A 55,707-nucleotide genomic window follows, 5' to 3' on the forward strand; every position below is an offset into this window, starting at 1 on the left:
ACCCAATTGTAACAGTGGGGTTTTAAACACAGTCAACCATGAGGGGATATTACCATATGACAAGGGTTTTCTCTACTCATTTAAGTTGAAGCAACGTCACACTCTCCACATGCGCCGTATGCGGGAACATATCCACCGGCTGCACACTCTTCAACTCATACCGCTGCATCAGCTTCCCAACATCCTTCGCCAATGTAGAAGGATTACAAGACACATACACAATCTTCTTCGGCTGCACATCCAACAAGGAACGAATCAGCGCATCATCCAGCCCAGTCCGCGGCGGGTCGACTACGACGACATCTGGGCGAGTCCCTTGCTTGGCCCATTTTGGCATCAAGACCTCGGCACGCCCCACGTGAAAGCTGGCATTCGATGCTTGGTTACGCTCTGCATTGCGATTGGCATCCTCGACAGCCTCAGGAATCAGTTCGATCCCGCGTACCTCGCGGGCATAAGGAGCGAGCCATAAGCCAATCGTCCCTGTACCACAGTACAAATCGAGTACGAGCTCTTTTCCGGTCAGTCCAGCAGCCGTTTTCACTTGATTGTACAGCTTTTGCGTCTGCTCGGGATTCAATTGGAAGAAGGCACGAGCCGACAAGTCGAAGGACAGTTCACCCAGCTTTTCAGCAATGGAAGCTTTGCCCCACAACGATACGGTCTTGTCACCAAAAACGAGCGATGTTTTTTGCGTATTTACGTTTTGCGCGATTCCTACCAGTTCAGGCAGTCTCGTGCGGAGTTCCAAAAGCAGCTCTTTCACTCGTGGAATTTCTGGGGTAGCCGTAACAAGCGTTAATTGCGTTTCGCCCGTAGCAAAAGCGACGCGAGCTACGATTGTGCGGATGACGCCCGTCCGTTTTTTCTCGTCGTAGATCGGAATCCCGAGCTCCTCGATGATTTGCTTCGCTGTTTGGACAATTTTTGTTGTTGCTTCATGCTGCACCTGACAGCCTTCCAGGTTGACGAGCTTGTGGCTCCCTGTTTGATACAGTCCAGCGATGAGCTTGCCTTTTTCCTTGCCCACCTGAAACTGCGCTTTATTTCGATACGACCACGGGTTATCCATACCAATCGTAGGGGCGACGGGTGGTTGATTCAGTCGAGCGTACTTGCGCAGTGATTCGATGACGATTTCCTGCTTGCTCGCGAGCTGTGCGGCATAATCCATGTGCTGCAAGCTGCATCCGCCACACTCCGCATAGACCGGACAGGGGGGATTCGTGCGAGATGCTGATTTTTCAACAACTCGCAAAAGACGCGCGGTCGCGTATTTTTCTCTTGCCTCGGTCACCTCTGCATGGACGACCTCGCCAGGGAGGGCACCCTCTACGAAGACGATTTTTCTTTTAAAATAGCCGATCCCTTCGCCATTAATGCCCAAACTCTTGATCGTGAGCGTCATTTGCTGGCCGACACGGATGCTGGCGTCTTGTTCTTTTTTATGCGTTGTCATCTGTTCCGTTCTCCTCAAGCAATTCAGTATTTCCCTATTATAGAGCATTACGGAAGACGTTGCATGTATGCGAGAGCTTCACGGGTGCCAGTAAGATAATGGCAACTTCCTGTCCAGCGTTGTTTTTGTTATAATAGTGCGGAGAATAATGAGGGAGTTGTGACGCTAGATGCAAGATCTATTTGAAAAAATGAAAGAATATCTCAACATGGATACTGAGATTTCTTTTGACGAGTTTGATGGCTACTACAAAAAGGTAACTGCGTTTCTAAATGATAGCTGGCAAACGCTGAACGAGGAAGATACCATGCACATGCTGTTCATCCTCGACAACCTCAAGTCAAACGGTGAAGATCGCTCCAAGCGCAAAGTGAAAGAAGCGAAAAAATACGCGAAAATGGCGCAACGCACTGAGATTTGGGCGAATGCACTGATTGGCCGTCTGCGCGAAGCTGGTTTGACTGATGAAGAAATCGGCAAGCGTTACGAAGCAATTTACGAAGCAGTATAGGATGTATTGAAGAGAAAAACGGGTCCCGTTTTGAGTGCAGTAGCTCGAAAGGGAACCCGTTTTTTTGTCATTGCTTTCCTGCTAATTAACAAGAAGATTGACAACTTGTGGGTTTCGGCTTAGAATGTTTAACTAATTCGAATAGTTCGTATCTATGAGCGTTGAAAAGGAAGAGTAGAAACAGTAAGCAGTGTGCAGAGAGCCGTTCCCCGTGCTGAAAGAATGGCCGCCAGCCTGTTTTGAAAATCACCTTGGAGCATTGTCCTGGAAAATCAGCTTGTTTAGCCAGTGAGTATAGGACAACGAATTCGTCCTCGTTATCGGACGGGAGTTTCATAGTGAACTGCCAAAGTCTGTTTTTCGTGAGGAAGACAGAGAAGCTGAGTGGTACCGCGATGCCCTCGCCTCAGCCAGCCGTACGCAAATTGTGCGTAGCTGGTTTGGGGCGGGGGCTTTTTGATTTGGTCTGGTCCTTACTACAATTGAGAAACTTGGGAGGAACATATACATGCATACGGTCAGAGTGGAAGACATCGTAGTAGCCAATCACGCATTGAAAGACGTGGTGGAGAAGACACCTTTGCAAAAAAATAAAGTACTGTCTGAGCGCTACGGCTGCAACGTGTATTTGAAAAGAGAAGACTTGCAGGTCGTTCGTTCCTTCAAAATCCGCGGTGCTTATCATTTTATGCGGAATCTTTCCACAATGGAGCGGGAGCGTGGTGTCGTCTGTGCGAGTGCGGGCAATCATGCGCAGGGTGTAGCCTATTCGTGTAACCATTTGCAAATCAAGGGCACGATCTTTATGCCAGCGACCACCCCGCGTCAAAAAATATCGCAGGTCAAGCTGTTTGGCGGCTCCTATGTAGAAGTTGTATTGATCGGTGACACTTTTGATGATTCTTTCGCAGAGGCGATGAAATATTGCATTCAGGAAGATCGGACCTTTGTCCATCCGTTTGACGATCCATTGGTGATAGCTGGACAAGGAACAGTCGGTCTGGAGTTTATGAATGACATGGAAGAACCAGCTGATTTCGTCTTTATGAGTATTGGTGGAGGTGGATTGGCTGCGGGTGTGGGCACGTACGTAAAAGGCATCAGCCCGCACACACAGATCATTGGTGTGGAGCCGGCAGGAGCAGCTTCGATGCAAGCCGCTCTGGAGCAAAACGATGTTGTCACCTTAGATGAAATTGACAAGTTCGTCGATGGTGCAGCCGTCAAGCAAGTGGGGCAGCTAACGATGAGTATTTGCCAGGAGCTACTGGATGACATCGTGCTCGTCCCAGAAGGCAAGGTGTGCACAACCATTTTGGAGTTGTATAACAGCAATGCCATCGTTGTAGAACCAGCAGGTGCCCTGTCGATTGCCGCTCTCGATTACTACCGGGATCAAATCGCCGGGAAAAACGTAGTGTGTGTCATCAGCGGGGGAAACAACGACATTGACCGGATGCAAGAGATCAAAGAGCGCTCGCTGCTGCATGAGGGCTTGAAGCACTACTTTGTCATCAATTTCCCACAGCGTGCCGGAGCCTTGCGAGAGTTTATGGAAAAAGTATTGGGGCCACACGATGACATCACACGCTTTGAGTATACGAAAAAGAACAACAAAGACAATGGTCCAGCACTGGTTGGCATTGAAATGAAATGCAAGGATGACTATCAGCCATTAGTCAGTCGGATGAAGCAGCATGGTATCCGCTATGTAGAGATTACGAATGATCCGTATTTGTTCAATCTGCTGATTTAGGCCTTTGTGTTACAACAGATGCGGAATTTGCAAAAATGTATGAATACAGCGAAAAGAGGAGCAATAAAGAGAAAATGAGCGAGAGAGAAAGATAAATCGGCGTAATGTATTATAACAAACTTTTATAAAACAGATGCTGTTGTAATACAATACAGATAATAACACACGGGGGGTTTTAATCATGACGCCGATCACTAATTTCTTTCGCAATCTCGAAGCAAAATGCTGTGCTGCCTGCGGTCAAATGATTCACGAACAAGCTGAATCGTATGCAACAGAATGCGCACCTTGCCAAGAGCAAGCATCCTTTGACGCTTACAAACACTATCATCAAAAACGCTAATACAAACATGAATACCGGATAAAACAGGTGTACCACAGGGCATGAGCCATGGCAGGTATACCTTTTTTTTGATTCAAAGAAAAAGCCGCTGTTCCATAACAACGGCTTTTTCGCATGTCAGCGCGGTTTATCGGCGTGCTTTGCAGCTTCCTGCTTGACGTAATCAATCAGCCCCAATTGAAAGCCTTCCTGTGCAAGGAGTCGTTTGGCTTCATACGTACTCGCGTAGTAGGCTTGGACATGCGGGTCGTTGTCCAGAACGTAACGACACGCCTGATCACGAGACAGCTCCTGGTACCAGTCTGTCTGTTTGATTTGGTCGACGAGATCCTCATACGCAGGTTCTGGCTTTTTCCATGGATTCAAACGATGAATAATTTCACCAAGGATTGCAACAACGATTAGAATTCCAATTAAAAACATGGCTGTCACCTCAAAGGTTGGATCACTCTCATGGTACCACTCTCCTGAAGGCGTCGCCATGGGGAAGTCGGTCTGCTTGCAAAACAAGGAGAAAGCAGGCATGCTATATACTGTAAAAGAAAGGGCCGGAATGCCTGGGAAAAGGAGGGCGCGAGATGTTTCATCCGCTTGTTTTTGACAATATCAGGGTTGTGTTGGAAGGTGCGGTATACGACCGGGACTTCGAAGGGGCAATCACGATTACGAACCGTTCGGATGTCATGGATATGGCTACGTTCCATCGACAGTTTCAGATCGAGTTCAAATTGGCTGATCAACATGATCATACAGCAGCTGTCCGTGCTGAGATGCAGCTTCGTACCCAGTTAGCTGATATTGCAGCCGAACAGCTGGAACAACCGTTGACAGAGCATATCGGATGTACGATTTGCATCCATTTTTACTTGCAGCTGGAAAATTACAGAGATGTGCCGGCAGAAGCGAGAGAAGTCACATTGATTCTTAATGACATTTGGGGGCAACGGCCGTATATTACACAGAAAGTATCGGCCAAGTTAGAGGAGCATCGAATCGATTGGCCGCCAAAGCAAATCACCAACCAGGTGACGCTGGATTTTCATCGGAAAATTGATGAAGGCAACATTGATGACCTGAACGAATTAATCGATCATACGGTTCAGTCACTTCAAAAGCTGCAGTTACACATGAATCAACAAGCAAAAAGGTAAGCGGGCAGAACGGGGATTTACAAAAGGGCAGATGCGTATTATTATTTTGTTAACCTTATCATATTTTTAGTTAACAAAACGGAGGCTAGTACGCATGAGAAACGAACGCTTGAGATGGCTATTGCTCTCTGCCATTTTTGCTGCAATGACTGCGGTATTGTCGCAGGTGACGATTCCCTTGCCGTTGATTCCGATTACTGCGCAGACGTTAGCAGTAGGACTGACGGCGACCATTTTGGGAAGAAGATACGGGACACTGGCTCTGGTTATTTACGTTTTGCTCGGTGCAGTCGGATTGCCTGTATTCAGCGAGGCAAAAGGCGGCTTGCAAATATTGGTCGGAAAATCCGGCGGGTACATATTTGGGTTTATTGCCACCGCTTATGTGACCGGGCTCTACTTGGAGAAAACAAGATTCAACCTGAAAAACGCCATCATCGCCAATATCATTGGCATGTTTGTCACACTCGCTTTTGGTACTGTACAGCTCAAATACGTTATGGACATCCCATGGGATAAAGCTGTTGCTTTTGGTGTAACGCCTTTCCTCATTGTAGGGGTTGTCAAAGCAGTTCTGGCTTCTCTAATTGGCATCAAGGTACGCGAGCGACTGATTGCTTCTCGTCTGTTGCGCACAGACCAACCTGTTCCACGATAAACAAAATGATTTCGTCAGCCATCCGAAGCTTGGGTGGCTTTTTTCGCATAATCTCCTTATCGTGCCGGATACTATCGGTAGGATTTGCAAGTAAAAAGGAGGAGACGTATGAACATCACGATCACCGGCCCAAAAGGTCTTCCAATCTCAGGGAATTTGATGGCATTTCGCCGATCGCCGCTTCAGTTCATCCGTGACGCTGCAAAAGAGCATGGGGAAGTCGTCCATTTTCGCTTCGGCCCTTCCCGCCATATTTATCTGTTAACGAATCCGGATCACATCAAAGAGGTTTTGGTCAGCAAACAGGCGCATTTTCGAAAAGGGAAAGGACTACAGGTTGCGCGAGCTGTTGTAGGAGATGGAATTCTTACCAGTGAAGGAAAAAAGCATTTGCGACAACGGCGGCTTATGCAGCCAGCTTTTCATCGAGATCGTATCGCCACCTACGGAGACGTGATGGTCCGGCAAGCCGTTGATCTCATGTCGGATTGGAAAACCGGGGAGCTCCGCGATATTCACTCGGACATGATGAAAGTAACACTTGCGATTATTACGGAGACGATGTTTGGCAAAACCGTCAAGGAAGGGGCCGATCAGATTGGACATGCCATCGATGTCGGTTTGAAATACGTGGCAAACAAAGGCTCCTCTTTTATCGACATTCCGTTGTCCGTACCTACCAAAAGCAATCGGGAGTTCCTGGAGTCGAGTGAGCTGCTGGACAAAACGATCTACTCTTTGATCGAAGCTCGGCGCAATAGCGAAGGAGAAGAGCATAAGGACTTGTTGGGGATGCTTTTGGCAGCGCGTGATGAAGATGATGGGGAAGGAATGACAGACGAGCAGGTTCGCGACGAGGTCATGACCATTTTTGTAGCGGGCCATGAGACGACTGCGAATACGATGTCGTGGATTTTCTATTTGCTGGCTACTCATCCCGAGGTGGAGAAAAAGCTGCATGACGAGTTGTCGACCGTACTGTGTGAAAAGCTGCCGACGGTCGAGGATATTCCGCAGCTGAAGTATACGAATCTCATTGTACAGGAAACGCTGAGGCTCTATCCTGCGGCATGGACGATAAATCGGGAAGTGGTAGATGAGGTTGAGATCGGCGGTCACACGTACAAGCCTGGAGAAACACTGATGATGAGCCAATATGTCATGCACCGTGACCCACGCTATTATGACCAGGCTGAACAATTCATTCCAGAGCGTTTTGACAGCGACCTCTTAAAAAGAATTCCAGCCTATGCTTATTTCCCGTTTGGTGGCGGGCCGCGTGTTTGTATCGGGAATAACTTTGCTTTGATGGAGGCAGCTTTGCTACTGGCGACGATTGCACAGCGATATCGACTAAGACTGGCTGAACCGAATCAGGTAGTGGAGCCCGAGCCGTTGGTCACCTTGCGTCCCAAGAACGGACTGCCGATGCGTTTGGAAAAGAGATAGAAAAAAATGGAAGTTGAGGGACAAAAAAAGAGGCATCTTATCACTACGGTTTCGCCGATTGTGTCAGATACCGAACTGGGGGTTATTTATCACTGAAAGCAACATGCTTACAAAAATTATTTTACTAGTAAAATATAAAGAAATAATTAACTGAGAATAAATCTATATAAAATAAGGGTAGCTTGTGAAAGCTACCCGTGGAAGAAGGGGATGGTGAAGGAGAAACTGCTTCCCATTCCCAATTCACTGTTTACCATCAGATCTCCGCCGTGAAGCCGGACGATGCTCTTGCAAATCGTCAAGCCTAAGCCTGTACCGCCACTGTTTCGATTTCGTGATTTTTCCGCCCGATAAAACTTGGTGAAAATTTTCGGTAAATCTTCAGCGGCGATTCCTTCTCCTTTGTCGATCACAGTAAAAAGGACATGCCCTTCTCGCTGATCACACGTAAGGTAAATGGAGCCATCCGGTTTGTTGTAGTGGATAGCGTTGTTTAACAAATTTTCCATGACACGCCGCAGCTTGGTCTCATCTGCTTCGATGTGTAGTTCATTGGAGATGCGCAGCTTCCATTGAAAGGTGAGACCTGCCTCTTTGATTCTTGGCAAATAGTCCTCAATGATTCCTCTCAAGAAGCTTTTGACATGAATGCGGTTAATACTGAGTCGGACCTCGGAGCTTTGAGTGGTGAAGTCCTGCAGCTCATCCAGCAGCTTTTCCAAGTCCGTCGTTTTTAGCTCGATTTTGCCCATCTGTTTCTGTATTTTGGTCATATCCGTCACACGACCAGAGCCGATATATGACGCATACCCTTTGATCGTGGTGAGAGGTGTGCGGAAGTCGTGGGCGATCGAAGCGATCATTTCTGCCTGTCTTTCTTCCGCTAAGCGAAGCTCATCCACCATTTCCCCGAAATATCGAAAGAGTTGCCCAAATTCATCATGCGATCGATACGTAAATGTGACCAGACGCTTCCCTTCCTGAATTTCTTGGGTGACGCGCGATAATTCGTTAACCGGCCTTAGTATCCAGCGAACGAACAAAGCGAGCAGAACCAATCCCACCAGACTAATGCTTCCGTAAATAAACCAGAGCATCATGGAAACCCCTGTTGTAGCCATCATGTCGTAATCATCTGTGTAGAAATAAACAACGATCTCCCCTGTACGCGGTGGCTCCTGCTGAAAATGGTACTCAGCGACCACTTTGAGGTCACTTTGTTTGGCAGAATCGCCACGACTTGATGCGGAGGGGGAAGGCATTTTCAAATTATAGGCGCGTGATGTTTTGCTGTAGATGGTGTTTCCATTGGCATCCTTTACGAGCATGCGGTACATCACGTCGTCTGGCAACTGCTTTTCAAGCTCCAAACGTTCGATTGGGTCCTTGAAATTACTGACGAGAAGCAATTGATTGAGCATGACCTTCTCTGCGGCTTCTTTCTCAGCCTGGTACTGATTATGCCGATCATTTTTGAGTTGAGCGACAATAATGTCTTGAAAAACAAATTTAAACAACAAGATGTTGAGTGTGATCAAGGCAATGAAGGAGAGCAAAACTTTATTGCGTAAGCTCATTTAAAGCTTCTCCCCGATAAATACGTAGCCTGTCCCCCATTGTGTTTTAATGAACTGACGTTCTGTTTCCAGCTTTTCACGGAGGTTTTTAATATGGACGGTCACTGTATTGAGCGAGCCATATCCATATCCCCAGACACGGTCATAAATTTGCTCTCTTGTAAAGACGATGCCCGCATTTTCTGCGAGGAAGGTGAGTAGTTGGAATTCCTTGGTAGATAGCTCAATCTTTTGATTGCATACATAAACGGAATACGTTTCTTTATGGATTTCCAGGTCCTTGAATTTCAAAACCGTAATCGGAGAGGAGGCCGTTTCCTTCTCAGGCTGCTCTTCGGTATGCTTGCGAATGCGCTCATAGCGACGAAGGTGGGCACGAATGCGAGCGAGCAGCTCTTCTGTATCAAAAGGCTTCGTGATGTAATCATCTGCGCCGATTTCGAAGCCGACTACTTTATCTACCGCTTTTCCTTTTGCACTGAGAAACAGTATAGGCAAATCCCACTCACGGCGAATTTGAGAGCAGAGCTCGTAGCCACTCATGTTGGGCATCATAATATCCAAAAGGATCAGGTTGGGACGCTCTCCTTGGCTGAGCAGCGAGAGTGCATCCTCTCCGCTCTCTGCGGAGGAAACGGTGAAGCCCTCGTTCTCCAAAATGTCTTCTAGCAGTTCAATAATCTCCAGATTGTCATCGACAATTAAAATGTGATCTTTCACCGGAACAACCCCCAGTTACTTCTATTAATAAGGAATACCATTCAAAGAATGGGTCTTGTCTATCATAACATGCTTTGACCTGATCAGGGGAAGAAACCCCGTAAGTTATTAAGTTGTTCTAATATGTGAGGGTACCTCTTTAGACCAGGTACTAAATTTCGTCAGAAAAAGCCAGAGACGTAGTGTCCCTGGCTTTTATTATTTTGCCGAATGACTATTTTTTAGCTGGTTTTTCCGGCAACGATGCAGCTTGCACCGCTTTTTCCTTATTCGGAGTTTCTGCTTTCGCTAGAACAGGAACGCTGAGACGCTTGGCGCCTACATAACGCTTGCTCCAGTAGTATGGATCGCTCAACTTGGTGTTGACGACTCCACGACCAGATTCCGAGTGCACGAATGTGCCGTCTCCGATGTAGATACCCACGTGAGAAATGCTGCGACCGTTCGTGTTGAAGAATACGAGATCGCCTGGCTGCAAATCTTTTCTGGCTACCTCTGTACCTAATTCGTACTGGGAAGCAGAATTGTGAGGCAGGTCTACACCTAACGCATCAAATACGTAGCGCGTGAAACCGGAGCAGTCAAAGCCCTTTTTGGACGAGCCGGAAGATTTGTAAGGGGTACCGTACAAGTCACTGACTACTTCATTGAGAGTATTCTCCTCAGCAGCCTGTGCAGTGCCTGCCCCCATAGCAAGCAATCCAGCCATAAATAAAGATAAAACCATCTTGCGCAAAAGAAACTGCTCCCTTCGTGAGCCTACGAGGTTAGCTGAAGGGTTCGGTCGAAAGGACGCCCTAGGCTGCTAGGAGTAGCAACCATTCACCCCAAAAACGTGGTTCCCCCGTTTCCGCCAAGCGGAATTCGGCTATTTTTCGATGTTTTTTTACACGCACTCTTACGAAGATTCTACGCCAGTCCTTTATTTCCTTCTTTTTATCTGTTCGTTCACATATTCGTCACAAAGATGCCGTCAAATGCTGTAACGTTTTCGTTCGACAGTGCAAGCCGCCTTTCGACGCGTGCATATTCTGTCTTGCGGGACAGCTCGTCCGATTAGGGCAGGAAATTGTCTCCGTCCAAGGACGGAGGGAAAAACCAACCGCACGCCCGTTATGGGAAGCCTATACCGAGGGCTACAATAAGGGCATAACGTTCCACAAGCACCACATGCAAAACGAATGGAGGTAAGCGAGTAATGAGCGAACGGTCTGGCAAAGTTCTACTCGGGCTGGTTCTGCTGCTAGTCGGTGGGTTGGTTCTTCTGGATCTGGTGGGTATCGATATCGGAGACTTGCTCGGGTTTATCATTCCCGGCGTGATCATGATATACGGTGCCAAAAAGATCATGGGACAAACCGGTTCACGTTTTTGGGGAATCCTGGTCTTCCTGTTCGGGTTCCTGATGTTGATTGGCAAGCTTGACCTACTGTTTCACGCGCTTCTGGCCATTGGGGTGATTTATCTGGGATATCGCTTACTGCGTCCCAGCCAAGAGCCAAAACAAGCGCCTCCTTCTTGGGAGCGTGAATGGGCCCAAAAAGTATTAAAGGAAGATACGCTGGACACTTGGGAGAGAAACGTAAGAAGACGCCCGCAGTAACGCCTATGTCGCAAGAGTCTTTTGGATGAACAATATGATGTGATATGATGAGGAGGAAAAAATAATGAGTATCTTTAAACGTTTGCGTGACCTGACAGTAGCTTCGGTAAATGATGCATTGGATTCCATGGAAGATCCGGTAGTAATGCTGAATCAATATATGCGTGACATGGAAGTAGAAATCGGACAAGTTGAAGTCGCGGTTGCCCGTCAGGTTGCACTGGAAAAGAAATTCCGTCAGCAATTGGATGAAGCCAATGCCCTGATCGAAAAACGCGATCGTCAAGTCAAGCTCGCCTTAACTGAGGGAGAAGACGAGTTGGCACGTCGAGCACTCGCTGACAAGAAGCAGTACGAAGGCCGGGCAGCGGAATATGAAACTCTCTACCTGTCAGCATCCGAGGCAGCTACACAAATGCGCGAGAAGCTGGCTGAGCTGAAGGAAGAGTTCTATAAAATGCGTGCGAAAAAGTTCACACTGATGGCACGTGCACAAGTAGCTCGTACACAAAAGCAAGTCAATCAAGCAGTTGTTGGTATCGGCAATCAGTCCGCAGGCCGTGGCTTCGCCCGCATGGAGGAAAAAGTCATGCGCATGGAAGCAGAAGCACAAATGAGTGGGCAATGGCGCCAAACGAACCGCGCTTGGGAGAACGCTTTGTCTGACCTGGAAAAGGATGATCTCGATGCAGAACTTGCTAGCATCAAAGCATCCATTAATGAAGCAAAAACACCGGTAGCCAAACCAGTGCAATCCTAATTCAACAGGAACTGGGGGACAAGGTGTAGAATAGATTGGGTCAATTCGGCAGCCTGTGTACATCAGGCTGCTTTTCCCCTAGGAGGTACGATTCTTGCAGGACTTCTTGGTCTTTTTGCGGCGGTTTATCGCTGAGCCTGGACGCGTCGGTAGTATAATCCCCAGCTCTCGTTTTTTATGTGAGCAAATGTTGAAAAGCGTCGATTGGGCTTCAACCGATGTGATCCTGGAGCTGGGACCTGGTACAGGGGCATTTACCCAAACGATCTATCAGCGCTTGCGTCCCGGCACACAGTACGTGCTTGTGGAACGAGATTCCCAATTTCGCTCTATGCTTCAATCACGTTTTCCCGATCTTCCTATCAGGGAGGAAGCGACTAAACTTAGGTCTTACTTGGAGGAGCAGGACCTTGTAGGTGCAGATGTCATTATCTCAGGTCTGCCATTCGCCAATTTTCCACAAGAGCTGCGGGCAGCAATTCTGGACGAAGTTCAATCTGTACTGAAGCCAGGGGGCCTATTTATTACATTCCAATATTCGCTACAACTCCAGGCTGAGTTGCAGGATCGTTTTCCCCGGGTTGAGATCGACTTTACCCTGTTGAACATTCCGCCTGCATTCATCTATACATGTCGTAATGGTCAAAGTGAAAACGATCAGCATGGGGCGTGAGAGAGGAGACTTTTGTGAAACTGTCCCGTTTGCACAAAATGTTGGCTGGTGTCCTGATTATTTTTACGGGAATCGGTCTTTTGTTAGACAGTTTGGGTATCATTTCGTTCGGTCTGTTTGATTTGTGGCCGATGGTGCTTATTTATTTCGGCCTTCGTTTGTGGGGGAATAAAAATCGGATTGGCGGAGGAATTTTATTCTCGCTGGGGACCATCATCGCGATGGATATGTGGTTTAGTGTCGGGATTGATGATTTGTTCCAGATTGCAGTGCCAATCGTGTTTATTTATTTCGGGTTTCAGTTGATTCGGGGCAAGAACAGCAGACGAGATCACCGTGTGAATCAGCCATTAGGCGAGAGTGGGACCCCATCTGCTGCGGAGACGATTTTGACTAGTGATGCGAGTATCCCGAATGACGTGAACGTTTCAACAGCGGAGCGCCCTTGGCTAGACAGCTGGAACAAATGGAAGCATGTTGGTGGAAAAATTCCTCATCACGAAAGCATGTCTTCATCCCCTGACGACATGCTGCCAAAAGATTCCCGCAGTTCTCTGATTGGGGATTATCACCTGACTTCCGGGCGTTTTGAACTGAATCACTTGCATGTCTGGCATGGAATCGGGGATGTTGTGATTGATCTTTCCCGGGCAGTGTTGATGCGGGATGAAGCGGTTCTTGTCGTAGAGGGCTGGGTAGGCGATGTGACGATTTATGTACCGGTCGATCTTCCTGTATCGGTAACGGCAGGGTTAAGTATTGGTGACCTGGAGGTGCTAAGCCACCGTCAGGGGGGGATCAACCGCAGTGTTAAGATTCGTTCTGATCAGTATGATGAAGCATTGCAAAAAGTAAACTTGCATATCTCGCTGCTTGTCGGCGATATAAAAGTCAAGTACATCTAGGAGGTACTGGCGGATGCGTCGACAGCGATTGGCAAGTATTCAGTGGCAATACGTGCGCTATGGCATGTTACTGGCCGTCAGTGCAGTTACTGCCGCGTTTATTTGTTTCTTTTGGCTATACTTTTTATGGAAAGATCACCCGGGGATTCATCGGTGGTACAACGAAGTAATCAGCGACCGCAACTTCGTGTGGTGGCTTGAAGAATATATAGGAATCAATCTCCCTGCCGATCCAGAGGGTTTGATTCAGCTTGCTGCTTTTGTTGTTTCTTTGCCTGCAGGTGTCTTAGTGGCATTGATCATTTCCTATATCGTCGGCAATTTGTTGAAAAAGAGACTCAGTGTACTGTGGGAAGCTGCCATGAAGCTTGGGCGCGGAATGCTGTCGTATCGGGTTCCCGAATTGGGCGTCGATGAAGTAGGCGAATTGGGATGGCAGATCAATCGCCTGGCTTCGCAATGGGAAGAGCAAGTAGCATCTTTGCAGCGGCTGTCGAACCACAATGCGGCTCTCGCAGAACAATTGAAGCATGCAGCGGTAACAGAGGAGCGACAGAGATTGGCGAGAGAACTGCATGACGCAGTCAGCCAGCAACTGTTCGCTATCGCCATGACGACTGCGGCGATGAAACGGCTTGTCGAAAAAAATCCTCAACGTGCAGCCCAACAGATTGAATTGGTCGAAGAGATGGCAGCAGCTGCACAAGCGGAGATGAGGGCGTTGCTCTTGCATCTTCGCCCGGCTACGTTACAAAACAAGTCATTGAAGGAAGCCATTCTGGAACTTTTAGATGAGCTGACGCGTAAAAATACCATGCAGCTGGCGTGGGAGATCGAAGACGTAGAAGGCTTGCCGAGTGGAATTGAGGATCATTTGTTCCGCATTTTGCAGGAGTCCTTATCCAACACATTGCGGCATGCCAGAGCTACCCAGATTACAGTGAAGCTGTTTACATTGCAAGAGCAGGTTCGCCTGCGAGTAACGGATGATGGTGTTGGTTTTGATCCAGATGGGGAGAAAATGACGTCCTACGGTCTGCGCAGCATGCAGGAGCGCGTAGCAGAGGTCGGAGGCTCCATGGAGATTTACTCGGCGATTGGGAAAGGGACGCAAATTGAGGTGCGTATTCCTCTAATGTCACAGACGGAACGGGAAGGGTGAAGGCTCAGTGATTCGGGTACTTCTGGTAGATGATCACGAAATGGTTCGGATGGGTCTGGCTGCTTATTTGTCTACGGAGGACGATATTGAAGTCGTAGCAGAGGCAGGCAGTGGGGAAGAAGGGGTGCGAATGACGCAAGAGCTGCGCCCAGATGTTGTTCTGATGGATTTAGTCATGGAAGGCATCGGCGGTGTGGAAGCGACTCGGCGTATTCGAGAAAGCTGTCCATCCAGCAAGGTTATTGTCTTGACTAGCTTTATTGATGACGAAAAGGTATATCCGGTCATTGAAGCCGGGGCATTCAGCTACTTGCTGAAGACTTCGCGTGCAGCCGAGATTGCAAAGGCAATTCGCTCTGCTGCGGCGGGTGAGCCAGTTTTGGAATCGAGGGTAGCAGGAAAAATCATGGCCCGTTTCCGTCACGGTCAAGAGTCCCATCCCCATGAGCAGCTAACGCCGCGCGAGTTGGAGGTTTTGAAGCTAATCGGTCAGGGCAAGTCCAATCAGGAGATTGCTGATGAGCTCATTATCGGGATCAAAACGGTCAAGACTCATGTCAGCAACATTCTTGCCAAGCTGAACGTGGAGGATCGCACGCAAGCGGCCATTTACGTGCATACGCATAGCTTAGGTTAATCACATCGCATCATGTATAGGTAAACGCGCCAAATAGCTCCTCAGTAAACAGGGGCTCTTTCGCGCGTTTACTTGTTTAAACCGTTTTCTTGTACGCAAACCGTGAGTTTTTTTCGTAGATGTGGTAAAGATAGTAAGTAACGAATGAGAGATAACGGAAAGGAGGGCCGGGCTATGAGGCACAAACCTCAAACACGCTCCAAGGTGCTTTCGGCTGACAATGGTGTGGATATCGTTGGCGATGTTCACGGCTGTTACGACGAATTTATAGAATTGCTCAAACGCTTGGGATATGAACGAACCCCAGACGGTACATATCGCCATCCCCATGGCCGAAAGCTCCTTTCCCTCGGTGATATCACGAGTCGTGGACCTTACTCAATCAAAATGCTGCAATTTTTTCACCAACATGTCACGGCAGGCCTGGCTGAGATGGTAGATAGTAACCACGGGTGGAAAGTAGCTCGTTGGCTGGATGGTAGACCGGTAACATTGGCTCACGGAGATGAAAAAGTAGAAGAGGAAATTCGGCTGTATCAGCAAGAATATGGACCGAAGAAGGCCTCCTTGCTGCGTGAACAGAGCCGTAGATTGCTATTTTCTTCTCCTTCGCACATGATCATCAAACAAAATGAAAAAATAGTGGCGGTCGCCGTTCATGCGGGGATTCGCGACGATTACATAGGGATGGATTCGCCTGCGGTCTACACATTTTGCCGATATGGCGATGTGGCAGGGACGGGACCGGATGGGCGCCCGATCCGCAGAGAATGGGCAAAAGAACGAAAGGTGACTTCGCCCATAATCGTATGGGGACATGATCCGCATCCAGAGCCAAAACGAAAAAATGGCACCATCAACATCGACCAAGGATGTGTGTTCGGCGGAATGCTAACCGCCTACCGTTACCCAGAGGACGAACTGGTGAGTGTGCCAGCAAAAAGAAATTATTCGGGCTTAACGGATACGCCGCTGACCCGTTTTAAGGCAGACGATTAAACCGAGACGTTCTGTTACGTTTTGAGCTTTTCGAATAGTCGCTTCAGGATGACAGCCTGTGCCCAAAGTGGCAGAGGTTGGTCAGGCTTCTGACGCCATTGTTCATCGGTTAATAATCCTTGATCGTACAGCCAGTTGACGGCTTCCTGCTTCCAGTCAGCTCCGTTCCCAGGAGAAGTGGTGGGAACAAGGGTTGGTGCTACAGTCGGTTTCGGTGTAGAAGTAGGAGTCGCAGGGGGCTGATAGGGAAGTTTAGCGTACGTGCAAAATGCCCGGACTACGCCTTCCGCGAGATCTCGCCAATCCTGCTGTAGCTTATTTGCGTCCAATGCATTGTCGGCAAAGCCATACTCGACAATTACCGTCTCCACGCTGCCAGTCTCCCGGTGCATGAAGTAGTAATCAAGCCGCGGATTATCTGGCAGTGTCCGCGTAAAAATGCGTCGATTCGGCATCCCTTCCGCTGCCAGGGCATCCTGGATCAATTGGGGAAAGGTTGGGGAGCCGTAAATCGAGTAAAGGACCTCGGAGCCTCGGCCGCCACCTGAGTTAATATGGTTGGATATACAATAGCGAGCACCACTGTTTCGAACGAGAGCAGTCCGAGCCTCACTTGTCACAGTTACATCGGTTGTCCGTGTGATCGCAGCAGGAATATTTAGAGCCAAAAAGCGATTATATTGGTAGAGCGTTATTTGCAAATTCATATCTTTCTCGGTAAATTGCGTGTTGTTGCCACCGCCTGGGTCACTGCCACCGTGTCCAGCGTCCAGAATCACAATTGGAGCCATGTTGTTTCACCTCTTGCTATTAGAATATGCTTGAGACAAAGATATTGTTGAGGGCAGTGTTCTCATTTTCCAAGTTTTCTAATCACAATTTACAGAAGATAGCCCAACTATGGTACAATAAAAGAGTTCATAATTACGTATAGAGGATGGTAATGTATTGATGGCTTGGTACAACTGGGTAATTCCAATTGTCACATTGTTAATCGGTCTCGCTGGTGGATTTTATGGAGGGACTTATTTATTGAAAAAACAAATGTCCAACATGCAAATGGACGAAAAGCAGCTTCAAGCCATGGCCCGTTCAATGGGGATGAATCTTAACCAAAAGCAGCTCAAACAAATGAGCCGTACGATGAAAAACATGAAAATGCCAAATAAATTCGGGAAGTAGCGTGAAAGGGAGTGTCGTTTGATGGGGGCGACCCGGCTGCGCTACACGATGATCGGTTTTATTGTCGGTGTGTTTATCGTGTATTTGAAAGACCTGCCGCTTGCTGAAGGAACTCGGTTTGCGGCCCCTTTTTACGGAGCGGGGATTGGACTGCTCATTGACGGCATTATTTTACGTTTGAAAAAAAGAAAACAAGAATAGGGGAGGAGCCTGGCGAATGATGCCAGGCTTTTTTCTATTTGAAAGGGCTTATTTTTCAAGAGACTCTGCAAAATACTGGACGATAAAATCACAGAACTTGCGTGCTGCAAGGGAGAGATATCTTTTTTCGTGCCGAATCATTTGAAAATGTCGCTGGCAGATCGGGTGTTTGATCGGAAGCATGACAAGGTGTGGGTCTTGCTCTCGACTGATACAGCCGTAGAGGGCGATGCCAAGGCCTGCGCGGACGAGCTTTTGGATAGAGCCGGGATCATCTACCCGACAGGCGAATTTAGGGGTAATCCCTGCTTTTTGAAAGAACTGATCGTACAGCATTTGGATGGGAAAGTCCTCCTTGTAGCCGATAAAGGACTCCTCAGCCAAATCGCTTAGGCGAACACTGGTATGCTTGGCTAAGTGATGTGTGCGCGGGACAGCTACGTGAATATCTTCTTTCAATACGGGTGTAGTCAAAATATCCGGCAGCTTGATCGGCAAATGGGTGAAGCAAATATCCACTTCGCCTGACTCCAAAAGGAGTGCCATTTCTTCAATGGTGGCTTGCGTGATTTGGAAATGCACATCGGGATGGAGGGCGAGAAATTTGCCCAACGGTTCTGATAACAAATCCAAGGTCGACGTTGCCAGATGTATACGACCATGCTCCATTCCGGCCAGATCCGATACGACTTTTTGACCTTCCTCCAACAAGTTCAATGCTTTATCTACACGTTCCAAATACGCCTTTCCAAATGTATTCAGCCGAATACGTCCTCGCTCGCGGTCAAATAACGGAACCCCGACATCCTCTTCCAACCGAGCAATGGTCTTGCTGAGAGCAGGCTGAGCAATCCGCAGCTCTTGGGCGGCTTTCGTCATATGCTGCCACTTGGCCACTGTTCGGAAATAGTGCAATTGCAACAATTCCATTCGATTCAACTCCATATACTTAGGTATATCAACTGCATGTCAAAAGATATATTTTCGTTTATTTTAAAATCATTATAAACTACAACAAGTAAGGCAAACAATCACCTTCCCGGGAAGAAATCGGTGATAACGAGAGGTGTCTTTCCAATATGCAAACCGAATCACAACAACAATCTGCTGAAAAAGTTCTTCGCGTACTCGTGTTTACGCTCATGATGACAGTGATGAGTGCTACGATGTTCAATATCGTGTTACCGCAAATCAGGACAGAATTTCATTTATCTTTTAGCAAGGTTAGCTGGGTGACGTCTGCCTTTTTGTTAATCTATGCGGTTGGAACCGTGATGTACGGCAAGCTAGCCGATTCCTACAAGCTCAAACATTTGCTTACATTCGGACTGATTCTGTTTGCCATCGGCTCCCTTGTCGGATTTTTCGCCCATAATTATGGCATGGTGCTTTTGGGGAGAATTGTGCAGGCAGCAGGAGCTGCAGTTGTTCCGGCGACCTCTTCGATTATTCCGGTGCGTTATTTTCCCCCAGAGAGTAGGGGGCGAGCTTTAGGGATCTCTATGACCGGGATGGCAATCGGTAGCGCATTAGGTCCCGTTCTTTCGTCTTTGCTGGTCAGTCTGCTCGATTGGAGATGGCTGTTCTGTATGCCGTTGTTCACGCTCTTTGCCGTGCCTTTTTTCCGCAAGTATTTGGAGGAGGAGGAGCGGGAAGCTGTCAAAATGGACTGGATTGGCGGAGGGCTTCTCGCCATAACGATTGCATTGATTCTACTGGCTATTACGAATCAGAGCTTGCTGCTCGCACTCGGGTGCATCCTCTCATTCCTTCTGTTCTTGGTAAGGATTCGGACGACCGCAGAACCCTTTATTCGCCCTGACTTATTCCGGAGTAAACGCTACTCGCTCGGGCTGGTCATTGCCTTTTTGATGATAGGGAGTGGCTATTCGTTCGCTTTTCTTAGTCCGCAGTTGTTGGCCGATGTGAATCATCTGGCACCGGGGCTCATTGGCTTTGTCATGGTACCTGGGGCGATTGTGACCGCGTTCTTGGGGAAAAAGGCCGGGATTCTTGCAGATAAGAAAGGGAATTCGTATTTATTTTACACAGCGTCTGCGCTACTTTTGAGCAGCTTTGTCCTCTTCTCTTCCTTTGCGGGAGTGTCCCCGTTCTTCATTGCTGTTTTCCTGATTTTTGGCAATGTCGGACTATCGTTTATGATGATTTCGATGTCAAACGCAATCTCGCAGTCGCTACCAAAGGAACAGATCGGCGTCGGTATGGGACTGATGGCAATGCTGAACTTTATTGCAGGTGCACTTGCAGCTACTTTGTACGGCAAGTCGATTGATGGAGGAGCTGCTGTGAGCTGGAATCTGCTCAATAGCTATCCAGGAGCGTCGGTTTATAGCAATATTTACTCCGCTTTAGTGCTCGTGATACTGGGGCTCGCTTGCCTTTATTACAGACAGTTCGGCCGCAGCTCGGTGAGAGGGCTCAATTAATTGGATTAGTAAAATTATTTTTATTGCTAGCTTCCATTGACAACCAGATGTAAACCGAATAAAATTTCAAACAATAATAACAATAACGCGAAGAACGGGAACAGTAAGTGGTCTGATCTGTTTAGAGAGCTGCGGGACGGTGCAACGCAGTCAGAGAAACCATTGAAGCTCGCCCGGGAGCGGCAGGACTGAACAAGATGTAGCGCTGCATCGAGCAGTAAGTTCTGACGGTTAACCTCCGTGATCGGGTTGTGCTGGTCGATCAGGATCAGTACATGAGGTGGACTTCTGGCGAGCAGCTGGGGTCAACGAGAGTGGTACCGCGATAGACAAGGTCTGTCGTCTCTTCGATAGAGACGGCAGGCCTTTTTGATTTTCTGATTTTCACAACGACATAGAACAAACGCGAAGAACGGGAGCTAGTAAAGCGAATTTCTTGTCCAGAGAGCTGCGGGTAGGTGCGACGCAGTCAGGAAATGCTCGAATCTCACCCGGGAGCGGCTAGGTTGAAAACGTTCAGTAGACCTTGACGGATCGTCCCACGTCATCGGGACAGCGAGGTGGATTCTCTTTTGACAAAAGAGGGGATCAACGAGAGTGGTACCGCGGCAGCCAAAAGCCTGTCGTCTCTTGTATATGGAGACGCTAGGCTTTTTTTATTACGGTTAAAACGACTAAAAATTGAGGAGGCATTACCCATGACAAAACGAATCCATATTTTTGATACGACACTGCGTGACGGAGAGCAAGCGCCAGGAGCGTCTCTTTCGCCTGAGCAAAAAATCGTGATTGCAAAGCATTTGGCAGACCTCGGCGTGGATGTCATTGAACCGGGCTTCCCGATCTCCAGCCCCGGTGACTTCATGGCGGTACAACGTATTTCACAAGAGGTGCACGGCGTAGAAATCTGTGGCTTTGCTCGTGCGGTGAAGGAGGACATCGATGCTGCTGTCCGGGCTACACAGGCGGCAGAGCGACGCAGACTCCACATGTTCCTGTCATCCTCTAGTATTCATCTGGACTTCCAACTCCGCAAGTCGAGAGAGCAGGTGATAAAGATCGCCCGCGAAATGATTGCGTACGGCAAACAGTTTGTAGACCGGATCGAATTTTCCCCGATGGATGCGACTCGCACAGGCGATGAATTCCTGTTTGAGATGATCGAGGCAGCGATTGAAGAAGGCGCAACCATTATCAACATCCCCGATACGGTAGGGTACGCACTTCCAGAAGAGTATGGGGCTATGTTTACTCGTGTTATGAAAAACGTCCGTGGCAGCGACAAGGTAGAGTTCAGTGCACACTGCCACAATGACTTGGGACTCGCAGTTGCAAACAGTTTGGCAGCGATTCGAGCGGGGGTCACTCAAGTCGAGGTAACGGTCAACGGGGTCGGTGAGCGGGCAGGGAACTGCTCTTTGGAAGAGCTGGTGATGGCAATTGAGACGCGCAAAGAAGCGCTGGATGCCGAAACTGGCATCAGACCGGAGCACATTTACACCACTTCACAAAAGGTGAGCCGTGCCATGAGCTTCCCGATTGCTTTCAACAAACCAATTGTCGGTCGCAATGCCTTTCAGCACGAAGCGGGAATTCATCAGGACGGTCTCTTAAAAGAGCGCAGCACGTACGAAATCATGGACCCGGAGAGCTTGGGCGTTCCTCGCAACATGATCATTCTCGGAAAGCACTCCGGCCGTCATGCCATCAAGCACCGCGTAAACGAATTCGGGATACAGTTGACTGACGAACAGATGGAGGCCCTGTACGTCCAATTTAAAGAGCTGGCTGACAAGCAAAAAGTTGTCCAGGATCATCAATTGCTTGAACTGGTGGGACATACCGTGAACGCTGTACTGGAGCCATTCACACTGGTAAACGCTCAGGTGCTCACCGGCACATCCGGACATCGCATGGCTTCCTGCACGATTACGAACAATGTAACGGGAGAAGAACAAGCATACTCTGGCACCGGAGAAGGACCTGTTGAGGCATTGGTGGCAGGCATCAAGCAGGCACTGCCGTTCGACGTGGAGTTTACGGACATGGAGCTGTATTCATTGTCGTCGGGAGAGCATGCGACAGGTGAAGCGATCGTGACGGTCAGTGCCAACGGAAGTCATTTTAAAGGAGTTTCCGAGCATCGAGATGTACTGATGGCGGTCGCGCAGGCGTTTATGGCGGCGAGCAATCAGGCGGTACGTGATCATCAAGCAAAAACTGTAGCAGTCGGGGCTAGCTAAAAGCCAAACCATAAAAAGTCAGCCTGAAAACCTTGCTGTTTTACACCATAGCAAGGTTTTTTTGTATGTTTGTAACCATAGTTTGACCGGGGAAACCGATTGTTTGACGGATAGTCGCTGTTTAGATGATTGTCTTTTTGTGGAGGAAACTGGAAATCAAATGTAACCTTTTGTAAGCTCGTGCGAATAATGCAAATGAGAAGCAGGAAACAAATCTGAGGAGGAAAGAACAGATGAAAAAATGGAATCGGGCAGTTATGTCTGTCATGGCGGCAACTCTTCTGACAGCCACGCCAGCATGGGCGGCTCAAGCTGGGAAGACTTCAGCCAGCCATACGGGAGTGGTGGTGGATGCGACAGCGCAGGCCATGGCCCAAAAAACAATCGACAAGCTGTCAGAGCTACTGCCATATATGAAAGAGCTCACTGTTCAGAAAATGGACATAGGAGAAACAAGCGATGTTGTAATGGTAGAACGAAAAAAGGGAGACGGCAAAAAAAAACCCGTGATGGATATTTATCTGGACAAGAAGACAGGGGACATCAACAGCTTTGGTTATGAGACAGATGAACCGGATGACAAGGAGCTTCCGTTGGACGTCCAGAAGGAAAAAGCGGATGCATTTTTGAAAGCTTTACTGGGAGACGCTGCGAAGATGTACCAATATAATCCGCAAAAGTCAGAGCAATTGGGCGGTCCCGCATATCGGTTAGTCATAAACGGGGTTCCGCATCATGATGAAAAAATGTCTTTGGGTCTGAATGGGAATGGGGAGGTCGTCTCTCTGATCAGCAACGTTGGGCAGATCTCCAAGCAGATTGATCCTGCTTCCCTTCCGAAACCAGAAGAAGCGATGTCTTTAGAAGAGGCAGAAAAAGCAGTCGTAGGACTGATGACACCCGTTTATCGTTCGAATAAAGACCGCAGTGGCTTGATGTTGACCTATCAAGTCTCCTGGTCCGGATTCTTGGATGCCAAGTCGGGTAAATCAGTCGAGACCGAACATGCGAGATTTTACCGAGAACCCAATCTTTCAGCTCCTGCTATTCCAGTTTCGCCGCAGGGCCAAAAGTTGACTGCAAAGGATAAGGATGAAGCTGCGAGCCATTTGAAAAATCTTCTTGGCTTTGACTCAACCGGAACTACTTTTACTGAAAAGGTCCCCGAAAATAAGCCAAATGGGGATGTGAAGGAGTTTCAATGGAAAAAAGGGGATCAAGTCGCCAGCGTACGGGTAAAAACAACGAATGGTCAAGTCGTTGCTCTGTATTTGGAAGACGATTCTAAAGAGCCTAGCAAGAAGGTATCCATCGAAGAAGCTCAAAAGACAGCCCTGCAAGTGCTACAAACTTATTTGCATACCGATACAAAAGCCGTGGCAATGGACAAGGATTTTCGACTGAAGCAATCCGATCATTACATCTTCAATTATTTCAACACGATAAATGGCATCCCGGTTGAGGATCAATCCTATAGGGTTGAGATTAATAGTGAGACAGGCAAACTCATGGGCCTGTTTGGAGAATTCGATCCCAGCGCAGTCACTTATCCCGATCTGGCCAAGGCAGTCTCACCAGAGAAAGCTGCCAAAGAGTATCTGAAGCATCATCCATTGGAACTGATGTACTATGCTCCAGTCATAGACCGTGAAAGTTCGGAGTCCACGATACTGGTTTACAAGCCACAAGAGAATGACTATATGTTAGAGTACGTAGACGCCCTGACTGGGGAGTCTATCCAAAACCCAAGAAAGAAGAAATAAGGGAGTGCCGTGCTTGCTTTCAATAATGGAGCAAGCACACTTGTTTTGTGTAAAGGAGGGAAGCAGATGTATGGGAGCTATGAAGAGCGGATTCAGGATCTTGTCGAAACCTATTATCAGGACATCTATTATTTCCTCTATCACTTTATCGGGAACAGAAACGACGCGGAAGATATTACCCAAGAAGTATTCACACGGGTGTTGCAGGCATTGCCTCGGTATGACGGAAGAGTGCAGATAAAAACATGGATATTTTCCATTGCCAAGCATGCTGCCATTGATCTTTATCGACGCAAAAAATTCCAGAGAATATTCGCGGATATTTGGTTTAAAGAGCTTCCAGCCAAGGATGGCTTGCCAGAAGAGATTTATATGGAAAAGGAGCGAGACCGCCAGCTTAGAGATGCGATTCTCTCGCTTCCTCCCAAGTATCGCATGGTTGTGATTTTACGTTCTATTGAGGGGCACAGCGTGAAAGAGACAGCAGAGCTCCTGGGTATCTCTGAGTCCAAAGCCAAGGTAGACTATCATCGGGCCATCAAACTCGTTCAGCAAAAAATGGAGGAAAGGGGACGGAAGGAGGGGGGAGCACATGTATTGGAAAGACGTAGATATCCTACATGAGAGAATGAAAGAATTGAATCAATATGCTCCAAAACCGCAAATGGAAGCAAAGGAACGGCTAAGAGTGGCTTTAGCGGCAAAAGCAAGGAAAATGGATCAGCAGTCAATCGCCAGCAATCGAATGATCAAAAGTGTTCAGGCTGTTGCCTTTTTTCTGTTGGTTGCCTGGGGAGCTTCACTCGCTCTTCCTTCAACTGACGTAGAAGAAGCAAGGCACTCGTCACCAGAACAGTTGTCTCCTCCGAGTTTTGAACCGATGACTGTTACAAAAATAGCTCCTGAAAATACCAAGGAAAGTGTACCGGTACCTCCTGCGGTTGGGGTGAAAAAAGAACAGATAGCGGGGCCAGAAAAACGAGTCACTACAAAAGAGTCGAGAATAGGAGAGAAATCTTCTAAGGAGAGCTCTGCTAAGACAACAACGGCTCCCTACAGCAAAACGACCTCGACTACCCTGCATGACCAAGCAGCTGCCTATCTCAAACAAATGGTTGGACAGGATAGTCGCTCCTACCAGTTTGTAGATTCCTTGTCGGATACAAAGCAAAAGCAATTTGTCTTTGCGCGTACCGTAAACGGGATTCCGTTCATCAATGATCACTACATCGTGATGCTAGATGAAGCCAACAACGGAAAATCTGTACTTGCTAGCCAGATTCAGATAAGAGAAAGAAATGAACAAACCTTTCCTGATCCATCCCGTACGATTTCTAAAGTAGAGGCGGAGTCCATTCTAGCCGACGTCATGTCGCTTTTCTATTCAGACACGCAGAACATCAGCTACAATCCTGACCTGATGGGTTTTGTAGATGCCAAAGATGGTCAATTGATTGGAGTCGAGAGGGAATATAACCAATTGCGTGGCAAGAATTACAAGGTGAGTGGCGTTGGAACGAGAATGATTGCTATGAATAAAGAAGAGGCCATGAGAATATTGGAAACGAATTTTGATTTCACGGTAGAAGGAGAAAGCTTGTGGAAAGTGGAGGGCGACAAGGGTACGACTACCTATCATTGGAAGGTGGGTAAGAACAGTTCTGTTTCTCTTCAGGCGAACGATTTGACAGGTGAGGTCACTGGATTCGAGTATGTGAATCCGCCAACATCTCCTTCTGCTGAAGCGAAGGATGCTACTGTTGTGACCGATACAGCCGTTTCATTCCTTCAAAAATATCTGGATTCCGAAACTACGGGGCTACAAGTGATCAAAGTTGAACTCCATTCACCTACATACCACATCTATTTCAAAGCTCTGTCTGGAAAAAAGCGTCAGGAGAATCATGTACAAGGGTACACAGTTGACATCGACTCCAAAACCGGAAAGGTGATCGGCTTTCAGAAGGATTTATCCAGCAACACTTCAAGTGCGCAGACTGACGAGCAAGAGATGCACCCAGAAAAAGCAGCGAGAGCCTACTTGAAAAACCATCCTGTAGAGCTGGCTTATATATGGGTGAAAGGCCAAGAGACCCCTTCGTTAGTCTATGTGCCTTTGGAACCAAAGGCAATGGCGAGCTATCTTGATTAAACAAACGGTGCAGGATAAGAATGCGTCATTATCTCCAGTGCGGGACGAATCACACATGCTAGCCGAAAAAGGTCCCCTTTGTGCAGGTGACCTTTTTCGCTATGCGCGTATCATTTTTCATGAGCCAGGGTCGATTTGTAGCGATGTAAGTAAGATGAGCGACCATTGCCCGCATTTCATCACTGTTGTATGGCAATGGTTTACCATTCATGCATCGTTGAAAAAAGCCGTTGATCCGATCCTCAATTGTCAGTACCTTGTCAGAGCGGGCGATGTACTGCGGATAGACGGTGGTAACTCCTGTCAATGACGAGGTCGAATCCAGCCCGGCATTGCCATGGCAGCTTGAGTAGGAGAGTTTGTTATCACTTGCTTATGGCTGTAGTGGGGAGAAGAATATTTCCAGTCTAGGCTCCAGGCTCCGTCCTGCTAGGGGTTAAGACTGCCCGCTCCGAAGGGATTCGCGGGGAAACGCAAAAGTGGTAGCCGCTTCGTAACGCGAGCACGTTGCGTTTCTGTTGCCCGCGAATCCCTTCTCCGCTCGGTAGGACTCCACAAGTCGCTACGTCTGGAAATATTCTTCTCTGGCGTAACTGAAGGCATTTTTCATCATTTTTAAAGCTTTAAACTATCGGAAAACAAGGAAAGCTCGTAGAGGAAACAGGAGAAATAAGCGAAGATCTTAGGGACACCGACCGAGACTCCATGCAAAAAGCGAAACACGGTCTTAAGCGTCCACCTCTGAAAAACTTCCTGAATGGACTACTTTGGACGCGGTTTCGCTTTTTGCATGGAGTCGGGCAGTCAATCCCCCAGGGGGTGGCCCTAGAAGCTGAGCGTTTTCTCCTGTTTCCTCCCCACCACTACAGCAGCGTACAAGTAGGGCTTTTTAATTCAAGCAGTAAAAATCAACTCATACACCATCTTCACGATCAAAGTAATGGATACGACCAAAAATAACGGACGAACATAACGTACCCCCGTTTTGATAGCCATTTTGGCTCCAAGGTTCGCACCCAACAGCATCGCGATCCCCATGATGAGACCAGTCATGAAGACGACCTTGCCCTCCATTGTGAAGACAAAAAGCGCTGAAATGTTACTGGCCAGATTCAAAATTCGGCCATTGCCGGCTGCAATCACAAAATCATAGCCAAACAAAAGCACCATCAGAAAAACAAAGAATGAACCGGTTCCAGGCCCGAAAAATCCATCGTAAAATCCGATTAAAAAGGTAAAAGGAATCCCGATGCCGAGCGTGAATTTGGTCAGTCCTTTGTAGTTGGAATCTTGACCGAAACGCTTGTTGAAAAGGGTGTAAACAAAAATAAGTGCCATCATAATAACGACAAGGATCTTCAAAAACTCCTGAGGAACGAACAGAACTGTTTTCGCCCCGAAATAAGCACCGATCAGCGAGACAGGAAATAAGATCAGCATGAGCTTCTTGTCAAATTTACCGCTCTTGATAAAGGTGTAGGAGCTGGTGGCAGATGAAATGGTGCCAGCCAATTTGTTCGTGCCAAGAGCAAGGTACGGGGGCATTCCTAGACCGAGCAGGGCGGGGAGGGAGATGAGCCCGCCTCCACCAACAGTACTGTCGATGAATGCTGCAACGAATCCAAAGACGGCGAGAAGTACGATCGTTGATAAGTCCATTTCCACTAGATATCACCTGATTCTATTCGTTTGTAATAATCCAAGTCTAGCACGCTCCTTTTCGTTTGCAAGATAGAAATCTTTGAAATAATAAATAGATTAATATACTTTGCATACCGATTTGTTGAAAAACTTTTTACCTTGCAGTATAATGAACTCGTAAGCTTGACCTACATAATTTGAGGAGGAATGTTACAATGGCACATCAACTTCCTGCATTGCCTTATGCACACAACGCTTTGGAACCACATATCGACGCGCAAACCATGGAAATCCACCACGGACGCCACCATGCTACTTATGTTAACAACCTGAATGCAGCTCTGGAAGCACACGCAGACCTGCAAGGTAAAACTGTAGAAGAGCTCATCAGCAATCTGGATGCTCTGCCTGAGTCCATCCGCACTGCTGTTCGCAACAACGGTGGAGGCCATGCTAACCACACACTGTTCTGGGAAATCATGAGCCCGAATGGTGGCGGCGCACCAACTGGTGAACTGGCTGACGCAATCAACGCGGCTTTCGGAAGCTTTGACAACTTCAAAGCAGAATTTGCAAAAGCAGCTACTACTCGTTTCGGTTCCGGATGGGCTTGGTTGACTGCAGAAGGCGGAAAAGTAGCAATCAGCTCTACTCCTAACCAAGACAGCCCAATCATGGAAGGTAAAACACCTATCCTTGGTCTGGACGTTTGGGAGCATGCTTACTACCTGAACTACCAAAACAAACGCCCTGACTACATCGGCGCGTTCTGGAATGTTGTAAACTGGGATGAAGTTAGCAAGCGTTTCGCAGCAGCGAAGTAATTGTAACTTTACCAGCCAAAAGGCTTGTCGTTCTTTAGGAGCGGCAAGCTTTTTTTGTTCAGAGCAAAGAAACGGCATCGATTCTGGATACACTTGTAACCGAGATGATTATGCGATATAATACTTACAAAAAGTAACTAAGTTTAAAAAGTATAGAGGAGAGTGTACGCATATGATGCCGTCTTTTTTCATTGCACATGGTGCCCCGTTACTTGCCATAGAAAACAACGCCTATACAGAAGCACTGAACCAATTGCCTAGCCTGCTTCCACGCAAGCCGCGTGCTATCGTCATATTTTCCGCTCACTGGGAAGCACATGATCAAATGGTGGGAACGATGGACACCTTCCCGACTATTCACGATTTTGGCGGTTTCCCGCAAGCGTTATACGAAATCGAGTACCCGGCAAAAGGAGAGCGTGAAGTAGCGGATGAGACCATCCGACTTCTTCAGGAAGCTGGTATTCCTGTCGCTCTGAACACGACGAGAGGCTTGGACCATGGACACTGGGTTGTTTTGCGCCATATTTATCCGGATGCAGACATTCCTGTTGTTGCTTTATCAGTTAATCCGAACCTGACTGTAAAGGAGCAATACCAGATCGGCAAAGCACTCAGTCCCCTACGCGAAAAAGACGTTCTGATCCTCGGCAGTGGCGGAACTGTCCATAATTTTTCCTATATGAACCTGAGAGAGTCCGATGGTGCTACCTTTGAGTGGGCGGAGCAATTCGAAGACTGGCTGCAAACAACCTTGACTGACTGGAATGTCGAGGATCTCGCCAACTATCGCGAGCTTGCTCCACATGCCGAAAAAGCTGTTCCCGCGTATGGAACCGAGCATTTTGTTCCGCTTGTGTACGTCATGGGAGCTGCTGACGATGAACGTACAGCGAAGCGCCTGCATATGAGCATCCGCTATGGAAGTCTCAGTCACACCCTTTGGCAGTTTGGTGATTCGAAATAATGACCGTGCACATGGAGGATGTTTATCGGGAGTATAAATCATTACTGTTTTCCCTTGCTTACCGGATGACGGGCTCGGTAACGGAAGCGGAGGACATTGTTCAGGATACATTTCTTGCATTGGCAGGTACCGACATCCAAGACATTCACCATGTGAAAAGCTATCTGTGCAAAGCTGTGACCAATCGCTGTCTGGACTTATTAAAATCTGCCCGTTGGAAGCGGGAGCAATATGTAGGGGAATGGCTGCCAGAGCCGATGCTGGACGCTTCGGAAACCAATGATCCCTTGCATACGGTGATTGCCGAAGAAGCAGTCTCATATGGCTTGCTTGTTCTCTTGGAGAATTTACCGTCGACACTACGGGCCGTTTTTGTGCTCCGAACAGCACTCGGCTACGAATACAGTGAAATTGCCACGATGCTCGAAATGACCGAAGTAAATTGCCGGAAGAAGTTTAGCCTCGCAAGAAAAAAGCTGGCTGAAGCAGGATATCAGGCGATCATCCCTCAGTCGAATCGGATTTCGAGCCTGGTAGAGCAGCTAATGCAGGCCATCTCCAAGTCAGATGCGAAGGCATTGATCGGCCTTTTGACAAAAGATGCTGTGTTTGTCAGCGATGGTGGCGGGAAAGTCCGTGCGGCTATTCATCCCGTCTTCTCAGACGAGCGGATTACGGCCTTCTGGATGGGGGTATGGCCAAGGTGGGCTTCTCATGCTACCATGCAAATTCGCTCGATCAATGGCCAGGATGGAATCGCTGTCTACTCCGAAGGTCAGCTGAAAGCGATCATGCAGATCACAATAAATGAAGAAGATCGCATTGAACGTTTGTACATGATAGTCAATCCAGATAAGCTTGCCCATTTGCAAAAAGAAAATGGATGATTCGTCACAAGAACGATACTTCACTCGTCTTTGAGGTTGAAAGCAAATTCGAGTGGAGAGGAAAGATGAATCATGCAAGCTAGAATCAATCATCGTACAGTGAATCCCGAAGCGTATCAAACCATGCTCAAGCTGGAAAAATTCGTGAATGAAAGCGGCTTGGACAAAAAACTGATTGAGATGATCAAAATTCGTGCTTCCCAAATCAATGGCTGCGCCTTTTGCATGGATATGCATACGCAAGATGCGCGCAAGCTCGGTGAGACAGAGCAACGAATTTATTTGCTCAGTGTATGGAGAGAATCAGCGGTTTACACAGAGGCAGAGCGGGCCGTCCTTGCTTTGACAGAAGCTGTCACGGTCATTACAGCTAACGGTGTTTCAGAAGAGCTCTACCAGCAGGTTCGCGAGCATTTTGACGAGAACCAGTACGTTGCCTTGATTATGGCGATCAATACGATCAACAGCTGGAACCGAATCGCGATTTCGACAGGAATGAGTGCTCCATATAATAAGTAAAGATCAGTCAAGCAAAAGACACGCCTCTTATAAAAGGAGCGTGTCTTTTTTCGGGCTATACATCCATTCCGATTTTTCTGCCCGGATAGAACTGTTTCTCTTCGGAAAGGGGATTACCTTTGGCAGTTAGCGCGGTAGGCGTAATCCGGAAGATGGCGGTTGTACTGCCCATCGAAGAACGATACTTGATGACATGCTGCAAAGGCAACGGTTCTGAATAATAGCCGGGTACGTACTTGTCGATCATGGATTGCATCGCATCGCGCATCTCTTCAGGTTCGGAAACACGCTCAATGGTCCCAGCGATAAACACACTCATGTAAGCCGTATCGATATGGGCAGGCACAGGCGAGGCGATTGTGCCGTACTCCTCGCAAACACTGAAACATACGCGGTTGTTGCCATTGATCATTTCGATCTTTCTGCCAGAATCCGCGCCGTGAAAATAAATACAGCCATTCCACCAAGCAAAATTCAAAGGCAGGATGTACGGCTCGATTTCATTGGACAAGCCGAGATGGCCGACCTTTGCCACTTGCAAAAACTGGTCAATTTGCTCCTGATCAGTGATGGTACGCTTGGAATAACGAATTGGTATCATGTCGAGTCCCCCAGTCTGTCGTTGTTATTTTGATCGTAATGGGTATTTGACTAGGAGAACAGGTGCAATTTTGGTGAAAATGAGCGGGTCAGATGACAAAAAATAACCGCCCTCTACTGACAGGGGCGGCAGTCTCGTCGATTACGAGCGTTTTGAATCCAATTTTTTGGTAAGCTGTTCTTCTCCGCGGTGGATCCAACCGACGAAGGAATCACGGATGGTCAGGTCAAAGTTGAGGTAGACCACGGCGACGAACATGTAGTGACTTTTCCCTTGAAAACGCGAGCGGTAGCGTAGATCAATCCATTTGACCTCGTAGCCAAAGGAGCGCTCCTTTGTTTCTACGTGCACATGATGGGTAAAAGCAAGAAAGGACTGGACTTTGTAACTTTTCTTGGCTGCCGCAATCCGCTCATTTTCCGGTTTGATGGAGAAGGTGTCCAAGATGACGACGTCTCCCGAAATGACTTCACCTACATACCAATGCTGGTCTGTCTTGGCGACGAAGGTCCAATACGTCCAGGAAAGAGTAGGAATGATGGTGAAAGTACCAGCTTTGCCGATTCGCTGACGAACCAGCTCGGTCGTTCGTCTTTGCACCTGACAACGCCAGTAGTAGTACCCGGCAATGATCACGTATATCCATAAAAAGACGTGTCCAGGATGCGCACCTGCTGCCCATAGCATAAAGCCGACGAGATGAGCAGCGAAAATGAACGGATCGAAAATGAAAATGGCGTTGAGCGCCACCCATTTGTCGCGAAACGGGTACAGGCCCTTTGTGCCATAGGAATTGAACAAATCAACGAATACGTGTAAACAGACGGCCAGGAATATCCAGCCGAGCAAATGCAGCCAATGGTGCTGTGGCATTATGGCCTGGATGAGAACGAAAATGGCTCCAGTCCAGAGAAATAAAGCGGGAACCGAGTGAGAAACGCCTCGGTGGTTGCGAATGTAGGCAGCGGTACCACGAAGGCGGACTAAGCCATCCAAATCAGGTGCCTGCGAGCCAATGACCGTTCCAATCATGACGGCCATTGCAAGTGACGGAGTAGAAGCTACGACAGGATCAAGATAGGCGAGCCCGGCCAATCCAAAGCCCATGGCAAAATGTGTGGCTGTATCCATGGAATCGTTGTCTTCCTCCCTTCCTTCCACTTTTATTGTTTATTATAGCGTTTGCCTAAGGTTAATTCCCGCCCGTTCTGAAAATATTTGTGTGCTTGTTCGCACGGGGTGGGAAGGGTATGATGAAAGCGTTGAATCGGTAAAGGAGGAACATGTCGCATGCTAACGGTTTTCATTGAATATAAGCTGGATACTGAAAAACGAAGTCACGCTCTGAGATTGCTCACCAAGATGGCTGAGCGAATGGAAGCGATGGGTGCACGTCAGTATCGCTCAATGGAGGGCTTGGATCAGCCCGGTCTGTTTGTCGAAACGTTTGAGGTCGAGACTGTTCACGTATACGAAGAAATCAAGGCAAACCGATTGGCAGACCAAGACTTTTGCGACTGTATTTCCGGCGGAGCTGCGAAACTGCATGTGTGGGCGTTTCGTCCCGCGGAACTGGGTTGAAAAGGAGTAGAAGAAAAGGAAATGGCAAGAAAAAAAGAAAGCTTGAAATATACACTTCCTGAACAATTTCATGTGTTTGGCTTTGCACAGGATTTGCTGGCCTGGTACGACTCACAAAAGCGGGATTTGCCTTGGCGGATCAACAAAGACCCCTATCGCATCTGGGTATCGGAGATCATGCTTCAGCAAACACGCGTAGAGACCGTTAAACCTTATTATGCGAATTTCATGGAGAAATTTCCGACGGTGAGTGATTTAGCGAAAGCGCCCGAGGATGATGTCTTAAAAGCGTGGGAAGGACTCGGTTATTACTCCCGCGCGCGCAATCTTCAAGCCGCAGCCCGCGAGGTAACGGTTCGCTATGGAGGAGTTGTGCCGGATACACCAGAAGAGATCGCTACACTAAAAGGTGTCGGGCCGTATACAGCAGGTGCCATTCTTAGCATTGCCTATGAAAAGGCGGAGCCGGCTGTGGATGGAAATGTTATGCGTGTTTTTTCACGCCTGCTGTATTTAACCGATGACATTGCCAAGCCTGCCACAAGAATCAAAATCGAGCATCTCGTACGCCAGGTCATTCCAGAGGGAAGAGCGGGAGATTTTAATCAGGCTTTAATGGAGCTGGGAGCGATGGTTTGTGTGCCGCGCACTCCGCAATGCTTGACCTGTCCGGTGTTTGACTACTGTATGGCGCGTCAGGAGGGAGTGGCAGAAGAGCTGCCGGTCAAAGGCAAAGCCAAACCTCCACGTCCTGTTGATCTGCAAGTAGGCATTATCGTTCGCGACGGCAAAGTCTTGATGAACAAGCGTCCCGATCAGGGGCTTCTCGCTGGCATGTGGGAATTCCCTACTGTTGAAACTGAACAGGAAAGTGATGCTGCCAAGCAGGAGGCACTTGCAGTTGGTTTGCGTGAACGATTCGGAATCGATGTAGAAGTCATGCAGCCGCTGGGTACGGTTCAGCACATCTTCTCCCATTTGCAGTGGAACATGCAAGTATGGTCCTGTGACTGGATCGAAGGGGAAGAGCTCTCCGCTCATGCAAGATACGTAGCTTGGGAGGAATTAGATGCTTACACCATCCCGATGGCGCATCAAAAAATTCGCGAACTATTGGGACAAAAATAACAAGTAGGCAAAGCTGTCGGGCATTTCTCGGCAGCTTTTTTTATTTTATCAGTCCGATATAACGCAAGCCGTGAGATATCCCGCCATCATCGACGTGTCGCGTTACGTAATTGGCATACGGCAATAAAGCTTTATGCGCATTGCCCATCGCGATCCCCATCCCGACATAAGAGAGCATTTCTTTGTCATTCAGACCGTCTCCAAAAGCAACTGCCTTGCTTGGCGCAAGCCCGATATGCGAGAGGAGCGCTTCAATACCAAGCGCTTTGGAACCGCCTTTCGCAAAAACATCTATACAATACTCATGCCAGCGTATAAACGAGAGAGCGGGAATCTCTTCTCTGTACCGCTGTTCATGCGCATCTGGCGTAAACAACAGCGCCTGATAAATATTTTCAGAATAGGCGAAGTCCGCATTGTGATCGGGGGAATCAAGCTTCAATTGCTGAAAGGTCCAATCCAAATAAGGATGCTGCTGATGGGTAGAAAAGCCCGCCGTACTGCCTTGAAACACGATGGGATGGTCGTGCTGGGCCGCGATCTGTTGCAATTGATCGAGTGTTTTTGGCGGGATGGGGCGATCATAAATGGTTTTTCCTTGATAGACGACATATGCGCCATTGCAACTGACATACGAGTCGATGCCGCACTGCTGGGCAAGCTTGTCAAAATAATAATGAGCTCTGCCTGTTGCTAAGACGACCTCGATCTTGTTTCTTTGCAGCTCTTGAATGGCCTAAAGCTTCGAGAGAGGGGGAGAGGAGTGGAAAATAAAAAGATCATGCCCCCGCAGACATGATCTTGGTAAAACCGTTTTTTATCGAATCAAAAACTCTGGAAATTGTGTCACGATCTGATGCTTTTGTTCTTCCATGCGTTTCAGCGCTTGCTGTTGCATGTATTTTGCTTCAATTTGCTTCGGTGTCAATTTTCGTTTCTCAATAATGATCGTGAAGAAAATCATTGGAATGTACATGAGTGTATCCCTCCCATCCCGTTAGTTTGGTGCAGTCAGCTACCATCTATCGCTTTGACTCCTGTAAACCTCATCATCTGACGCCGTTGTTTGTTTTTCATACCAAAATCCCTCCCGTAGTCAAGTAGTGGTGTCCATTAAATGCGGCTTACAAATTGTGCAGCTTCAAAAGCATGTTCTTCGGCGCGTTCTTCGAGATAGCGACAGCGAGCAGATTCCGTGAAAAGTTTCTCTGCTTGTTCCTTGTTGCGTTCAATCTTGACCGTGAAAAGCAAAAAGTTCAGTACCATTACCAATCACCCCCTTTCAAGGTGGAAAATGTTAATTGTCGAGAAAGAAAAAGACCACGGGCGAAAGCCTGCGGTCTTCTGGCAACAAAAACGGACATGCCGCTTTGAAGCACATAGAAAGACCACAAGCAACAACGCCTGTGGTCGGTAATAGACGAAATGGAAACGTTGAAGAGTACGAATACTACTGGAATTCGTCGACCCAGGAGGCGCTGCTATATTTAGTTGGAACATCCACAAGACGATCAAAAAGAGCTGAATTTAGATTCATTGCTATCATCATCATGGTGCTGCCTCCTTTCTTTCCGTAGTAGTGTGTGGAACGTACTCTTAGAATATGGCATTTTTTTCTTGTTGTAAAGCGATTTTTTACCTATTTATAGAAGAAAGTATATTCTGAATATAATAAAAAATAATAAATAATAAACAAATGTGTAGTCCGGTGAGCAAAGGAAGGTTTACAATGAGACATATAACGGGTAACAATATAGGACAATCAACACGCAGAAAGGTGATGCTAGCGAATGAAAACACCCGGACTCACTGTAAGATCCAAGCTAATCGCTACATTTTCCACAATATTAGTAATCCCCATGCTTTTGCTCGGGTTGCTTTCATATCAGAGTGCCAAGGCAGAGTTGTCAGATGAATTGCTTACGACTGCCTCTGAAAATGTTCGATTGATAGATGCGCTTTTGAATCACACATTGCTGGAGCAATCGAGAAATGTAGAATGGATTGCCTCTGATATTGTACGCCAAGACATCTTAGAAGAGAACAAAATGAAAACGAAAAAACAATTGCAACGTTTTCTCGCGATGAACCCAGAAGTGAGTGAAGCGTATATCGGAGACGAAAATGGTGGCATGTTGACCGCGAGTGATTCGAAGCTTCCAGAGGGATTCGACCCGCGAAAAAGGGATTGGTACATAGCAGCTATGAAGCAACCCGGCAAGAGCATCATTGTGGACCCATACGTTGATGCCATAACGGGGAAAGTCGTGTTGGGAATGGCGATGTCCTTGCCAGATAAATCCGGTGTTCTGGGAATTGATATTCAACTGACAGCGCTGGACGCGACGGTCAAGCAAGCGAAAATCGGTACCCAAGGTTTTATGGCGATTTTGGATAAAAACCGAAAAATGCTAGTCAATCCAAATGGAGAGTCTGGCGTGGAGGTTACAGAGTCTTGGGCGGATACTGTATATGCAAAAGAGTCAGGTCGCTTACAATTTCAGCATGAAGGAAACCCCGTCCAAGCCGTGTTTACTACGAATGAAAATACGGGCTGGAAGCTGGTAGGCGTGATGTATGAAAGTGAAGCAGTAGAAGCAGCAAATCCGATTTTTTACACGATGCTCGTGATTATAATTGCTGCGCTGGTGGTAGCTGGCGGAGTCATTTACCTGATTTTGCGCTCCTTACTCCGTCCTCTGCGCATGTTGACAGAAGCGGCGGAAAAAATGAGCCAAGGCGATGTGACACAACAAGTAGATATTCGAAATGACGATGAGCTGGGTACGTTGGGCAAAGCCTTCAATCATATGGCGGAATCACTTCGGTCCTTGCTTCATTCTGTGAATGATTCTGTTCAGCAGCTAGCTTCTTCGGCGGAGCAGCTCGCAGCAAGTGCGGATCAGACGAGCAAAGCGACAGAACAGATTGCAGAAACCATGCAAGAAATGGCGGAGGGAACCGAGCAGCAAGTCTCTCATTCGCAGGAGGGTAATGCAGCAGTCGAACAAATGTCGGCAAGAATCGGTCAGATCGCAGAGTATACACAAAATGTATTCACTGCAGCCAAGGAATCGTCACACTTGGCAGTGACCGGAAACAAATCCATTCAATCGGCTGTGCTTCAAATGAACGCATCCAGCGAATCGATTCACAGTCTGGCAGAAGTCGTGGATAATCTGGGGACGCGTTCCCAAGAAATCGGAAACATCGTGGATGTGATCACTGCCATCGCAAACCAAACCAATCTGCTCGCACTAAATGCGGCAATCGAAGCGGCTCGAGCTGGGGAGTCTGGACGAGGCTTTGCTGTAGTGGCTGATGAGGTACGCAAGCTGGCAGAGCAATCTGCAAGCTCGGCACAACAAATTAGCCAGCTGATCACCGCGATTCAAGCGGAGACAAACCATGCAGTGATTGTTATGGATCAGAGCAAGCGTGAAGTAACGGAAGGTATTGAAAAGGTGAACGAAGCTGGCCAATCCTTCGAACAAATTCAGTCAGCCGTCAATGAAGTGGCAGAGAAAATCGGTCAGGTATCTGAAGCGACACGTGATTTCTCCACGAGGACACAGCAAGTGGTTGAGATTATTGGTCATATTTCCGAAGTGACACTGCAAGCGTCAGATGGAACGCGGAGTGTATCTGCAGCTGCGGAAGAGCAGCTAGCCTCTATGGAAGAAATCGCTTCCTCAGCCGTTTCTCTCGAACATCTCGCGGAGGAATTGCAAAACCAGATCGGCCAATTTCGTATCTAAAAATAAGCCCGGCGCCGTGTTTGCATTCACGAGCAGCCGGGTTTTTTACTTAATCGTAAATAGGTGACGAGGAATGATCCCATCCCCCGCTGTCTCCATTCACTGGCCCACGGGATTCAAGCTCATGGATGACTTTGACGTGAAGAGAGGCTCCTTCTGCACTGAGGTAAGCTGCCAATTGTGAAAAATTGTGATGGTAATAAAGCAGCTCATTCATTTCCCAATCAGCTAGTGGCATCATGGTTAATTCGGACAATTCCCGACCTATGTACACCCTGCCATTCCTCCTTATGTGGTAGTGGTTTGCCTGATACCGCGAGCTTAGTATGGCTATAGTTGAGAGGATCAAGTCATGCCGAGATTTTTTCCGTAGGTAGAAAAAGCGCAGGTGGAGTTGTATAATGAATAAGTGATTTTTACATATTAGTACCTGCTATTAATAGTTGGTCAGGTTGGGAGGTAATCTTTTTATGAATACAACGAAAAAAGTTGCACTGGTTACTGGCGGGACGCGAGGAATCGGGAAAGCGATTGCTCTTCAATTGGCAGAACAGGGCTATGACCTGGTGCTGAACTATTTGCGTAACCGCACTGCGGCAAGAGAAGCGGCAGCAGAGCTGGAAGCAAAGGGCGCTCGTGTCCATCTGATCAAAGCCAATGTAGGGGATGTAGCAAAAATCAAAGAATTGTTCGCAGAAATTGACCAGGAATTCGGTCGCCTGGATGTCTTTGTAAACAATGCGGCATCGGGTGTATTGCGTCCGCTGATGGAATTGGAAGAAAGCCATTGGGACTGGACCATGGAAATTAACAGCAAGGCGCTGTTGTTCTGTGCCCAAGAAGCGGCAAAACTAATGATCAAGGGCGGCAACGGCGGAAAAATCGTGAGCTTGTCCAGCCTTGGGTCCATTCGCGTTCTCGACAACTATACAGCGGTTGGCGTATCGAAGGCAGCTGTAGAAGCGATTACTCGTTATTTGGCAGTCGAGCTCGCACCGCATAATATTGTAGTAAACGCTGTATCTGGCGGAGCGGTGGATACGGATGCACTCAAACATTTCCCGAATCGTGAAGAATTGCTCGGCAGCTCAGCAGAGCGTACGCCAGCAGGACGCATTGTAGAGCCGGAAGATTTGGCTAATGCTGTGATGTTCTTGCTCTCCGACAAAGCGTGGATGGTTCGCGGACAAACATTGATTGTAGACGGCGGTATTTCTCTTTTGACATAATGATTTATTGTAGATGGAGTAGGGAGTTGGAGACTTTGTGGTGTGGCGACACAAGACAAAGTTGTCCATGTGTTGTACAATAGAGGAAGAAGGTTACGAAGGAGGCAACACATGCTGATTCGTCCGTTTCGACTCGGTGACTATTCGGCTATCACACGTATTTGGCAGGAGACGGGGTTGGACCAATCGGACAAAGAGTCATTGAACGATTTGGCCCAGCATTTGGCTTGGGACAGCGATCTGGTAATGGTTGCAGAAATTGAAGGCAGAGTGGTAGGGGTCGTGGTTGGCACGATCGACGGAGCACGTGCCTATTTCTACCGATTGGCTGTACTTCCAGAGATGCAAGGCTCAGGTATTGGTCGCGAACTCGTTGAAGCAATTGAAAAGCGTTTCAAGCAACGAGGTGTCAATAACGTCTTGATCATGGTCAATCAATCAAATCCGGAAGTCCTTCCGTTTTACCTTTCACTTGGCTATGAAGTACAAAAATATGTTACACTTTCCAAAAAGCTCTCTTCTTAAAGGAGGCTTGTCCCCATTCAAATAGAGAAGAGAAGAAAGGGGAGAGTCATGTCACCAACTCCGGGCTCCAATATCCGCATAGAAAGTTATAAACATGACCATTCGTTGCACCGCATATGGGACAAATCTACGTTGATTCATACCAGTGATGCGGTGGTGATTGGGGGAAATGATCGGGTCAAGGTGACAGAAGCAGACGGGCGGGAATGGCGTACGCGTGAACCGGCCATTTGTACATTTGGTAGAGGCCAGTGGTTCAATACCATTGCCATGATTCGTGATGACGGTATTTATTATTATTGCAACATTGGTTCGCCCTTCAGCATGAAGGGACAATTGCTAAGCTACATAGACTATGATCTCGACGTAAAAGTGTTTCCCGATATGACGTACTCAATTCTCGACGAAGAGGAGTTTCTTTTGCATAGCAAACAGATGAACTATCCTCCATTTGTTGTGGAAAGAGTGCAGACAGCATTGCGAGAGGTGCTGGATTGGGTAAGCGCACGACGCGGCCCTTTTCAAAACGGTTTCGTCCAACGTTGGTACGAGCGTTATCTTTTAGTGCGAGATGATGAGGAATAATCCCTTTCCCGTATGACCGGGGGAGGGATTTCCTTGTTTGCAAAGGAGGTATGACGGTTGAGCATACGCCGCTATTTGGCTTATGTCCTGCCCTATTGGAAACAAATATTGGGCACTATATGTATTGGGATTATTAAGTTTGCGATCCCACTTGCTCTGCCGCTTCTTATCAAATACGTCATTGATGACCTGCTGCCGAGCCCGCTTCCTCAAGAGGAAAAGCTGAAACAGTTATTTTGGCTGATGCTCGGGGCCTTTTTGTTATTTACCGTTGTTCGCACCCCTGTTGAGTACATCCGGCAATACTATGCACAGTGGGTATCCAGTCGTATCTTGTTTGACATCCGCAATCAATTGTTTTCTCATTTACAACGACTGTCGATGCGTTACTACAACAATACAAAAACGGGTGAGGTCATCTCTCGGGTCATTAACGACGTGGAATCCACCAAAAGCTTCGTGGAAACGGGCTTGATGAATCTCTGGTTAGACCTGATTACGATTACGCTGACGATGGGGATCATGCTCTATATGGACGTGGAGCTGACGATTGTCGCCATTATTGTTTTCCCTTTGTACAGTATCTCTGTCAAGTTTTTCTACAAGCGCTTGCGTCAATTGACGAAGGATCGTTCTGCTGCACTGGCGCGTTTACAAGGGTATTTGTACGAACGCGTGAACGGCATGTCGCTCATCCGCAGCTTTGCATTAGAAAAGCAGGAGAGCAAGGAATTTGCCAAGGAGAACAATCAGTTTTTGGATAAAGCGCTGGCACATACGCGGTGGAACGCCCGAACCTTCGCTGTGGTCAATACGGTGACAGATATCGCACCGCTCCTGGTTATTGCCTATGCTGGCTACCAAGTCATCGGCGGGAGTATGAGCGTAGGGACACTCGTGGCATTTTATGCTTATTTGGAGCGTTTGTACACGCCGCTGCGACGTCTGGTCAATTCCAGTACAGTACTGACTCAGGCAATTGCCTCGATGGACCGGATGTTCGAGTTTATCGATGAATCGTACGATATCGTCGACAAGCCAAATGCAAGGGAGTTGCCAGTAGACCCTGCAACGAAACGCATTCGTGGAGAAATCCGCTTTGAGAATGTGTCCTTCCGCTATCGGGAGGAAGGCCCTCTCGTCTTGAACAATGTAAATCTGAGCATCTCTTCTGGTGAAACAGTTGCGATTGTCGGGATGTCAGGCGGCGGAAAATCTTCTCTGATCAGCTTGCTGCCGCGTTTTTGGGACGTGACCGAAGGGAAAATTACGATTGATGGCATCGATATCCGCGATGTGAAGCAGCAAAATTTGCGACATCACATCGGGATGGTGCAGCAAGATAATATTTTGTTTAGTGAATCAGCAAAAGTGAATATTTTAATGGGCAATCCGGATGCAGATGACAGTGCTGTGCAAGAAGCTGCGAAGGCGGCCAATGCCCATGACTTTATTAGCGAATTACCGAATGGCTACCATACGGAGCTGGGAGAGCGTGGCGTGAAGCTCTCTGGCGGGCAAAAGCAGCGAATCGCGATTGCGCGAGTTTTTCTGCGTGACCCGGGTATTCTGATCCTGGATGAGGCGACGTCTGCACTCGACTTGGAATCAGAGCACACGATTCAGGAATCTTTGTCCAGATTGGCAAAAGGAAGAACCACGCTCATCGTGGCCCATCGACTTTCGACGATTACCCATGCGGACAAAATCATTGTCATGAAAGAGGGACAAATCGTTGAGGAAGGCACCCACGAGCAATTGCTGGAGAGAAAGGGAGTATACTATGGCCTGTGGAGTGTGCAAGATTTAGGAAGTACATCCGACCTGCAACAGGGATAAGCAGATGGGATTGGAGGAAATCCGATGGAGATATGGCGCCGTAATTTATATGTGCTCTGTGGATCGTTGTTTTTCGTCATGGTGGCGATGAGCATGATCATGCCTTTTTTACCGCTTTACATTCAGCAGGATTTCGGAATTGAAGACCCTCACCAAGTCACGGCTTGGGCGGGGATTATTTTTGGAGCCAACTTTTTGACGGCGGGCCTCGTCTCGCCTATCTGGGGAAATTTGGCCGATAAGCACGGGCGCAAGATCATGATTTTGCGCTCGGGATTTTTCATGTCTATTACCATGGCAATGACCGGTTTTGCGGGAAGCCTGTGGCAGCTTCTGGCTCTTCGTCTGCTCAATGGACTCGTAAGGGGAATCATCCCAGCCAGTACCGCATTGGTAGCATCCTCTGTCCCAAAAGAACGAATTGGCTATGCAACGGGATTGCTTCAGTCTTTTATTACGGCCGGAACGATTATGGGACCGCTGTTTGGCGGGGTTCTCGCGGAGAAGATCGGCTTTCGGATGATTTTTGTGATTACCGGTTGCGTATTATTATTGGCCACCTTGGTCATTACGTTTACGGTGAAAGAGAACTTTGTTCCACCTGAAAAAAAGGAACGGTCGAGTCTACGGGAAGATTTTCAGATGATCTTTTCTTCCAAAGAACTCCCGGCGCTCTTTTTTGTAACCGTAATGATCCAGTTTGCGTTGTTTAGCATTATCCCTGTGTTGCCGATCTACATTTCGCAGTTGCTCGGTTCGGAAGGGGCAAAGGTAGCGCTGTGGGCCGGAATTGTCCAGGCTTGCATGGGGGTAGCAAACGTCTTTGCCTCCCCACAGCTGGGGCGTTTAGGAGATCGGTTCGGTTCGCAAAAGGTGCTCTTGTTCTCGCTTTTGGCTGCCGCAATCATCTTCATTCCGCAAGGTCTCGTACATACGGTATGGCAATTGGTCGCGCTCCGGTTTTTGTTAGGCTTGTCGCTGGGAGGACTGCTTCCATCCGTCAATGCTTTGCTGCGAAGAGCAACACCTGTACATATGGTCAGTCGTGTTTATGGCTATAACAACAGCTTCGTCAGTATCGGCAGCATGCTTGGACCGATGATTGGCGGTTTTTTGGCAGGCTATGTGAGCATTAGCGGAGTCTTTTACATGACGAGTGCTTTCTTGTTTATTAACGCAGGCTGGGTGTACTACAGCTTTTTCCGAAACAAATCTGTACAGCATCCTGATTCTGGAATAGAATAAAAGGTAATTTTCGCGAAAAGAGGTGCACCTCCATTGTGATGTCGAGTCGGTGTGAATAACTTCATATTCCATCAGGACGACGTATAGGCTGGTCCTGAACCGACAGGAGGGTGCGCTTCATGTGGCATCGACGCTTTATTTGCCTCTGGGCGGGTCAGACATTGGCCAACCTTGGGGATGTATTTTATATTGTTGCGTTTATTTCGGTCATTTACGCTGCAACTGGCTCTGTCATGTACACGTCGTTTATACCGGTTGTCATTGTGGCATCGCAGTCTGTGAGCAGCTTGTTGGCACCGCTGGTGTTTCAGCGATTGTCGTTGACGGGCATGCTCGTGCTGTCGCAAGGCTTGAAGACGATACTTTTGGCTGGAGCCTCCTTAGCCGTCAGCAGCGGTGTAGGAGAGCAGGGAGAGTAGATCTGGCTGTTGTTCGGATTGGGGTCAGCCATCGCCTTTATGGATGGCTGGGCAAACCCTGCACGCAATGCCATGGTGCCGCAGTTGGTCGGACGAGAAGATCTCATGCGAGCGAATGGGTTGCTTGCCACCTCGGATCAAACCGTTCATTTTGCTGGCTGGGCCGCAGGAGGATTACTCGTTTCTTGGCTGGGAGCAAGTATCGTTCTGTGGGGAACGGTTGGTGCCAATGTAGTGGCAACGATCGCGATGACAGGCATTGCACCGGCGAAGGAAAAGCTGTGCGAAGAACAGGGGGCCAGGGCGGCAACAGACTGGCTCACTGGATGGAAAACCATTCGCGATGTGCCTGTACTGCGACTGCTGGTCGCAATGGATGTTGTGATCGGCTTGTCCGGGGGTGTGTGGATCGCTGCGATTATGCTGCCATTTGTCCTCGATGTACTTGGACAAGGAGAAGCATGGTGGGGCTATATCAATGCCGGTTACATGCTTGGAGCCATTGCGGGTGGGACGCTGCTATTGATGTATGCGGAGCGGATGCGTCGCCATTTATTTCGCTGGATCGTTTGCGGTACGATTGGAGTCGGTTTTTTTACCTTTTGTTTTGGTAGCAGTACGAACGCTCTGGTGGCACTGTTGTTTTCCTTTGCGCTTGGCCCGTTTTTGGAAATGGTGCATGTAAGCAAGCAGACTCTTTTGCAACAAGAGACGGAGGAATCGGCACTGCCCTATGTCCTGTCAGCAAAAGGTACGATTGATTTACTCGTTTTTGGGGCTTCTGCCTTGGTGATGGGTGCTATCGCTGAATGGCAGGGAGTCCGGGCTGTTTATTATGTCTCTGCTGGATTGTTACTCATCGCTTTCCTTTTTGCGTTGCGCTTGCAAAAAAAGCAGACGGAGCATTCCAGTGGGGTTACCGTAGATTAAAACACGAGCAGGCTGTCTTATCCGTAGACTTTTCTACTGGTAAGGCAGCCTTTTTTGATGATATGCTTCTTAATCATAAGAAGGTATATGTATTTTTTATCTATTTCCATAAAAAAAACTTATCGCAGTAGTTACATCAGCTTCCTCTCTTTAATAAAATCAACAAATGCTTTTAACAAAGAGATTTGCATCGATTCCTTCCGATAGATCATCCACGATTTGCGCAAGATCGGCTCTCCGTGCTTCGTCCGCAATTGAATCCGGTAAAAGTCTTCACTGCCCGTCAGGACAATCTGCGGGATGATCGCATAGCCAAATCCACTCAAGACCATCTCCTTGCACGTCTCCATGTGATCCACTTCCATCGTGATCGATGGCGGCTTGGAAAACGTCTCCTTCCACCAGTTGTCAAACAAGTTTTCTAGCGAGATATCCGTTTTGTACATGATCCTGGGGAGCCCAGGCAGCTCAGGAAGCGAAATCTCCCGCTTGGATACAATCCAGATGTTTTCTGTCATGATGAGATGCTTTTCCTCCGGCCAGTTGTAATCTCCGCGGATGAACCCGATATGCACATCCTGTTTGTACACGGAGTTCGTCAGTTCTGAGCTGCGGCTCGATGTTACTTTGAACTCCACGTCCGGGTATTGTGTATGGAATTGCTTTAAGATATGCGGTAACTTGTAGCGGGCCAGGCTGCTCGCTGTGCCGATTTTTAATGTGCCTGATATTTTATTGTCCATGCTTAACAGAAATTCTTTTGTCCGCTGCAACTGCTGGAGCATCTCAATCGCATACTTCACCAAATACTCGCCCTGCGGGGTGAACTCCACGCCTCTCCTGCCCCGATGCATGATCGTAATCCCGAACTCTTTCTCTAGCTGCTGAATGCGATAGCTGAGCGAGGGCTGGGATACATACAAAACCTCCGCTGTTTTGGTCATATTTTGTTGCTCATAGAGTGTTTTCAAGAGCAGCCAATCCTTTTCGTCCACGTCATTTTCACTCTCCCTGCACGCTTTGGTTTTGTACCTTTATTGTAGTAGCAATTGAATGAATCGTACAAAAAATTTATGGAAAATGATAAAACATTCGTATTTCTTTTTATATTCACGGGTGTGGTACCTTAATGGCACAGAATCAAAAAAACATTCATGGAGGCAGCAGATGTACGATTTTGGCCAAGTTCACAAAATCCCAACCGTGATCATGAGGGGGGGCACCAGCAAGGGATTGCTTTTACGTAGATCGGACCTTCCTTCAGATCCAAAGCTGCGCGATGAAGTCATTTTACGCTTGTATGGGAGTCCAGACAGTACGCAGATCGATGGATTGGGCGGAGGCACCTCGCTATCCAGCAAGCTCGCCATAGTCGGACCGTCCCTTCAGCCTGATGCGCATATTGACTACACATTTGGTCAGGTCAGCCTGGAGAAAAAGGTCATCGATTACAACGTTACATGCGGTAACTTTGTCACGGCAGTCGGCTTGTATGCAGCAGAGGAAGGATATGTGCCGTTACAGGAGCCGGTTACCTACGTACGCATTTACAACACCAATATCAAAAAGATGATCGTGGCCGAAATTCCTGTGAAGGATGGGCAAATCGAGTACGAAGGAGACTTTGTCATCGACGGTGTACCCGGCTCATCAGCAAAAATCATGATCAATTTTCTCAACTCCGGCGGTACCTTTACAGGGAAGACACTGCCTACCGGACATGCTACCGATACGATCCGCTTGCAAGATGGAGGTCAGTTCAAAGTGTCGATCATCGATTGCGCCAACGTTGTGGTGTTTGTGCGAGCAGAGGATGTGGGCGTGCAGGGAACAGAGCTGCAAGCTGAGGTCAACAACAATAAAGGGCTCATGTCCACATTAGAAGCAATTCGAGTCGAGGCGGGCATTTTAATCGGAATGATTCAGCCAGAAGACAGAGAGAGAGTATCGCCATCGTCACATGCACTGCCAAAGATTGCGATGATTGCTCCGCCTCAAGTGTATAGCACTTCCGTTCATCGCAGAATTGAAGAGAATGAGATCGATCTGGTTTCACGCTACATTTCTATGGGGAGTCTTCATCGTGCTTATGCAGTAAGCGGAGCCATTGCAGTGGCAGCGGCGGCGAAAATCCCGGGAACTATTCCGAATGAAGTGGTCGCCACACAAAACAAAGGAATTCGCATTGGGCATCCGTCAGGAGTGATCTATGTAGAGTCTACAGTGGAACAGCATGGAACTAACTGGATTGTGAGTCGGGCAGCCAATGGAAGAACAGCCCGTAGGCTGATGGAGGGCTATGCACATGTGCCCGTATCCGTCTTACGTAATAAATAACTGATTATTCTGCCTTTATTTAAGGAAATGAAGAAAGTCTGTGCAGTGGCGAAATACCCTTTACGGGCTTTGCCACTCACAGAACAATGTAAGCGCTTTACTAAACGAAACAGTAGGAGGAATTGTCATGCAAAGAAGAACGAAAAAATGGATGTTGGCTGTTTTGTCTACAGCACTGACGGTCAGTTTGGCTGCTTGTGGCGGGACCAAGGAGACTGGAAAAGATCAAGCGACTGCAGCTGCATCCAACTATCCGGAAAAAGCGATCACGCTCGTTGCTCCCAACGGGGCAGGCGGTGGTTTGGATAAAACGGCAAGACTTCTGGCAAAAGGTTTGGCTGACACGAAATTGGTAACAAAAACCGTCCTGGTCGAAAACAGACCTGGCGGGGGAGGCAGCGTCTACATGGCGGAATATGCCACCAAAGAAACCAAAAACCCGTACAAGCTGCTGGTGAATTCACCGCCTGTGCTTTTGAACAACCACAAAAAAGAGGGAAATAGTCCATACGGCTACAAAGATACAACTCCTCTGGCGCAATTAACGCGAGATTACGGCGCGATCTCCGTGCCTGCTGATTCCAAGTACAAGGATCTCAAGTCTCTCTTGGATGACATCAAGGCAGACCCTACACAGGTGACAATCGCTGGCGGTTCCTCACCGGGCAGCATGGACCATGTGATTGCAATGCTTCCGATCTACAAGTACGGTCTTGATCCGAAAAAGGTGAAGTATGTCGCGTATGAGGGTGGTGGAGAATCGATCACCGCGCTGCTCGGCAACCATGCACAAGCTGCTGCCAAGCCTGTATCGCTGGTACTGCCTTATTTGGAAGCGAAAAAAATCCGCGTGTTGGCCGTGACTTCGCCTGAGCGTCTTGGCGGTATTTTGAGCGACGTGCCGACTATGAAGGAACTTGGTCTGGATGCGGAATTTACGATCTGGCGTGGCGTATTGGGTCCAAAAGAGATGGGAGAAGCCGAGGTCGCATACTGGGATAAAACCTTCAAGGCATTGAGTGAAAAAGAAGAATGGAAGCAATTGTTGAAGGCGGATGGCGTAGAGGGCGATTACAAGAACTCGAAGGATTTCAAAGCATTCCTGGACGAGCAGGATAAACAGATCGAGGAACTGTTGAAGGCGATCGGGATTCATAAATAAAGCGGGACACAGAGGGAAGGGGCAAGACCTCTTCTCTCTTTCACTCGCCTCGCAACAGATTTTCAACAGGGAGGGAGAACAGCCATGAGTAAAACATTTGATCGCTATGCCAGTCTGGCTTTCCTTGCGTTGGGTGCCGGAGTTGTCTACCAGAGCCAAACTATTAGCCAAAGTGCTTACGGAAGCAATGTCGGGCCGAATATTTTTCCGATGCTTTTCAGGAAGGCAAGGAAGCTGTATTACAGGCGTCAGCCAAAATGAATATGGTTCAAAATCTGATGAACCAGAGCATGGAGTCTATGACTGAGTTGCATGGCCAATCAGAGCGAATCGGGCAAATCTCTACCATGATTTCGTCGATTTCCAACCAAACGAAACTATTGTCGTTAAATGCAGCGATCGAAGCAGCGAGAGCGGGTGAAGCGGGCAGGGGATTTGCGGTGGTAGCTGATGAAATTCGCAAGCTGGCTCAGCAGACAGCCGATTCGACGCAAGACATTCAAGGGATTATTGATAACATCCAGTCGCAAATCTACCAGTTCATGAAGCGTTCAGAGGAAGGGCATGGAGTGATTGAGGAGGGCGTCCGAATCGTCGGGCAGACTGGCGAAACGTTAGGAGATTCCGTGGAGCGGGTACAACAGACCGTTGCCTCCATTGACGATATTAAACAGCGGATGGATGAACAGGCCAAGCTGTCTAGGCAAATGGTCGATGCCGTTTTAGAAGTAACGGCTCTTTCCGAGGAAACATCGGCTGGCTCAGAGGAAGTGCGCGCTGTTGCCGAAACGACGCTGGGCGATATGGACAGGCTGACGCAATCTGTGACAGAACTGGATAAAATGATCCGACAGTTTGAAGCGTTGGTGAAGCATTAGGAGGTGGAGCTGTCTAGTTCGGTTATGGTACCAGAATGGAACAGACTTATTCGAACACCCTGTGCATCATAGGTATAATGGGTATAGACCAGCATCTTATGAAAATCAGCAACTTGGCTGACCGTATAGACTTCTTCCAGCCAATACATAAAGTATACGCAAGGGGCTATCTCCACGTAGTTGAATGTATAGTAACCATTGAATCCTTTATGCATCCCAGCAATCCCGACATCATGCCGGTGAGTAGCGTCAAAGAAATCGATGATAAATATATTGCCATCATCATAATCATAGCGAAAGGTCTTACCAGCGTATACTGGGAGTCGATGACTGTATTGTATATACGGAAAATTGGGATGATGCATAGCCTACTCCTCCTTTTGTAAGCAATATATGTCAAACATAGGCGTATGCTCTGCGTGGAATGACAAAAAACAGCGGCCATTCCAAGACTTTCTTTTTCAGGTCTTAGGTAGCCGCTGTTTCACTTATATTGGGTCAGTCAAGGCACAATGCTTATTTTCCGCCAAGGTGACGCAGGATCGCCATCAAATCGAGCTCTCCCAGTCCTGATTCCAGTGCATGGCGATAGGTGGCATTGACGGATTCCGCCAATGGTGTAGAAACGCCTGCTTCATGCGCTAATCGAAGGTCCTTGGCCATATGCTTCAGGGCAAAGGCAGCCGGATAGTCGTCAGCGAGAATCGAGGCTGCTTTTCCGCGAATTAACGGGGTTCCCACGGCGCTCTCGGAAATGATGTCCAGCATCTGTTCTGTGCCAATACCGAGAGAGCGTGCGAACAGCAATGTCTCTGAGACACCTTGTACCGTAATGCCAAGCAACAGATTGATCGCCAGCTTGGCAGACGTGCCAGCACCGTTTGGGCCCAAATAAAAGGCTGCTTTGCCTAGCTTGTCCAGCATCGGCTTGACTACCTCATAATCCGCCTTCTCGCCACCTACCATGATGACGAGCTTCCCTTCTTTTGCAGGTCCTACACTGCCAGAGACAGGCGCATCGAGAAAGCGCAGCCCAGCTTGTTTGGCCTGCTCGGCAAGAAAACGGGAAGTATCCGGGGAAATAGTGCTCATGTCCACCGCCAGCTTTCCTTGCACAGGAAGACGCAAGAGGCCTTCTGAGCCTGTATAGATTGCTTTTACAGCATCATCATCACTAACCATGGTAAAAAGTACATCGCTTTCTGCCACGAGCTCAGACAAAGTCGCAGTCTCTTTCGCACCCAATGCCACCAATGGTGCAGCTTTTCCCGGCGTACGATTCCAGACACGTACGTCGTAGCCTGCAGCCAGCAGATTGCTAGCCATTGGTATACCCATGTTACCCAAACCAATCCAACCGATGATCATCGTGTTGTTCTCCTATCCGCGATTTATGCTTTTATTTGTTGTTGAACAAGTATCTTCAAAGCAGCGTGCTTGGATTCTGTCATGGCAAACAACTCGTCAAACCCTGAAGGAAGCGTCTTGTCAAGCACACGCAAGCCTTCCTCGGTAATGCCACCTTTGGTAGCAACACGCTCGATCAGCTGGTCGAAGCTAAGCTGTTCGTTTTTGAGCAAAAGAGCGGTTCCCAGCATCGTTTCCACCAGCATGCTTCTTGCAGTATCCAAGTCAAGCTCCGGTGTTTTGCGAACGGCTGCCTGCGCGAAGGAATCAAGAATCCCTGCGATCAGTCCTGGTGCGCTGCTGGTGAGGATCGTCGCTGTTTCGATCTCGACCTCGGATACTTCCTGTGATTGACTAATGGAAGACAGGAGAGCGAGAAGCTCATTGCGATCCTCTGCACTTGTTCGACTGCTGCATGTAAACAGAGACACACCATGCAGCTCTTGCGAAGTGACTGTAGGAATTACCTTGCTTACGGCACCTGTATGGACGGTTTCCAAATCATCGATGCTAACACCTGCTGCTACAGAAACGATATGTACACTTTTGGGGATAGACAGCTCACGCAGTACAGGCAGGATATCCAGTGGCTTTGTGCAGAGAAAGACCAGCTTTGCCTGATCGCACACCTCTTGCGCACTTTTGGCTATGAGAATACCATGTGATGCTTGCAGATTTTCAGCCTTTTCTCTTGTTCGATTGAAGACGGTTATTTGCTCGGGCTGAACCACACCGCTTTTACAGAGTGATTTCACCAGCATTTGTCCCATACTGCCTAATCCAATGATTCCAATTCGCATGTGCAAAACCCCCTGCCTTATTGTAACGTAGCCTCATGAAAAAAGGTACAGCCTCCCATATGAGAGAGCTGTACCTTTGCCGTTTCGTTTAACGGATTAGTCGTCAGAGCTTCGGAAAATCATGATGTATTTCGCCAACTCCAGAACAGAGATCAGAGCAGCAGCTACGTACGTCAGAGCGGCTGCGCCCAGTACTTTGCTTGCGCCACGTTCTTCTTCATTCCGGATGAAGCCCATTTTGAGCATCAGTTCTTTCGCGCGGCTGCTTGCGTTAAACTCGACAGGTAGTGTGACGAGCTGGAAGGCAACTGCTCCGGAGAAGAAGATAATCCCGATGAGCAGGAGTCCAGCCATTTTGAAGAAGAAACCAGCCAACAGCAGCAATGGCGCCACACCAGACACCAGGTTGACTACCGGGAAAATGCGATGGCGTGCTACCAGCATCGGGTACGAGACCTTGTGCTGAATCGCATGGCCTACCTCGTGACAAGCAACGGACAGAGAGGCAATCGAGTTGCCGAAGTATACGGGATCAGACAGGCGTACGACACGGTCAGTCGGGTCGTAGTGGTCAGTCAATGTACCTGGGATATGTTGAACAGGAACGTTCGTCAAGCCGTTCGCATCGAGCATGCGACGGGCTGCCTCTGCACCGGTAAGACCGGAGGAGGTAGGAACTTCGGCGAATTTGTTAAAAGTTCCTTTCACACGGAACTGTGCCCAGAGCGACAGTCCGAATGCAATCAGAATCAGGAAATCCATAGGATGGAAAAACATTCCACACTCACTCCTCATTGTAATCTATGAAAACGAAATGTTGCTAAACCATACATGTAACCTTACTACTTCATTCTGTCCCATATTCATGTATACGAATAAGTCCTATGACAGTTTCACTATTTTATTGTACAATCTCTGACCAATATTGACAATGTTGCCGCATGCGAAAAAACAGACACATTCCTCGTCAGTATGATTGGGAATGTGTCTGTTTTGATGCTCATCTGTCGTGATTTTGAGTTTTATGATGCTCGGTTTTTCGCGGGTTTTGAAAGCCCTTCACTTCGAGCATCTTACTGCTCATTTTGGAATCCAACGTCTTTTCAGGAGCCTGCGGATATGATTTTTCACCTTTGGACACCGGGATATCCTCCTCGAAAACATAATCGCGAACAGGTTTATTATTTCCTCGGACGGATACGAAAGGACGTGGGAATGGTTTACAGCTGAGAAAAGGCGCGGTCTACAGCCGCGATGGTGTATTGGATGTCTTCTTCTGTATGAGCTGTCGTCACGAACCAAGCTTCATATTTAGATGGAGCCAGGCATACACCTTCATTCAGCATCAGCTGGAAGAAGCGGGCAAAAATTTCTCCATTCGCTTTCTGAGCTGCATCGTAATCATGAACAGGCTCGTCCGTAAAGTAAACAGCCAATGCCCCTTTTACACGATTGAGCTGAATGGTCACGCCGTGTTTGTTTGCCGCTTCGATGATTCCGTTCGCCAGCATAGCGCCAAGTCGTTCGAATTCATCGTACACGCCCGGCTGCTTCAATACTTCCAGGCAGGCAATACCCGCACGGATAGAAGCAGGATTACCAGCCATTGTTCCTGCTTGATACGCAGGGCCGAGTGGGGCGACTTGCTCCATGATTTCCCGACGACCGCCATAAGCGCCGATTGGCAGACCGCCACCGATAATTTTGCCCAATGCAGTCAGATCAGGCTCGACTCCGAGGAGGTTTTGTGCGCCGCCATAGCAGAAGCGGAAGGCCGTGATCACTTCATCGTAGACGACAAGGGCGCCAGCTTCGTGCGTAATGCGGTTAACCTCTTCCAGGAAGCCAGGCTCAGGTGCCACGATACCGAAGTTGCCGACAATCGGCTCAACGAGGACGCAAGCCGTTTCGCTTCCCCATTTGCTCATAGCTTCTGCGAATGCTTCGATATTATTAAAAGGGACGGTAATGACTTCGCTGGCAATGCTTTGCGGAATACCTGCACTGTCTGGAATCCCCAGAGTAGATGGCCCCGAGCCGGCAGCAACGAGCACCAAATCAGAGTGGCCGTGGTAGCAGCCTGCAAATTTGATGATTTTGACACGTCCGGTATAGGCACGTGCTACACGAATGCAGGTCATGACTGCTTCTGTACCGGAATTGTTGAAGCGAATGCGCTCCATCGAAGGGATTGCTTCACGGATCATGTTTGCAAAGGTAATTTCCCATGGAGTAGGCGTACCGTACAGGGTTCCATTGGCAGCCGCTTCGCAAATCGCTTTGGTCACATGTGGATGTGCATGGCCAGTAATGATGGGGCCATATGCTGCTAAATAGTCAATATATCGATTGCCGTCCACGTCCCAGAAATACGCGCCCTGGGCACGTTCCATCGTTACGGGTGCTCCCCCGCCTACGGCCTTGAAAGAGCGGGAAGGGCTGTTTACCCCGCCTAGAATGACGTCGAGTGCTTGCTCGTGCAGTTGCGCGGATCGTTCACGTTTCATGCATATTCCCTCTTTTCTTTTGGAACTACCTCTTTTGGAAAAAGTCCTTCATTATCTTACCACAGCTGTTCAACAAGTGGATATGAACGGAGAGCTATAGATGAAGGAAAGGAAAAATGATACAATTTTCAAGCAAATCACTCCAAGGGTAAAGGCGGGGTCATCATGAAACTTGAGTGCATCTCCATGAAAGGAAGCGGCAAAAGCAATGAGGACGCCTATGTGATTCAGCAGGTCAAACATGTGTATGCGGTCATCGATGGCACTACGTCGCTGATTCCGTATGAGAACGAAGCAGGGCAGACAGGAGGAGCTATCGCGGCTGACCTTGTAAAAAAGCAGTTGGAAGCAATGCCGGAGGATGCAGCTTTGCACAATTATTTGGGGACGATAAACGAAACCCTTCAGGAGCAGATGCGGCAAAGTGGCATCAATCTTGAGAAAAAGGAAGCATTGTGGGGAGCGGCCTGTGCAGTCGTTCGTGTAGGAGATGCCCATATCGAGTATGCGCAGTTGGGTGATTGCATGATATTTGCCGTTTATGATGATGAGATGGTAAGACCCCTGACGCACACGCAAGTCAGCCATTTGGACCAGGCCGCCTTGGCGAAGTGGGAAGAAGGAATCAACGAAGGATCGTGTACCCGAACAGAGCTGTACGAACGATGTATGGACATCCTGATCCATAACCGCTATCAGGCGAATGGACCAGGAGGCTACGGAGTGTTGAATGGTGATGTTGCCTGTCGGGATTTTATCGAGTATGGACGCATGAATCGAGTTGGCGTGAAGGCATTGGTGCTGGTAACGGATGGTCTTTTCATGCCGAGAACTATAGGTGGAGCACAGCCAAAGTGGGAAGAAACGGTGCTGCCGATTGTACATAAAGGGCTGCAACGTTATACAGACGAGCTCATCACTCTGGAAAATAATGATCCCGAATGCCTCCACTATATCCGTTTTAAAAAGTCAGACGACAAAACGGGCATGATCCTTTATCTTCAATAACAGTTTGGTGCAGTTTGCCTTTTGCACAATTCGATTGGCTCATATACACTACAAATGGTATTTAAGCGAAGAAAAAAGGACGGTTTTCCATGATTCAGGTAAATCATTTACAAAAGGATTTCCGCATTCATCAGTCCAGACCGGGCCTTGGTGGTGCTTTTCGTGATTTGTTCAGTCGAGAGTACAAGACAGTAAAAGCGGTGGATGACCTTTCCTTTACAGTAGGGGAAGGGGAAATGTTCGCGCTGATTGGGGAAAATGGTGCCGGAAAATCGACCACGATCAAGATGCTGACGGGTATCTTAACCCCGAGCGATGGCGAAATCGTCATCAACGGCTATGTGCCTTTCAAGCAGCGGGAAGAGTACGTTCGATCCATCGGAGTTGTTTTCGGGCAACGCTCTCAGCTTTGGTGGGACCTATCTCCGCTAGAGTCCTTCCGCCTGTTGAAAAGTGTTTATAAGGTTGACGAAGTAGAAGGAGAAAAATGGCTGGAGCGTTTGATTGAAGAGCTGGAAATTTCTCCGTTCGTCAGTCAGCCAGTGCGCAAGCTGAGTCTCGGACAGCGGATGCGCTGTG

General features: G+C 48.1%; 60 protein-coding genes, 2 pseudogenes, 1 riboswitch and 3 other annotated features (1 of these 66 only partly in view). Of the genes and pseudogenes, 40 read left to right on the plus strand and 22 right to left on the minus strand.

Annotation, left to right across the window (positions count from 1 at the left end):
* Positions 1-76: 76 nt before the first annotated feature.
* Positions 77-1,459, minus strand: a complete 1,383-nt coding sequence (gene rlmD, locus KB186_RS24835; RefSeq protein ID WP_232774577.1) for a 23S rRNA (uracil(1939)-C(5))-methyltransferase RlmD — start codon at positions 1,457-1,459, stop codon at positions 77-79.
* Between the two features lie 169 nt (positions 1,460-1,628).
* Between rlmD and KB186_RS24840 the strand changes: the two genes are divergently transcribed.
* From KB186_RS24840 to yhfH, 3 genes are all read left to right on the plus strand, one after another.
* Complete coding sequence (locus tag KB186_RS24840) at positions 1,629-1,970, plus strand: hypothetical protein (protein ID WP_048031397.1); 342 nt, start codon at positions 1,629-1,631, stop codon at positions 1,968-1,970.
* 152 nt (positions 1,971-2,122) lie between these two features.
* Positions 2,123-2,382: a binding site (T-box leader), on the plus strand.
* Between the two features lie 96 nt (positions 2,383-2,478).
* Entirely contained in the window at positions 2,479-3,726 is a 1,248-nt protein-coding gene (ilvA, locus tag KB186_RS24845; RefSeq protein WP_173611373.1) for a threonine ammonia-lyase IlvA, read from the plus strand.
* Positions 3,727-3,907: 181 nt separating this feature from the next.
* Positions 3,908-4,069, plus strand: a complete 162-nt coding sequence (gene yhfH, locus KB186_RS24850; RefSeq protein ID WP_173611374.1) for a protein YhfH — start codon at positions 3,908-3,910, stop codon at positions 4,067-4,069.
* Between the two features lie 117 nt (positions 4,070-4,186).
* Here yhfH and KB186_RS24855 read toward each other — a convergent pair whose 3' ends face one another.
* Entirely contained in the window at positions 4,187-4,552 is a 366-nt protein-coding gene (locus tag KB186_RS24855) for a hypothetical protein (RefSeq protein ID WP_229087959.1), read from the minus strand.
* Positions 4,553-4,647: 95 nt separating this feature from the next.
* On the opposite strand from KB186_RS24855, the gene KB186_RS24860 reads away from it, so the two are divergent.
* From KB186_RS24860 to KB186_RS24870, 3 genes are all read left to right on the plus strand, one after another.
* A complete protein-coding gene (locus tag KB186_RS24860) occupies positions 4,648-5,220 on the plus strand; it encodes a hypothetical protein (RefSeq protein WP_232774578.1) in 573 nt (190 codons plus the stop codon).
* Positions 5,221-5,314: 94 nt separating this feature from the next.
* Positions 5,315-5,878, plus strand: coding sequence for a biotin transporter BioY (locus KB186_RS24865; RefSeq protein ID WP_221868760.1), 564 nt, complete (start codon positions 5,315-5,317; stop codon positions 5,876-5,878).
* A 108-nt stretch (positions 5,879-5,986) separates the two neighbouring features.
* Complete coding sequence (locus KB186_RS24870; RefSeq protein ID WP_173611378.1) at positions 5,987-7,327, plus strand: cytochrome P450; 1,341 nt, start codon at positions 5,987-5,989, stop codon at positions 7,325-7,327.
* Between the two features lie 191 nt (positions 7,328-7,518).
* Here the strand turns inward: KB186_RS24870 and KB186_RS24875 are convergent, their stop codons facing one another.
* The 3 genes from KB186_RS24875 to KB186_RS24885 form a co-directional block, all read right to left on the minus strand.
* Positions 7,519-8,904, minus strand: coding sequence for a sensor histidine kinase (locus KB186_RS24875; RefSeq protein ID WP_221868759.1), 1,386 nt, complete (start codon positions 8,902-8,904; stop codon positions 7,519-7,521).
* Complete coding sequence (locus KB186_RS24880) at positions 8,905-9,624, minus strand: response regulator transcription factor (RefSeq protein WP_007721564.1); 720 nt, start codon at positions 9,622-9,624, stop codon at positions 8,905-8,907.
* A 214-nt stretch (positions 9,625-9,838) separates the two neighbouring features.
* Positions 9,839-10,360, minus strand: a complete 522-nt coding sequence (locus KB186_RS24885; protein ID WP_221868758.1) for a C40 family peptidase — start codon at positions 10,358-10,360, stop codon at positions 9,839-9,841.
* A gap of 4 nt (positions 10,361-10,364) precedes the next feature.
* A riboswitch (cyclic di-AMP (ydaO/yuaA leader) is annotated at positions 10,365-10,504 on the minus strand.
* A 318-nt stretch (positions 10,505-10,822) separates the two neighbouring features.
* Between KB186_RS24885 and KB186_RS24890 the strand changes: the two genes are divergently transcribed.
* The 7 genes from KB186_RS24890 to prpE all read left to right on the plus strand — a co-directional run bounded on the left by KB186_RS24890 (position 10,823) and on the right by prpE (position 16,363).
* Positions 10,823-11,227 (plus strand): LiaF transmembrane domain-containing protein, encoded by a 405-nt coding sequence (locus KB186_RS24890; RefSeq protein ID WP_173611382.1) that lies wholly within the window; start codon positions 10,823-10,825, stop codon positions 11,225-11,227.
* Between the two features lie 64 nt (positions 11,228-11,291).
* Positions 11,292-11,987, plus strand: a complete 696-nt coding sequence (locus tag KB186_RS24895) for a PspA/IM30 family protein (RefSeq protein ID WP_173611383.1) — start codon at positions 11,292-11,294, stop codon at positions 11,985-11,987.
* A 94-nt stretch (positions 11,988-12,081) separates the two neighbouring features.
* Complete coding sequence (locus KB186_RS24900; RefSeq protein ID WP_173611384.1) at positions 12,082-12,660, plus strand: class I SAM-dependent methyltransferase; 579 nt, start codon at positions 12,082-12,084, stop codon at positions 12,658-12,660.
* Positions 12,661-12,674: 14 nt separating this feature from the next.
* The gene (gene liaF, locus KB186_RS24905) at positions 12,675-13,565 is read left to right on the plus strand and encodes a cell wall-active antibiotics response protein LiaF (RefSeq protein WP_232774579.1); all 891 of its coding nucleotides are present in this window, start codon (positions 12,675-12,677) and stop codon (positions 13,563-13,565) included.
* A 13-nt stretch (positions 13,566-13,578) separates the two neighbouring features.
* A complete protein-coding gene (locus tag KB186_RS24910; protein ID WP_173611386.1) occupies positions 13,579-14,727 on the plus strand; it encodes a HAMP domain-containing sensor histidine kinase in 1,149 nt (382 codons plus the stop codon).
* A gap of 7 nt (positions 14,728-14,734) precedes the next feature.
* The gene (locus tag KB186_RS24915) at positions 14,735-15,364 is read left to right on the plus strand and encodes a response regulator (protein WP_007721557.1); all 630 of its coding nucleotides are present in this window, start codon (positions 14,735-14,737) and stop codon (positions 15,362-15,364) included.
* Positions 15,365-15,538: 174 nt separating this feature from the next.
* On the plus strand, positions 15,539-16,363 hold the full coding sequence (gene prpE, locus KB186_RS24920; protein WP_173611387.1) for a bis(5'-nucleosyl)-tetraphosphatase PrpE: 825 nt from the start codon (positions 15,539-15,541) through the stop codon (positions 16,361-16,363).
* A 14-nt stretch (positions 16,364-16,377) separates the two neighbouring features.
* On the opposite strand, the gene KB186_RS24925 is transcribed toward prpE, so the two are convergent.
* Positions 16,378-17,154 (minus strand): N-acetylmuramoyl-L-alanine amidase family protein, encoded by a 777-nt coding sequence (locus KB186_RS24925; protein ID WP_232774580.1) that lies wholly within the window; start codon positions 17,152-17,154, stop codon positions 16,378-16,380.
* Between the two features lie 160 nt (positions 17,155-17,314).
* On the opposite strand from KB186_RS24925, the gene KB186_RS24930 reads away from it, so the two are divergent.
* Both KB186_RS24930 and KB186_RS24935 read left to right on the plus strand, forming a co-directional pair.
* Positions 17,315-17,545 (plus strand): YneF family protein, encoded by a 231-nt coding sequence (locus KB186_RS24930; protein WP_047073685.1) that lies wholly within the window; start codon positions 17,315-17,317, stop codon positions 17,543-17,545.
* Positions 17,546-17,566: 21 nt separating this feature from the next.
* Positions 17,567-17,746 (plus strand): hypothetical protein, encoded by a 180-nt coding sequence (locus tag KB186_RS24935; RefSeq protein ID WP_232774581.1) that lies wholly within the window; start codon positions 17,567-17,569, stop codon positions 17,744-17,746.
* 48 nt (positions 17,747-17,794) lie between these two features.
* Here KB186_RS24935 and KB186_RS24940 read toward each other — a convergent pair whose 3' ends face one another.
* Positions 17,795-18,676 (minus strand): LysR family transcriptional regulator, encoded by an 882-nt coding sequence (locus KB186_RS24940; RefSeq protein WP_232774583.1) that lies wholly within the window; start codon positions 18,674-18,676, stop codon positions 17,795-17,797.
* A gap of 149 nt (positions 18,677-18,825) precedes the next feature.
* Between KB186_RS24940 and KB186_RS24945 the strand changes: the two genes are divergently transcribed.
* The 5 genes from KB186_RS24945 to KB186_RS24965 all read left to right on the plus strand — a co-directional run bounded on the left by KB186_RS24945 (position 18,826) and on the right by KB186_RS24965 (position 26,351).
* Entirely contained in the window at positions 18,826-20,193 is a 1,368-nt protein-coding gene (locus tag KB186_RS24945) for an MFS transporter (RefSeq protein WP_232774585.1), read from the plus strand.
* An 81-nt stretch (positions 20,194-20,274) separates the two neighbouring features.
* Positions 20,275-20,543: a binding site (T-box leader), on the plus strand.
* A gap of 49 nt (positions 20,544-20,592) precedes the next feature.
* Positions 20,593-20,827, plus strand: a binding site (T-box leader).
* A gap of 64 nt (positions 20,828-20,891) precedes the next feature.
* Positions 20,892-22,436 (plus strand): 2-isopropylmalate synthase, encoded by a 1,545-nt coding sequence (locus KB186_RS24950; protein WP_232774587.1) that lies wholly within the window; start codon positions 20,892-20,894, stop codon positions 22,434-22,436.
* Positions 22,437-22,669: 233 nt separating this feature from the next.
* Positions 22,670-24,199, plus strand: coding sequence for a YcdB/YcdC domain-containing protein (locus tag KB186_RS24955; RefSeq protein WP_232774588.1), 1,530 nt, complete (start codon positions 22,670-22,672; stop codon positions 24,197-24,199).
* Between the two features lie 66 nt (positions 24,200-24,265).
* Entirely contained in the window at positions 24,266-24,823 is a 558-nt protein-coding gene (locus KB186_RS24960) for an RNA polymerase sigma factor (RefSeq protein WP_173611393.1), read from the plus strand.
* Complete coding sequence (locus KB186_RS24965; protein WP_232774590.1) at positions 24,792-26,351, plus strand: hypothetical protein; 1,560 nt, start codon at positions 24,792-24,794, stop codon at positions 26,349-26,351. Before KB186_RS24960 ends, KB186_RS24965 begins: the two co-directional genes overlap by 32 nt.
* Before the next feature lie 58 nt (positions 26,352-26,409).
* Here KB186_RS24965 and KB186_RS24970 read toward each other — a convergent pair.
* Positions 26,410-26,703 (minus strand): annotated as a pseudogene (locus tag KB186_RS24970) (c-type cytochrome); the annotation flags it as partial.
* Positions 26,704-27,245: 542 nt separating this feature from the next.
* On the minus strand, positions 27,246-28,016 hold the full coding sequence (locus KB186_RS24975; protein WP_047073690.1) for a sulfite exporter TauE/SafE family protein: 771 nt from the start codon (positions 28,014-28,016) through the stop codon (positions 27,246-27,248).
* A gap of 191 nt (positions 28,017-28,207) precedes the next feature.
* On the opposite strand from KB186_RS24975, the gene KB186_RS24980 reads away from it, so the two are divergent.
* The 4 genes from KB186_RS24980 to KB186_RS24995 all read left to right on the plus strand — a co-directional run bounded on the left by KB186_RS24980 (position 28,208) and on the right by KB186_RS24995 (position 31,189).
* Entirely contained in the window at positions 28,208-28,816 is a 609-nt protein-coding gene (locus KB186_RS24980) for a superoxide dismutase (protein ID WP_047073692.1), read from the plus strand.
* 172 nt (positions 28,817-28,988) lie between these two features.
* Positions 28,989-29,783: a dioxygenase family protein gene (locus KB186_RS24985; protein ID WP_173611395.1), complete on the plus strand. Its 795-nt coding sequence runs from the start codon at positions 28,989-28,991 to the stop codon at positions 29,781-29,783.
* Positions 29,783-30,670: an RNA polymerase sigma factor SigJ gene (gene sigJ / locus KB186_RS24990; RefSeq protein ID WP_232774591.1), complete on the plus strand. Its 888-nt coding sequence runs from the start codon at positions 29,783-29,785 to the stop codon at positions 30,668-30,670. The genes KB186_RS24985 and sigJ overlap by 1 nt, the downstream gene beginning before the upstream one ends.
* A 72-nt stretch (positions 30,671-30,742) precedes the next feature.
* Positions 30,743-31,189: a carboxymuconolactone decarboxylase family protein gene (locus KB186_RS24995; protein ID WP_221869246.1), complete on the plus strand. Its 447-nt coding sequence runs from the start codon at positions 30,743-30,745 to the stop codon at positions 31,187-31,189.
* Positions 31,190-31,244: 55 nt separating this feature from the next.
* Here KB186_RS24995 and KB186_RS25000 read toward each other — a convergent pair whose 3' ends face one another.
* Entirely contained in the window at positions 31,245-31,790 is a 546-nt protein-coding gene (locus KB186_RS25000; protein ID WP_221869245.1) for a pyridoxamine 5'-phosphate oxidase family protein, read from the minus strand.
* Positions 31,791-31,931: 141 nt separating this feature from the next.
* A complete protein-coding gene (locus KB186_RS25005; RefSeq protein WP_173611399.1) occupies positions 31,932-32,921 on the minus strand; it encodes a metal-dependent hydrolase in 990 nt (329 codons plus the stop codon).
* Between the two features lie 159 nt (positions 32,922-33,080).
* Between KB186_RS25005 and KB186_RS25010 the strand changes: the two genes are divergently transcribed.
* Together KB186_RS25010 and mutY are read left to right on the plus strand one after the other, a co-directional pair.
* Entirely contained in the window at positions 33,081-33,371 is a 291-nt protein-coding gene (locus KB186_RS25010; RefSeq protein WP_173611400.1) for an MFS transporter, read from the plus strand.
* Positions 33,372-33,392: 21 nt separating this feature from the next.
* Complete coding sequence (gene mutY / locus KB186_RS25015; protein ID WP_173611401.1) at positions 33,393-34,499, plus strand: A/G-specific adenine glycosylase; 1,107 nt, start codon at positions 33,393-33,395, stop codon at positions 34,497-34,499.
* 40 nt (positions 34,500-34,539) lie between these two features.
* Here mutY and KB186_RS25020 read toward each other — a convergent pair whose 3' ends face one another.
* The 3 genes from KB186_RS25020 to KB186_RS25030 all read right to left on the minus strand — a co-directional run bounded on the left by KB186_RS25020 (position 34,540) and on the right by KB186_RS25030 (position 35,765).
* Positions 34,540-35,232, minus strand: coding sequence for a Cof-type HAD-IIB family hydrolase (locus KB186_RS25020; RefSeq protein ID WP_330873253.1), 693 nt, complete (start codon positions 35,230-35,232; stop codon positions 34,540-34,542).
* Positions 35,233-35,316: 84 nt separating this feature from the next.
* Positions 35,317-35,475: a YrzI family protein gene (locus tag KB186_RS25025; RefSeq protein ID WP_106654267.1), complete on the minus strand. Its 159-nt coding sequence runs from the start codon at positions 35,473-35,475 to the stop codon at positions 35,317-35,319.
* 137 nt (positions 35,476-35,612) lie between these two features.
* Positions 35,613-35,765 carry a hypothetical protein gene (locus KB186_RS25030; protein WP_170831582.1) on the minus strand — a complete coding sequence of 51 codons (153 nt, stop codon included), beginning with the start codon at positions 35,763-35,765 and terminating at the stop codon, positions 35,613-35,615.
* A 524-nt stretch (positions 35,766-36,289) separates the two neighbouring features.
* On the opposite strand from KB186_RS25030, the gene KB186_RS25035 reads away from it, so the two are divergent.
* Complete coding sequence (locus KB186_RS25035) at positions 36,290-38,257, plus strand: methyl-accepting chemotaxis protein (RefSeq protein ID WP_221869244.1); 1,968 nt, start codon at positions 36,290-36,292, stop codon at positions 38,255-38,257.
* 49 nt (positions 38,258-38,306) lie between these two features.
* Here KB186_RS25035 and KB186_RS25040 read toward each other — a convergent pair whose 3' ends face one another.
* A complete protein-coding gene (locus KB186_RS25040) occupies positions 38,307-38,531 on the minus strand; it encodes a hypothetical protein (RefSeq protein WP_173611404.1) in 225 nt (74 codons plus the stop codon).
* A 196-nt stretch (positions 38,532-38,727) separates the two neighbouring features.
* On the opposite strand from KB186_RS25040, the gene fabL reads away from it, so the two are divergent.
* The 7 genes from fabL (at position 38,728) to KB186_RS25075 (ending at position 45,029) form a co-directional block, all read left to right on the plus strand.
* Positions 38,728-39,486: an enoyl-[acyl-carrier-protein] reductase FabL gene (gene fabL / locus KB186_RS25045; RefSeq protein WP_012684763.1), complete on the plus strand. Its 759-nt coding sequence runs from the start codon at positions 38,728-38,730 to the stop codon at positions 39,484-39,486.
* 111 nt (positions 39,487-39,597) lie between these two features.
* Positions 39,598-40,011 (plus strand): GNAT family N-acetyltransferase, encoded by a 414-nt coding sequence (locus tag KB186_RS25050; RefSeq protein ID WP_016742780.1) that lies wholly within the window; start codon positions 39,598-39,600, stop codon positions 40,009-40,011.
* Between the two features lie 48 nt (positions 40,012-40,059).
* Entirely contained in the window at positions 40,060-40,596 is a 537-nt protein-coding gene (locus KB186_RS25055) for a DUF402 domain-containing protein (RefSeq protein WP_007729805.1), read from the plus strand.
* 57 nt (positions 40,597-40,653) lie between these two features.
* A complete protein-coding gene (locus tag KB186_RS25060) occupies positions 40,654-42,435 on the plus strand; it encodes an ABC transporter ATP-binding protein (RefSeq protein ID WP_232774592.1) in 1,782 nt (593 codons plus the stop codon).
* 24 nt (positions 42,436-42,459) lie between these two features.
* Positions 42,460-43,680, plus strand: coding sequence for an MFS transporter (locus KB186_RS25065; protein WP_232774593.1), 1,221 nt, complete (start codon positions 42,460-42,462; stop codon positions 43,678-43,680).
* Positions 43,681-43,799: 119 nt separating this feature from the next.
* Positions 43,800-44,099, plus strand: coding sequence for an MFS transporter (locus KB186_RS25070; protein WP_232774594.1), 300 nt, complete (start codon positions 43,800-43,802; stop codon positions 44,097-44,099).
* 9 nt (positions 44,100-44,108) lie between these two features.
* Positions 44,109-45,029, plus strand: a complete 921-nt coding sequence (locus tag KB186_RS25075; protein WP_232774595.1) for an MFS transporter — start codon at positions 44,109-44,111, stop codon at positions 45,027-45,029.
* 131 nt (positions 45,030-45,160) lie between these two features.
* Here the strand turns inward: KB186_RS25075 and KB186_RS25080 are convergent, their stop codons facing one another.
* Complete coding sequence (locus tag KB186_RS25080) at positions 45,161-46,024, minus strand: LysR family transcriptional regulator (protein WP_221869241.1); 864 nt, start codon at positions 46,022-46,024, stop codon at positions 45,161-45,163.
* A gap of 172 nt (positions 46,025-46,196) precedes the next feature.
* Between KB186_RS25080 and KB186_RS25085 the strand changes: the two genes are divergently transcribed.
* The 4 genes and pseudogenes from KB186_RS25085 to KB186_RS25100 all read left to right on the plus strand — a co-directional run bounded on the left by KB186_RS25085 (position 46,197) and on the right by KB186_RS25100 (position 49,406).
* Positions 46,197-47,366: a 2-methylaconitate cis-trans isomerase PrpF family protein gene (locus KB186_RS25085; RefSeq protein ID WP_173611410.1), complete on the plus strand. Its 1,170-nt coding sequence runs from the start codon at positions 46,197-46,199 to the stop codon at positions 47,364-47,366.
* 127 nt (positions 47,367-47,493) lie between these two features.
* Positions 47,494-48,528 (plus strand): Bug family tripartite tricarboxylate transporter substrate binding protein, encoded by a 1,035-nt coding sequence (locus KB186_RS25090; RefSeq protein WP_232774596.1) that lies wholly within the window; start codon positions 47,494-47,496, stop codon positions 48,526-48,528.
* A gap of 84 nt (positions 48,529-48,612) precedes the next feature.
* Positions 48,613-48,741: pseudogene (locus tag KB186_RS25095) on the plus strand (tripartite tricarboxylate transporter TctB family protein); the annotation flags it as partial.
* Positions 48,742-48,785: 44 nt separating this feature from the next.
* Positions 48,786-49,406 carry a methyl-accepting chemotaxis protein gene (locus tag KB186_RS25100; protein WP_173611412.1) on the plus strand — a complete coding sequence of 207 codons (621 nt, stop codon included), beginning with the start codon at positions 48,786-48,788 and terminating at the stop codon, positions 49,404-49,406.
* Here KB186_RS25100 and KB186_RS25105 read toward each other — a convergent pair.
* From KB186_RS25105 to KB186_RS25130, 6 genes are all read right to left on the minus strand, one after another.
* Positions 49,403-49,771, minus strand: a complete 369-nt coding sequence (locus KB186_RS25105; RefSeq protein ID WP_173611413.1) for a MoaF-related domain-containing protein — start codon at positions 49,769-49,771, stop codon at positions 49,403-49,405. The genes KB186_RS25100 and KB186_RS25105 overlap by 4 nt on opposite strands.
* Before the next feature lie 151 nt (positions 49,772-49,922).
* Positions 49,923-50,774, minus strand: a complete 852-nt coding sequence (locus KB186_RS25110) for an NAD(P)-dependent oxidoreductase (RefSeq protein WP_232774597.1) — start codon at positions 50,772-50,774, stop codon at positions 49,923-49,925.
* 23 nt (positions 50,775-50,797) lie between these two features.
* Positions 50,798-51,613 (minus strand): pyrroline-5-carboxylate reductase family protein, encoded by an 816-nt coding sequence (locus tag KB186_RS25115; protein WP_173611415.1) that lies wholly within the window; start codon positions 51,611-51,613, stop codon positions 50,798-50,800.
* Between the two features lie 96 nt (positions 51,614-51,709).
* The gene (locus tag KB186_RS25120; RefSeq protein WP_048031441.1) at positions 51,710-52,390 is read right to left on the minus strand and encodes a zinc metallopeptidase; all 681 of its coding nucleotides are present in this window, start codon (positions 52,388-52,390) and stop codon (positions 51,710-51,712) included.
* A gap of 223 nt (positions 52,391-52,613) precedes the next feature.
* On the minus strand, positions 52,614-52,754 hold the full coding sequence (locus KB186_RS25125) for a hypothetical protein (RefSeq protein WP_162837772.1): 141 nt from the start codon (positions 52,752-52,754) through the stop codon (positions 52,614-52,616).
* A gap of 79 nt (positions 52,755-52,833) precedes the next feature.
* Positions 52,834-54,120, minus strand: coding sequence for a glutamate-1-semialdehyde 2,1-aminomutase (locus KB186_RS25130; RefSeq protein WP_255688960.1), 1,287 nt, complete (start codon positions 54,118-54,120; stop codon positions 52,834-52,836).
* A 165-nt stretch (positions 54,121-54,285) separates the two neighbouring features.
* On the opposite strand from KB186_RS25130, the gene KB186_RS25135 reads away from it, so the two are divergent.
* The gene (locus tag KB186_RS25135) at positions 54,286-55,128 is read left to right on the plus strand and encodes a protein phosphatase 2C domain-containing protein (protein ID WP_221869236.1); all 843 of its coding nucleotides are present in this window, start codon (positions 54,286-54,288) and stop codon (positions 55,126-55,128) included.
* Between the two features lie 89 nt (positions 55,129-55,217).
* Positions 55,218-55,707, plus strand: the 5' end (the start) of a protein-coding gene (locus KB186_RS25140) for an ABC transporter ATP-binding protein (protein ID WP_173611417.1). Its footprint extends 521 nt past the window's final position; 490 of the gene's 1,011 nt are visible here — the first part of the coding sequence; the start codon lies at positions 55,218-55,220; the stop codon falls past the right edge of the window.

This window comes from Brevibacillus sp. AF8, from assembly GCF_021270385.1.
Classification (GTDB): Bacteria; Bacillota; Bacilli; order Brevibacillales; family Brevibacillaceae; genus Brevibacillus.

What these genes read in the sequence shown, in the direction of transcription:
- KB186_RS24985 (WP_173611395.1), top strand. Translation starts at nt 28,989, where the DNA reads ATGATGCCGTCTTTTTTCATTGCACATGGTGCCCCGTTACTTGCCATA.
- KB186_RS25070 (WP_232774594.1), top strand. Translation starts at nt 43,800, where the DNA reads ATGTGGCATCGACGCTTTATTTGCCTCTGGGCGGGTCAGACATTGGCC.
- KB186_RS25005 (WP_173611399.1), bottom strand. Translation starts at nt 32,921, where the DNA reads ATGGATACAGCCACACATTTTGCCATGGGCTTTGGATTGGCCGGGCTC.
- KB186_RS25025 (WP_106654267.1), bottom strand. Translation starts at nt 35,475, where the DNA reads ATGTACATTCCAATGATTTTCTTCACGATCATTATTGAGAAACGAAAA.
- KB186_RS24865 (WP_221868760.1), top strand. Translation starts at nt 5,315, where the DNA reads ATGAGAAACGAACGCTTGAGATGGCTATTGCTCTCTGCCATTTTTGCT.
- KB186_RS24860 (WP_232774578.1), top strand. Translation starts at nt 4,648, where the DNA reads ATGTTTCATCCGCTTGTTTTTGACAATATCAGGGTTGTGTTGGAAGGT.
- yhfH (WP_173611374.1), top strand. Translation starts at nt 3,908, where the DNA reads ATGACGCCGATCACTAATTTCTTTCGCAATCTCGAAGCAAAATGCTGT.
- KB186_RS24945 (WP_232774585.1), top strand. Translation starts at nt 18,826, where the DNA reads ATGCAAACCGAATCACAACAACAATCTGCTGAAAAAGTTCTTCGCGTA.
- KB186_RS24870 (WP_173611378.1), top strand. Translation starts at nt 5,987, where the DNA reads ATGAACATCACGATCACCGGCCCAAAAGGTCTTCCAATCTCAGGGAAT.
- KB186_RS24890 (WP_173611382.1), top strand. Translation starts at nt 10,823, where the DNA reads ATGAGCGAACGGTCTGGCAAAGTTCTACTCGGGCTGGTTCTGCTGCTA.
- KB186_RS24940 (WP_232774583.1), bottom strand. Translation starts at nt 18,676, where the DNA reads ATGGAATTGTTGCAATTGCACTATTTCCGAACAGTGGCCAAGTGGCAG.
- prpE (WP_173611387.1), top strand. Translation starts at nt 15,539, where the DNA reads ATGAGGCACAAACCTCAAACACGCTCCAAGGTGCTTTCGGCTGACAAT.
- KB186_RS24840 (WP_048031397.1), top strand. Translation starts at nt 1,629, where the DNA reads ATGCAAGATCTATTTGAAAAAATGAAAGAATATCTCAACATGGATACT.
- KB186_RS25050 (WP_016742780.1), top strand. Translation starts at nt 39,598, where the DNA reads ATGCTGATTCGTCCGTTTCGACTCGGTGACTATTCGGCTATCACACGT.
- KB186_RS24930 (WP_047073685.1), top strand. Translation starts at nt 17,315, where the DNA reads ATGGCTTGGTACAACTGGGTAATTCCAATTGTCACATTGTTAATCGGT.
- KB186_RS25120 (WP_048031441.1), bottom strand. Translation starts at nt 52,390, where the DNA reads ATGTTTTTCCATCCTATGGATTTCCTGATTCTGATTGCATTCGGACTG.
- KB186_RS24995 (WP_221869246.1), top strand. Translation starts at nt 30,743, where the DNA reads ATGCAAGCTAGAATCAATCATCGTACAGTGAATCCCGAAGCGTATCAA.
- KB186_RS25065 (WP_232774593.1), top strand. Translation starts at nt 42,460, where the DNA reads ATGGAGATATGGCGCCGTAATTTATATGTGCTCTGTGGATCGTTGTTT.
- KB186_RS25105 (WP_173611413.1), bottom strand. Translation starts at nt 49,771, where the DNA reads ATGCATCATCCCAATTTTCCGTATATACAATACAGTCATCGACTCCCA.
- KB186_RS25110 (WP_232774597.1), bottom strand. Translation starts at nt 50,774, where the DNA reads ATGATCATCGGTTGGATTGGTTTGGGTAACATGGGTATACCAATGGCT.
- KB186_RS25000 (WP_221869245.1), bottom strand. Translation starts at nt 31,790, where the DNA reads ATGATACCAATTCGTTATTCCAAGCGTACCATCACTGATCAGGAGCAA.
- KB186_RS25090 (WP_232774596.1), top strand. Translation starts at nt 47,494, where the DNA reads ATGCAAAGAAGAACGAAAAAATGGATGTTGGCTGTTTTGTCTACAGCA.
- KB186_RS24910 (WP_173611386.1), top strand. Translation starts at nt 13,579, where the DNA reads ATGCGTCGACAGCGATTGGCAAGTATTCAGTGGCAATACGTGCGCTAT.
- KB186_RS25085 (WP_173611410.1), top strand. Translation starts at nt 46,197, where the DNA reads ATGTACGATTTTGGCCAAGTTCACAAAATCCCAACCGTGATCATGAGG.
- KB186_RS24925 (WP_232774580.1), bottom strand. Translation starts at nt 17,154, where the DNA reads ATGGCTCCAATTGTGATTCTGGACGCTGGACACGGTGGCAGTGACCCA.
- sigJ (WP_232774591.1), top strand. Translation starts at nt 29,783, where the DNA reads ATGACCGTGCACATGGAGGATGTTTATCGGGAGTATAAATCATTACTG.
- KB186_RS24875 (WP_221868759.1), bottom strand. Translation starts at nt 8,904, where the DNA reads ATGAGCTTACGCAATAAAGTTTTGCTCTCCTTCATTGCCTTGATCACA.
- KB186_RS25030 (WP_170831582.1), bottom strand. Translation starts at nt 35,765, where the DNA reads ATGGTACTGAACTTTTTGCTTTTCACGGTCAAGATTGAACGCAACAAG.
- ilvA (WP_173611373.1), top strand. Translation starts at nt 2,479, where the DNA reads ATGCATACGGTCAGAGTGGAAGACATCGTAGTAGCCAATCACGCATTG.
- KB186_RS25130 (WP_255688960.1), bottom strand. Translation starts at nt 54,120, where the DNA reads ATGAAACGTGAACGATCCGCGCAACTGCACGAGCAAGCACTCGACGTC.
- KB186_RS24935 (WP_232774581.1), top strand. Translation starts at nt 17,567, where the DNA reads ATGGGGGCGACCCGGCTGCGCTACACGATGATCGGTTTTATTGTCGGT.
- mutY (WP_173611401.1), top strand. Translation starts at nt 33,393, where the DNA reads ATGGCAAGAAAAAAAGAAAGCTTGAAATATACACTTCCTGAACAATTT.
- KB186_RS24960 (WP_173611393.1), top strand. Translation starts at nt 24,266, where the DNA reads ATGTATGGGAGCTATGAAGAGCGGATTCAGGATCTTGTCGAAACCTAT.
- KB186_RS24855 (WP_229087959.1), bottom strand. Translation starts at nt 4,552, where the DNA reads ATGGCGACGCCTTCAGGAGAGTGGTACCATGAGAGTGATCCAACCTTT.
- KB186_RS24950 (WP_232774587.1), top strand. Translation starts at nt 20,892, where the DNA reads ATGACAAAACGAATCCATATTTTTGATACGACACTGCGTGACGGAGAG.
- KB186_RS25115 (WP_173611415.1), bottom strand. Translation starts at nt 51,613, where the DNA reads ATGCGAATTGGAATCATTGGATTAGGCAGTATGGGACAAATGCTGGTG.
- KB186_RS25035 (WP_221869244.1), top strand. Translation starts at nt 36,290, where the DNA reads ATGAAAACACCCGGACTCACTGTAAGATCCAAGCTAATCGCTACATTT.
- KB186_RS24965 (WP_232774590.1), top strand. Translation starts at nt 24,792, where the DNA reads ATGTATTGGAAAGACGTAGATATCCTACATGAGAGAATGAAAGAATTG.
- KB186_RS24955 (WP_232774588.1), top strand. Translation starts at nt 22,670, where the DNA reads ATGAAAAAATGGAATCGGGCAGTTATGTCTGTCATGGCGGCAACTCTT.
- KB186_RS24980 (WP_047073692.1), top strand. Translation starts at nt 28,208, where the DNA reads ATGGCACATCAACTTCCTGCATTGCCTTATGCACACAACGCTTTGGAA.
- KB186_RS25010 (WP_173611400.1), top strand. Translation starts at nt 33,081, where the DNA reads ATGCTAACGGTTTTCATTGAATATAAGCTGGATACTGAAAAACGAAGT.
- KB186_RS25055 (WP_007729805.1), top strand. Translation starts at nt 40,060, where the DNA reads ATGTCACCAACTCCGGGCTCCAATATCCGCATAGAAAGTTATAAACAT.
- fabL (WP_012684763.1), top strand. Translation starts at nt 38,728, where the DNA reads ATGAATACAACGAAAAAAGTTGCACTGGTTACTGGCGGGACGCGAGGA.
- KB186_RS25135 (WP_221869236.1), top strand. Translation starts at nt 54,286, where the DNA reads ATGAAACTTGAGTGCATCTCCATGAAAGGAAGCGGCAAAAGCAATGAG.
- KB186_RS24895 (WP_173611383.1), top strand. Translation starts at nt 11,292, where the DNA reads ATGAGTATCTTTAAACGTTTGCGTGACCTGACAGTAGCTTCGGTAAAT.
- rlmD (WP_232774577.1), bottom strand. Translation starts at nt 1,459, where the DNA reads ATGACAACGCATAAAAAAGAACAAGACGCCAGCATCCGTGTCGGCCAG.
- KB186_RS25100 (WP_173611412.1), top strand. Translation starts at nt 48,786, where the DNA reads ATGAATATGGTTCAAAATCTGATGAACCAGAGCATGGAGTCTATGACT.